The organism is Dactylosporangium sp. CA-139066, from assembly GCF_050936175.1.
GTDB lineage: Bacteria > Actinomycetota > Actinomycetes > Mycobacteriales > Micromonosporaceae > Dactylosporangium.
The window spans coordinates 734896-791309 of sequence record NZ_JBNJNH010000001.1 but is presented as its reverse complement, the minus strand read 5'-3'; the positions used below and the strand labels follow the sequence as shown (position 1 = coordinate 791309).

At 73.8% G+C, this 56414-nt stretch carries 52 protein-coding genes, 1 pseudogene and 1 riboswitch (2 of these 54 only partly in view); of the genes and pseudogenes, 23 read left to right on the top strand and 30 right to left on the bottom strand.

Features of this window, described 5'->3' with window-relative positions:
• Nucleotides 1–1631: the 3' portion of a transglutaminase TgpA family protein gene (locus ACQEVU_RS03725; RefSeq protein WP_433320537.1), read on the top strand. The gene continues 865 nt to the left of window position 1, outside the view; 1631 of the gene's 2496 nt are visible here — the last part of the coding sequence; its start codon lies beyond the left edge, outside the window; the stop codon is at nt 1629–1631.
• Nucleotides 1632–2560: 929 nt separating this feature from the next.
• On the opposite strand, the gene ACQEVU_RS03720 is transcribed toward ACQEVU_RS03725, so the two are convergent.
• The 11 genes from ACQEVU_RS03720 to thiE form a co-directional block, all read right to left on the bottom strand.
• A complete protein-coding gene (locus ACQEVU_RS03720) occupies nt 2561–2944 on the bottom strand; it encodes a DUF3040 domain-containing protein (RefSeq protein ID WP_432977249.1) in 384 nt (127 codons plus the stop codon).
• 151 nt (nt 2945–3095) lie between these two features.
• A complete protein-coding gene (locus tag ACQEVU_RS03715) occupies nt 3096–4403 on the bottom strand; it encodes a DNA polymerase IV (RefSeq protein WP_433320533.1) in 1308 nt (435 codons plus the stop codon).
• 305 nt (nt 4404–4708) lie between these two features.
• On the bottom strand, nt 4709–5842 hold the full coding sequence (locus tag ACQEVU_RS03710; protein ID WP_433334778.1) for an alkaline phosphatase family protein: 1134 nt from the start codon (nt 5840–5842) through the stop codon (nt 4709–4711).
• Nucleotides 5842–6558 (bottom strand): methyltransferase domain-containing protein, encoded by a 717-nt coding sequence (locus ACQEVU_RS03705; RefSeq protein WP_433320530.1) that lies wholly within the window; start codon nt 6556–6558, stop codon nt 5842–5844. Before ACQEVU_RS03705 ends, ACQEVU_RS03710 begins: the two co-directional genes overlap by 1 nt.
• A 10-nt stretch (nt 6559–6568) precedes the next feature.
• The gene (thiC, locus tag ACQEVU_RS03700) at nt 6569–8110 is read right to left on the bottom strand and encodes a phosphomethylpyrimidine synthase ThiC (RefSeq protein ID WP_433320527.1); all 1542 of its coding nucleotides are present in this window, start codon (nt 8108–8110) and stop codon (nt 6569–6571) included.
• 87 nt (nt 8111–8197) lie between these two features.
• Nucleotides 8198–8983, bottom strand: coding sequence for a bifunctional hydroxymethylpyrimidine kinase/phosphomethylpyrimidine kinase (thiD, locus tag ACQEVU_RS03695; RefSeq protein WP_433320524.1), 786 nt, complete (start codon nt 8981–8983; stop codon nt 8198–8200).
• 83 nt (nt 8984–9066) lie between these two features.
• Nucleotides 9067–9582, bottom strand: a complete 516-nt coding sequence (locus ACQEVU_RS03690; RefSeq protein ID WP_433320521.1) for a thiamine phosphate synthase — start codon at nt 9580–9582, stop codon at nt 9067–9069.
• Nucleotides 9576–10328 carry a thiazole synthase gene (locus ACQEVU_RS03685; RefSeq protein ID WP_433334776.1) on the bottom strand — a complete coding sequence of 251 codons (753 nt, stop codon included), beginning with the start codon at nt 10326–10328 and terminating at the stop codon, nt 9576–9578. Before ACQEVU_RS03685 ends, ACQEVU_RS03690 begins: the two co-directional genes overlap by 7 nt.
• A gap of 94 nt (nt 10329–10422) precedes the next feature.
• Entirely contained in the window at nt 10423–10626 is a 204-nt protein-coding gene (gene thiS / locus ACQEVU_RS03680) for a sulfur carrier protein ThiS (protein WP_433334774.1), read from the bottom strand.
• Nucleotides 10625–10734: riboswitch (TPP riboswitch) on the bottom strand. It overlaps the preceding gene by 2 nt.
• A 26-nt stretch (nt 10735–10760) precedes the next feature.
• Nucleotides 10761–11843 (bottom strand): glycine oxidase ThiO, encoded by a 1083-nt coding sequence (gene thiO, locus ACQEVU_RS03675; protein ID WP_433320518.1) that lies wholly within the window; start codon nt 11841–11843, stop codon nt 10761–10763.
• Complete coding sequence (gene thiE / locus ACQEVU_RS03670; RefSeq protein WP_433320515.1) at nt 11840–12448, bottom strand: thiamine phosphate synthase; 609 nt, start codon at nt 12446–12448, stop codon at nt 11840–11842. Before thiE ends, thiO begins: the two co-directional genes overlap by 4 nt.
• 18 nt (nt 12449–12466) lie before the next feature.
• On the opposite strand from thiE, the pseudogene ACQEVU_RS03665 reads away from it, so the two are divergent.
• Nucleotides 12467–13445, top strand: a pseudogene (locus ACQEVU_RS03665) (aldo/keto reductase).
• A gap of 59 nt (nt 13446–13504) precedes the next feature.
• On the opposite strand, the gene ACQEVU_RS03660 reads toward ACQEVU_RS03665, so the two are convergent.
• The gene (locus ACQEVU_RS03660) at nt 13505–13942 is read right to left on the bottom strand and encodes a hypothetical protein (protein ID WP_433320512.1); all 438 of its coding nucleotides are present in this window, start codon (nt 13940–13942) and stop codon (nt 13505–13507) included.
• 199 nt (nt 13943–14141) lie between these two features.
• Between ACQEVU_RS03660 and ACQEVU_RS03655 the strand changes: the two genes are divergently transcribed.
• Genes ACQEVU_RS03655 through ACQEVU_RS03645 form a run of 3 tightly spaced genes read left to right on the top strand, consistent with a single transcriptional unit; the run spans nt 14142 to nt 15755 of the window.
• Entirely contained in the window at nt 14142–14504 is a 363-nt protein-coding gene (locus ACQEVU_RS03655) for a hypothetical protein (RefSeq protein WP_433320509.1), read from the top strand.
• Nucleotides 14497–14931: a hypothetical protein gene (locus ACQEVU_RS03650; RefSeq protein ID WP_433320506.1), complete on the top strand. Its 435-nt coding sequence runs from the start codon at nt 14497–14499 to the stop codon at nt 14929–14931. Before ACQEVU_RS03655 ends, ACQEVU_RS03650 begins: the two co-directional genes overlap by 8 nt.
• Before the next feature lie 20 nt (nt 14932–14951).
• Complete coding sequence (locus tag ACQEVU_RS03645; RefSeq protein ID WP_433320503.1) at nt 14952–15755, top strand: hypothetical protein; 804 nt, start codon at nt 14952–14954, stop codon at nt 15753–15755.
• A 513-nt stretch (nt 15756–16268) separates the two neighbouring features.
• Here the strand turns inward: ACQEVU_RS03645 and ACQEVU_RS03640 are convergent.
• The 6 genes from ACQEVU_RS03640 to ACQEVU_RS03615 all read right to left on the bottom strand — a co-directional run bounded on the left by ACQEVU_RS03640 (nt 16269) and on the right by ACQEVU_RS03615 (nt 26074).
• On the bottom strand, nt 16269–19811 hold the full coding sequence (locus ACQEVU_RS03640) for an error-prone DNA polymerase (protein WP_433320500.1): 3543 nt from the start codon (nt 19809–19811) through the stop codon (nt 16269–16271).
• Entirely contained in the window at nt 19811–21334 is a 1524-nt protein-coding gene (locus ACQEVU_RS03635; RefSeq protein ID WP_433320497.1) for a DNA polymerase Y family protein, read from the bottom strand. Before ACQEVU_RS03635 ends, ACQEVU_RS03640 begins: the two co-directional genes overlap by 1 nt.
• Nucleotides 21335–21342: 8 nt before the next feature.
• On the bottom strand, nt 21343–22104 hold the full coding sequence (locus tag ACQEVU_RS03630) for a hypothetical protein (protein WP_433334772.1): 762 nt from the start codon (nt 22102–22104) through the stop codon (nt 21343–21345).
• Between the two features lie 320 nt (nt 22105–22424).
• The gene (locus ACQEVU_RS03625; protein WP_433320494.1) at nt 22425–22619 is read right to left on the bottom strand and encodes a hypothetical protein; all 195 of its coding nucleotides are present in this window, start codon (nt 22617–22619) and stop codon (nt 22425–22427) included.
• A 1025-nt stretch (nt 22620–23644) separates the two neighbouring features.
• Nucleotides 23645–24157: an SAV_6107 family HEPN domain-containing protein gene (locus ACQEVU_RS03620; protein ID WP_433320491.1), complete on the bottom strand. Its 513-nt coding sequence runs from the start codon at nt 24155–24157 to the stop codon at nt 23645–23647.
• Nucleotides 24158–24574: 417 nt separating this feature from the next.
• Entirely contained in the window at nt 24575–26074 is a 1500-nt protein-coding gene (locus ACQEVU_RS03615) for a DNA glycosylase AlkZ-like family protein (RefSeq protein WP_433320488.1), read from the bottom strand.
• 65 nt (nt 26075–26139) lie between these two features.
• Here ACQEVU_RS03615 and ACQEVU_RS03610 point away from each other — a divergent pair, with 65 nt between their 5' ends.
• From ACQEVU_RS03610 to ACQEVU_RS03585, 6 genes are read left to right on the top strand one after another with little or no spacing between them, the layout of a single operon-like run.
• On the top strand, nt 26140–26628 hold the full coding sequence (locus ACQEVU_RS03610; RefSeq protein ID WP_433320485.1) for a YbaK/EbsC family protein: 489 nt from the start codon (nt 26140–26142) through the stop codon (nt 26626–26628).
• A 47-nt stretch (nt 26629–26675) separates the two neighbouring features.
• Nucleotides 26676–27362, top strand: a complete 687-nt coding sequence (locus tag ACQEVU_RS03605; RefSeq protein ID WP_433334770.1) for a monooxygenase — start codon at nt 26676–26678, stop codon at nt 27360–27362.
• Nucleotides 27359–27895: a GNAT family N-acetyltransferase gene (locus tag ACQEVU_RS03600; RefSeq protein ID WP_433320482.1), complete on the top strand. Its 537-nt coding sequence runs from the start codon at nt 27359–27361 to the stop codon at nt 27893–27895. Before ACQEVU_RS03605 ends, ACQEVU_RS03600 begins: the two co-directional genes overlap by 4 nt.
• Nucleotides 27892–28629 carry a carotenoid biosynthesis protein gene (locus tag ACQEVU_RS03595; RefSeq protein ID WP_433320479.1) on the top strand — a complete coding sequence of 246 codons (738 nt, stop codon included), beginning with the start codon at nt 27892–27894 and terminating at the stop codon, nt 28627–28629. Before ACQEVU_RS03600 ends, ACQEVU_RS03595 begins: the two co-directional genes overlap by 4 nt.
• Entirely contained in the window at nt 28617–29690 is a 1074-nt protein-coding gene (locus ACQEVU_RS03590) for a glycosyltransferase (protein ID WP_433320476.1), read from the top strand. The genes ACQEVU_RS03595 and ACQEVU_RS03590 overlap by 13 nt, the downstream gene beginning before the upstream one ends.
• Nucleotides 29678–31141 (top strand): phytoene desaturase family protein, encoded by a 1464-nt coding sequence (locus ACQEVU_RS03585; protein WP_433320473.1) that lies wholly within the window; start codon nt 29678–29680, stop codon nt 31139–31141. The genes ACQEVU_RS03590 and ACQEVU_RS03585 overlap by 13 nt, the downstream gene beginning before the upstream one ends.
• Here ACQEVU_RS03585 and ACQEVU_RS03580 read toward each other — a convergent pair.
• Nucleotides 31125–31490, bottom strand: coding sequence for a hemerythrin domain-containing protein (locus ACQEVU_RS03580; protein WP_433320470.1), 366 nt, complete (start codon nt 31488–31490; stop codon nt 31125–31127). The two genes, ACQEVU_RS03585 and ACQEVU_RS03580, sit on opposite strands and share 17 nt — an antisense overlap.
• Nucleotides 31491–31556: 66 nt before the next feature.
• Here ACQEVU_RS03580 and ACQEVU_RS03575 point away from each other — a divergent pair, with 66 nt between their 5' ends.
• Nucleotides 31557–32000, top strand: a complete 444-nt coding sequence (locus tag ACQEVU_RS03575; RefSeq protein WP_433320467.1) for a MarR family transcriptional regulator — start codon at nt 31557–31559, stop codon at nt 31998–32000.
• Nucleotides 32001–32021: 21 nt separating this feature from the next.
• On the opposite strand, the gene ACQEVU_RS03570 is transcribed toward ACQEVU_RS03575, so the two are convergent.
• Together ACQEVU_RS03570 and metF are read right to left on the bottom strand one after the other, a co-directional pair.
• A complete protein-coding gene (locus tag ACQEVU_RS03570) occupies nt 32022–32687 on the bottom strand; it encodes a CDP-alcohol phosphatidyltransferase family protein (protein WP_433320464.1) in 666 nt (221 codons plus the stop codon).
• Entirely contained in the window at nt 32671–33591 is a 921-nt protein-coding gene (gene metF / locus ACQEVU_RS03565; protein WP_433320461.1) for a methylenetetrahydrofolate reductase [NAD(P)H], read from the bottom strand. The genes ACQEVU_RS03570 and metF overlap by 17 nt, the downstream gene beginning before the upstream one ends.
• A 203-nt stretch (nt 33592–33794) precedes the next feature.
• On the opposite strand from metF, the gene ACQEVU_RS03560 reads away from it, so the two are divergent.
• Nucleotides 33795–35933: a helix-turn-helix transcriptional regulator gene (locus ACQEVU_RS03560; protein WP_433320458.1), complete on the top strand. Its 2139-nt coding sequence runs from the start codon at nt 33795–33797 to the stop codon at nt 35931–35933.
• Nucleotides 35934–35943: 10 nt separating this feature from the next.
• Nucleotides 35944–37008: a polyprenyl synthetase family protein gene (locus ACQEVU_RS03555; protein WP_433320455.1), complete on the top strand. Its 1065-nt coding sequence runs from the start codon at nt 35944–35946 to the stop codon at nt 37006–37008.
• On the opposite strand, the gene ACQEVU_RS03550 is transcribed toward ACQEVU_RS03555, so the two are convergent.
• Genes ACQEVU_RS03550 through ACQEVU_RS03540 form a run of 3 tightly spaced genes read right to left on the bottom strand, consistent with a single transcriptional unit; the run spans nt 36944 to nt 38072 of the window.
• Nucleotides 36944–37405, bottom strand: a complete 462-nt coding sequence (locus ACQEVU_RS03550; protein ID WP_433320452.1) for a lycopene cyclase domain-containing protein — start codon at nt 37403–37405, stop codon at nt 36944–36946. The genes ACQEVU_RS03555 and ACQEVU_RS03550 overlap by 65 nt on opposite strands.
• Nucleotides 37402–37722: a lycopene cyclase domain-containing protein gene (locus ACQEVU_RS03545; RefSeq protein WP_433320449.1), complete on the bottom strand. Its 321-nt coding sequence runs from the start codon at nt 37720–37722 to the stop codon at nt 37402–37404. The genes ACQEVU_RS03550 and ACQEVU_RS03545 overlap by 4 nt, the downstream gene beginning before the upstream one ends.
• A 2-nt stretch (nt 37723–37724) precedes the next feature.
• On the bottom strand, nt 37725–38072 hold the full coding sequence (locus ACQEVU_RS03540) for an Rv2175c family DNA-binding protein (protein WP_433320446.1): 348 nt from the start codon (nt 38070–38072) through the stop codon (nt 37725–37727).
• A 54-nt stretch (nt 38073–38126) separates the two neighbouring features.
• Between ACQEVU_RS03540 and ACQEVU_RS03535 the strand changes: the two genes are divergently transcribed.
• The 4 genes from ACQEVU_RS03535 to ACQEVU_RS03520 all read left to right on the top strand — a co-directional run bounded on the left by ACQEVU_RS03535 (nt 38127) and on the right by ACQEVU_RS03520 (nt 43112).
• Nucleotides 38127–38738 (top strand): hypothetical protein, encoded by a 612-nt coding sequence (locus tag ACQEVU_RS03535; protein ID WP_433320443.1) that lies wholly within the window; start codon nt 38127–38129, stop codon nt 38736–38738.
• A 34-nt stretch (nt 38739–38772) separates the two neighbouring features.
• Nucleotides 38773–40725, top strand: coding sequence for a protein kinase domain-containing protein (locus ACQEVU_RS03530; protein ID WP_433320440.1), 1953 nt, complete (start codon nt 38773–38775; stop codon nt 40723–40725).
• Between the two features lie 13 nt (nt 40726–40738).
• Nucleotides 40739–41605, top strand: coding sequence for a deoxyribonuclease IV (locus ACQEVU_RS03525; RefSeq protein ID WP_433320437.1), 867 nt, complete (start codon nt 40739–40741; stop codon nt 41603–41605).
• 277 nt (nt 41606–41882) lie between these two features.
• The gene (locus ACQEVU_RS03520) at nt 41883–43112 is read left to right on the top strand and encodes an MFS transporter (protein WP_433320434.1); all 1230 of its coding nucleotides are present in this window, start codon (nt 41883–41885) and stop codon (nt 43110–43112) included.
• Between the two features lie 61 nt (nt 43113–43173).
• Here ACQEVU_RS03520 and ACQEVU_RS03515 read toward each other — a convergent pair whose 3' ends face one another.
• The 4 genes from ACQEVU_RS03515 to ACQEVU_RS03500 form a co-directional block, all read right to left on the bottom strand.
• Entirely contained in the window at nt 43174–44205 is a 1032-nt protein-coding gene (locus tag ACQEVU_RS03515; protein WP_433320431.1) for a threonine aldolase family protein, read from the bottom strand.
• Nucleotides 44198–45592 carry a class II 3-deoxy-7-phosphoheptulonate synthase gene (locus tag ACQEVU_RS03510; RefSeq protein WP_433320428.1) on the bottom strand — a complete coding sequence of 465 codons (1395 nt, stop codon included), beginning with the start codon at nt 45590–45592 and terminating at the stop codon, nt 44198–44200. Before ACQEVU_RS03510 ends, ACQEVU_RS03515 begins: the two co-directional genes overlap by 8 nt.
• A gap of 68 nt (nt 45593–45660) precedes the next feature.
• Entirely contained in the window at nt 45661–47040 is a 1380-nt protein-coding gene (gene lpdA, locus ACQEVU_RS03505) for a dihydrolipoyl dehydrogenase (RefSeq protein WP_433320425.1), read from the bottom strand.
• Nucleotides 47037–48008 carry a magnesium transporter CorA family protein gene (locus tag ACQEVU_RS03500; protein WP_433320422.1) on the bottom strand — a complete coding sequence of 324 codons (972 nt, stop codon included), beginning with the start codon at nt 48006–48008 and terminating at the stop codon, nt 47037–47039. Before ACQEVU_RS03500 ends, lpdA begins: the two co-directional genes overlap by 4 nt.
• Before the next feature lie 29 nt (nt 48009–48037).
• Here ACQEVU_RS03500 and ACQEVU_RS03495 point away from each other — a divergent pair, with 29 nt between their 5' ends.
• Nucleotides 48038–48808 carry a thioesterase family protein gene (locus tag ACQEVU_RS03495; RefSeq protein WP_433320419.1) on the top strand — a complete coding sequence of 257 codons (771 nt, stop codon included), beginning with the start codon at nt 48038–48040 and terminating at the stop codon, nt 48806–48808.
• 624 nt (nt 48809–49432) lie between these two features.
• On the opposite strand, the gene ACQEVU_RS03490 is transcribed toward ACQEVU_RS03495, so the two are convergent.
• On the bottom strand, nt 49433–51427 hold the full coding sequence (locus tag ACQEVU_RS03490; protein WP_433320416.1) for a diguanylate cyclase domain-containing protein: 1995 nt from the start codon (nt 51425–51427) through the stop codon (nt 49433–49435).
• A 78-nt stretch (nt 51428–51505) separates the two neighbouring features.
• Between ACQEVU_RS03490 and ACQEVU_RS03485 the strand changes: the two genes are divergently transcribed.
• From ACQEVU_RS03485 to ACQEVU_RS03470, 4 genes are all read left to right on the top strand, one after another.
• A complete protein-coding gene (locus ACQEVU_RS03485) occupies nt 51506–51895 on the top strand; it encodes a hypothetical protein (RefSeq protein ID WP_433320413.1) in 390 nt (129 codons plus the stop codon).
• Nucleotides 51896–52269: 374 nt separating this feature from the next.
• The gene (locus ACQEVU_RS03480; protein ID WP_433320410.1) at nt 52270–52899 is read left to right on the top strand and encodes a winged helix-turn-helix domain-containing protein; all 630 of its coding nucleotides are present in this window, start codon (nt 52270–52272) and stop codon (nt 52897–52899) included.
• Nucleotides 52862–54703, top strand: coding sequence for an endonuclease/exonuclease/phosphatase family protein (locus ACQEVU_RS03475; protein ID WP_433320407.1), 1842 nt, complete (start codon nt 52862–52864; stop codon nt 54701–54703). The genes ACQEVU_RS03480 and ACQEVU_RS03475 overlap by 38 nt, the downstream gene beginning before the upstream one ends.
• Nucleotides 54704–54908: 205 nt before the next feature.
• Entirely contained in the window at nt 54909–55208 is a 300-nt protein-coding gene (locus ACQEVU_RS03470; protein ID WP_433320405.1) for a hypothetical protein, read from the top strand.
• A 359-nt stretch (nt 55209–55567) separates the two neighbouring features.
• On the opposite strand, the gene ACQEVU_RS03465 is transcribed toward ACQEVU_RS03470, so the two are convergent.
• On the bottom strand, nt 55568–56414 hold the 3' portion of the coding sequence (locus tag ACQEVU_RS03465) for an AAA domain-containing protein (protein WP_433320402.1). The gene runs 440 nt beyond the window's last position; the window shows 847 of its 1287 coding nt (coding positions 441–1287); its start codon lies off the right edge, out of view; its stop codon occupies nt 55568–55570.

Sequence of the window (56414 nt, the reverse complement as noted above, 5' to 3'; positions counted from 1 at the left end):
TCGACGACACCGACCCCTTCTACCTGCGCTTCAACGTCCTCGAGGACCTCTCGGCCAAGGGGTTCAGCGCCCGCCCGATCAGCGGCGGCGGTCCCGTCAGCAACGGCTTCGGCAAGCCGCAGTGGGACTCCTCGGTGAAGGCGACCAGCCACACCGCCCGCATCGAGGTCAGCAACGAGCTCGCGATCAACTATCTGCCGATCTACACCTGGCCGACCAAGATCGATAAGGTCAGCAACAGCTGGGCCTTCGATGCCAAGACCGCCGTCGTGTACTCCGGGAAGGAGACGACGTCGAAGAAGTCCTACAACGTGACGTACCTGAAGTCGGAGATCTCGCCCGACGACCTGCGCCGGGCCGCCCCGCTCGACAACAGCGACCCGCAGCTCAAGGACCTGGTGACGGCCCCGAGCAACGCGGTGGTCAAGTCGAAGGTCGACGAGCTGATCAAGGGCAAGACCACCGAGTACGACAAGGTCACGTCGATCCTGGGCTTCTTCTCGACGGACAACGGGTTCGTGTACGACATCTCGACCGGCCCCGACACCAGCGGCACGAAGATCGCCGACTTCCTGCAGAACAAGCGCGGCTACTGCGCGCAGTACGCGGCGGCCTTCGGCTGGCTCCTGCGCGAGGCCAAGATCCCGTCCCGCGTCGCGTTCGGCTTCGCCCGCGGCGACCGCCCGTCGGGCAGCAAGACGATGACGCTCACCAACTTCAACCTGCACGCGTGGACCGAGGTCTACTTCCCCGGCTACGGCTGGCTCCCGTTCGACGCCACCCCGCCGACCGCGATCGGCGGCTCGGTGCGCGCGTCGTACATGCCGGCCACCCAGACCGCCGACGGCAACGACGACGTCAACCGCCGCGGCAGCCAGCCGCTCCCGACGACGTCGTCCTCCGCCTCGGACCAGGGCCCCACGGGCCACGAGGACCCGGGCAACCACGGCGGCACCGACGGCACGCTCGACCAGTCGACCACCGACCGGCTCGCCGCCGCCGCGACGAGCGGCACCGGCATCTCGTTCACCACCGTCCTGATCGTGGCCCTGCTGCTGGCCATGCCCGCCGTCGCCCGCCGCCGCACCCGGCGCCGCCGGCTGACGTTCGCCACCCCGGGCACCCCCAACGGCGTCCCGGTCGGCGACGGCCCGCAGATGGCGGTCATCCCGGACGACGGCTCGTCGGCGGCGACCGCCCGCGACAACGCCCACCGCGCCTGGGACGAGCTCCTGGACACGATGACCGACTACCGCGTCGCGATCGACGACGCCGAGACCCCGCGGGCCACGGTCGACCGCCTGGTCCGCAAGGAACGCCTGCGCGACCAGGCCGAGTCGGGCGCGCGCATGCTGAGCACGGTCGAGGAGTACGCCCGCTACGCCCGCCGCCCGCTCTCGGCCCAGGAGCTGCGCTCGGCGCTGTCGTCGGTGGAGTCGGCGTTCGCCGCCAACGCCACCACGAAGATCCGCCTGCAGGCCCGCTTCCTGCCGCCGTCGGTCCTGCGCCGCTGGCGCACGAACCTCGGCGTGCGCTCGAGCGCCCTGACGCTGTCGATCGGCCGCGGCTGGGACTCGCTGATGCGGACGCTGAGCGTGCGGCGGATGGTCGCTCGCCGCTCGGACCGCTGACCGCTCCCGTTGGGGTGGGGACCGCCTCTGACCGTCCCCACCCTCGCCTCGGCGCCATCTGAGGCTCCTGCGCCTGCCGCTGTGGGCTTTTGCGACAAGTCGGGCGCTCCGCGCCACGACTTGTCGGATTTATACCCTGACGACTCCTAAATACGGCCGAATCCGACAATCGGCGCCGCAGCGCGCAGGTGAGCCGCGCGGTGCAGATGCGATCCAGCACTTTCGCTCCAGGATCATGAAGCCGGACGCGGGACAAAATGGACATTGTCATGGCCCGAAGGAGTCAGGCGCGTTATCCCTCCACGATCAGGGCTATGTCCGATTTGTCACCGTCGAATCGCATGGTCTGGGATCCCGCGCTAAGAACAATGCCAGGACGGCGGCGCGGACGGCATCATCTGCGGTGCAACGAAGGCCGGCGCCAGGCGGTGAGTGGCGGGCGGCGAACCGACACCCGCGCGGGCAGAACCGGGACGAGGGGCTCGACGAAGCGCAGAAATCACGGAACGAGGGCCTGGCAGGGCGCGGCGGAACCGAACCGAGGCCCAAAGCGCGGGCGCGGTCGAGCTAGGCGGCCGCCGGCACGAATCGTGAGCAGGGCGCGGCCGTGGCCAAACCGAACCCGGACGAGGGCCTGGCGGGCCAAGCAAACCCGGAGCATGGGCGTGGCGAGGGCGAGCACATCCGGGACGAGAGCCTGGCGGGGCCGAGCACATGCGGAAGGGCGTGGCGGGGCCGAGCACATGCGGACAAGGGCCTGGCGGGGCCGAGCACAATGCGGACAAGGGCCTGGCGGGGCCGAGTACATGCGGGACAAGGGCCTGGCGGGGCCGAGAGGAACCGGGACAGAGCGTGGCGGAGCCAGGACGTGGGCGCCAAGCACCCACTTGCCGGCCTCCTCAAGAAAGCGGCTGGTCAGGCGCCCGGCGTCAGAGGTCACCCTCTGGCCGGCGGCGCCACCGTTCCTCGAGGCGGTCGACCAGGCCGCCGCGTCGCTGGCGGGTGCGGCGCGAGGCCGTGCCGCCGACGGCGTGCAGGTCGGTGGACTGGCCGCGGCGGTACGCCTGGACGCCGAACGCCAGGGCGCACAGCATCACCAGGAATCCGCCCACACCCAGCAGTGGGATGGAAATTGCCACGCCGTAGACAAGCAGCGCCATGCCGGCCAGCAGCAGGATTCCTGCGGCGATCATCCGGCGCTTGGCATGGAACCGCGGGTCGGTGGCGCGCACCGCCGAAGCGAACTTGGGATCCTCGGCTAGCGACCGCTCGATCTGCTCGAACAGCCGCTGCTCGTGCTCCGAGAGCGGCACGGCACTCCTCCCCGGTCGCGAAGGCCGGTCTTGAGGGACCGGCAGTCCGGCACAGCCGGACGGCTGCGTACTGGCAAGTTTACGAGGGGGTCAACCAGTCGGAAAGCGGGACGATGGTCGGGCCGTGCCGATTTTCCGACGAAGGTGGCTCCTATGTCCTTCCATTGTGTCTTCTCTGAGTCGCTCCCGCCCCCTCCCCCGCCGGTGCGGCTCCGTTTCCATCAGTGCGCAATCCGTCACCCCGCAGCAGGCTGGCGGGCTTGACGAGGCCGGCGCCGAAGCGCGCGGCGACGGCGTCGGCGGCCCGCTCGGCGTCGCGCCAGCCATGATCACGCTCACCCAGCGTCATCTGGCGCGGGGTGCCCTCGGCGTGGACGAGTCCCTCGACGCGGACGCCGACCAGGCGGATGCGCTCGCCGGGGCGGCCGGCCTGGAACAGCGACCAGGCGATCTCGTAGATCTCGCGGCTCACGTCGGTCGGCACGTCTACGGTGCGTGACCGGCTGAGCGTCTGGAAATCGGCCAGGCGGATCTTGACCGAGACGGTCCGGCCGGCCTGTCCGGCGTGGCGCAGCCGGCGGGCGACCTTCTCCGACAGGGCGAGCATGGCGCGTCGGATGGTCGACAGGTCGCTCACGTCGACGTCGAACGTCGTCTCGGCGCCGATCGACTTCTCCACGTGGTCGGGAATCACCCGTCGGGGGTCCCTGGCCCAGGACAGCTCGTGCAGGTGATGGGCGCCGGCATCACCCACCGCGGCGCGCAGCATGCCGACCGGGGCGGCGGCGAGGTCGCCGATGGTCTTCAGGCCGAGCCGCTGGAGGGTCTCGGCGGTGCGCTCGCCGACGCCCCAGAGCGCCTCGACGGGCAGCGGGTGCAGGTACTCCAACTCGCGCGCCTTCGGCACCACCACCATCCCGTCCGGCTTGGCCCGCGTCGAGCCGAGCTTCGCCAGGAACTTCGTCGCGGCCACTCCCACCGAGCAGGTGAGCCGCTGCTCCGTCGCCACCCGGCGGCGGATGAGCGCGGCGATCCCGGCCGGCGGCCCGAGCAGGCGCAGCGCCCCGGCCACGTCGAGGAACGCCTCGTCGAGCGACAGCGGCTCGACCAGCGGCGTCACGTCGCGGAAGATCGCCATCACGGCCCGGGATGCCTCCGTGTAGGCGGCGAAGTCGGGCGGCAGGAACACCGCGTGCGGGCACAGCCGCTGCGCCCGGGTGCCGGGCATGGCGCTGCGTACGCCGTACTTCCGGGCCTCGTAGCTGGCCGCCGACACCACGCCGCGCGGGCCCGCCCCGCCGACGATGACGGGCTTGCCCCGCAGCTCCGGCCTTCGCCGGATCTCCACCGACGCGTAGAAGGCGTCCATGTCGACGTGCAGCACCGTGCAGCCGGTGTCGTCGGCGTCGGGCCCGAACTCCTCGGCTCCTCCACGCGGTACAACCTGACTTCGCCCCACATCGGGAACCTTAGCGGGACCCTCTGACAAAATTGACGGAAACTTAGGTTTGCCTTACCTTCCTGACATGGCTCATGTTGCGATAACCTCGCTATAAATCCGACAAGTCGTGGCGCGGAGCGCCCGACTTGTCGCAAAAGCCACCCGCCGACGTAAGCCTCGCGCATCCGCTGCGTGGCCGGGCAGCAGGTGGTGGGCCGGGTTCATGCCGCTCAGTAGCCTGGCCGCGCGTGTCCGCGGACGCAATCCAGTCGCACCAAGCCGGGCCAGGTCAGGGGCCGCGCGGCAATTCGGGGAAGCCGGCCTCAGTGGCGCAGGAGCAGCAGGGGGATCTCCATCTCCGCGGCCGTTGTCGAGCCGTGGAAGGCGATCATCCGCGACAGGTGGGCGGGCTCGTGAGCGCTGGCCAGGACCACCCAGCGCTCGCGGCATATCACCACCACGTCGCCGATCCGGGTCAGGTGTGACTCCGGGACGTCGCCGAAACAACCCGACGCCACGGCCTCCTCGCGGGGCATGACGTCGGCGGCGCCGGGCAGGAGGGCGCGCCAGGTTGCCAGCACGTCCTGCTCGGCGCCCGGGTGCGTGTGCAGGTAGCGGACCCGCGGCTCGCCGGCGACCACCGCCACGCCCTCCGTCAGGCGCGGGTCGCGGTCCAGGTCGATGCGGCGGTCCGGCGGGACGTCCAGCTGGCCGTGGTCGGCGGTGACGAGCAGGGCCGTGTCCCGCGGGAGGGCGTCCGCCAGGCGCGTGATCAGGCGGTCGGCCTCGGCGGCGGCGGCGAACCACTCCGGGGTACCGATGCCGAAATCGTGGCCGGCCCGGTCCACGTCCGGAAGGTAGCCGTAGACCAGGCGGGAGTCGCCGGCCAGCGCGGCGATCATCTCGTCGGCCACGGCGTCGGCGGCGGTGCCGGGGCCGAACCGGGCGCCGCGGTACGCCGACCTGGTCAGGCCCGTGTCCGTGAACGCCGGGTTGGTGACGACCGTCGGGGACAGGCCGGCCGCGCGGGCCCGGGTGAAGGCCGTGGGGAGCGGCTGCCACTCGGCCGGGTCGGGTGAGTCGGTCCAGGCGAGGTGGTTGACGACCTGGTCGGTGCCGGGGCGGTTGAGGGTGAAGCCGACGATGCCGTGGCGGCCGGGGGCGGCGCCGGTGCCGAGCGTCACCAGGCTGACCGGGGTCGTGGACGGGAACCCGGCGGTGATGGGGCGGCCGGCCAGCTCCGCGATGGTGGGGGCCGACGGGGCGGCGACCGGGAGCTGGTGCCAGCCGAGGCCGTCGAGCAGGACGACGGCGACGCGGCGGACGCCGTCCAGCGGCACGGCCAGGGCGAGCGGGTCGGGCTCGCCGGGGGCGCCCAGGGCGTGCAGGACGCTGGGCATGACGTCGGCGAGGCTGCCCGAGCCGTACCGCGGCGGGACCGTCGCCAGCGCGTCCATCACGAACGGCGGGCGAGCAGGTGCAGCTGGGTGGCGATGTCGCGATACGGCGGGGTGCCCGCCAGGACGAGCTCGAACGCCGCCAGGGCCTCCGGCTCGCTCTCGGCGACGGTGCCGGGGACGAGGTCGGCGACCACGCGCACGCCGTGGATCTGCTCGACCGTCAGGCCGGACTCGTCCAGCAGCGCGGTGGCGGTCTCGGCGCTGTAGCGGCGGCGCAGGCGGTCGCGGGCGTCGCCGCGGCCGTCGGGGCTGGCCAGCAGCAGGGACGCGGCGGCCAGATGGCCGTTGATCGCGCGGGCCAGGACCGCCGCGGCGCGGTTGGCCACGACGACGCTCGCCGCACCGCCGGGGCGCAGGGTGCCGGCGAGCGCGGCGACGACCTTGTGCGGGTCGTCCACCACCTCGAGCAGGCTGTGGCAGAGCACCAGGTCGACGGTCTCGGGCTCGACGAGGTCGGCGAGGCCGTCGCCGTCGCCCTGCACGGCCCGCACGCGCTCGCCGACGCCGGCCTCGGCGGCGCGGCGGATGAGCGCGGCGAGCGCGTCGGGGCTGGCGTCGACCACGGTGACCGTGTGGCCGGCCTGGGCGAGCGGCACGGCGAACCCGCCCGTGCCGCCGCCGACGTCGAGCACGTTGAGCGGCCGGTCGGCCCTGGTCAGCTCGCGACGCAGGACCTGCCAGACCACCGCCGTACGGGGCGCTGAAGACTCCACCTGACCGACATTAGTGGAGCAGCGGGAGGTACACCTGACCGCCCGCCGCCGCGAACTCCTCCGACTTCTGGCGCATGCCGAGCTCGGCGTACTCGCGCAGGTCCTGGCTGATCTTCATGGAGCAGAACTTCGGGCCGCACATGGAGCAGAAGTGCGCGGTCTTGGCGGGGGCGGCCGGCAGGGTCTCGTCGTGGTACGCCCGCGCGGTGTCCGGGTCCATCGCCAGGTTGAACTGGTCCTCCCAGCGGAACTCGAAGCGGGCCTTGGACAGCGCGTCGTCCCACGCCTGGGCGCCGGGGTGGCCCTTGGCGAGGTCGGCGGCGTGCGCGGCGATCTTGTACGCGATCACCCCGGCCTTGACGTCGTCGCGGTCGGGCAGGCCGAGGTGCTCCTTCGGGGTGACGTAGCAGAGCATGGCGGTGCCGTACATGGCGATCATGGCGGCGCCGATCGCGGACGTGATGTGGTCGTAGGCGGGCGCGACGTCGGTGGTCAGCGGGCCGAGCGTGTAGAAGGGCGCCTCGTGGCACCACTCCTTCTGCAGGTCCACGTTCTCCTTGATCTTGTGCATCGGCACGTGGCCGGGGCCCTCGATCATGACCTGGACGTCGTGCTCCCAGGCGATGCCCGTGAGCTCGCCGAGGGTGCGCAGCTCGGCGAGTTGGGCCTGGTCGTTGGCGTCGGCGATCGAGCCGGGGCGCAGGCCGTCGCCGAGGGAGAACGCGACGTCGTAGCGGGCGAAGATCTCGCACAGCTCGGCGAAGTGGGTGTACAGGAAGTTCTCCTCGTGGTGCGCCAGGCACCAGGCGGCCATGATCGAGCCGCCGCGCGAGACGATGCCGGTGACGCGCTGGACGGTCATCGGGACGTACCGCATGAGGACGCCGGCGTGCACGGTCATGTAGTCGACGCCCTGCTCGGCCTGCTCGATGACGGTGTCGCGGTAGGCCTCCCAGGTCAGCGCGACCGGGTCGCCGCCGACCTTCTCCAGCGCCTGGTAGATGGGCACGGTGCCGATCGGGACCGGCGAGTTGCGCACGATCGCCTCGCGGGTGGCGTGGATGTGCTTGCCGGTGGAGAGGTCCATGACGGTGTCGGCGCCCCAGCGGGTGGCCCAGGTGAGCTTCGCGACCTCCTCCTGCACGCTGGAGGACACCGCGCTCGTACCGATGTTGGCATTCACCTTCACCAGGAACCTCGACCCGATGATCATCGGCTCGCTCTCCGGGTGGTTGACGTTGTTGGGCAGGATGGCCCGGCCGGCGGCGATCTCGTCGCGCACGACCTCCGGCTCGACGCCCTCGCGGATCGCCACGAACTCCATCTCGGGGGTGATCACGCCGCGGCGGGCGTAGTACAGCTGCGTGCGCTCCACCGGCCCGCGCTCGGCGATCCACGGCGCGCGTAGGGCCGCCAGCCCGACCGGCGGGTCGTTGAGCGGGCCCGACGTGTCGTAGAGGCGGACCGGCGGGTTGTCGCCGGTGAGCTCGACCTCGGCGAAGGGCACCCGGAGGTCGGGTCGGGAGCCGGGCACGTACACCTTGCGTTTCATGCGCTCCTCCTGCACAGAGCTTGTCCAGCGACATGGGCACGGCGAACCAGGCCCCTCCACATCAAGGGGCCTGAAATGTCCGAAAAATCAGAGTCCCCAGGCGAGTGGCCCGTGGCCGGCCCCGAGCGTCCAGTCCGCGGAGCGGACGAGGGCCGAGTGGACATAGGACTTGGCCCCGGCCAGCGCATCCGGCAGCGACGAGCCGCCGGCGAGCAGGGAGGCGGTGGCGGCGGCGAAGGTGCAGCCCGTGCCGTGGTTGTTGGCCGTGTCGATCCACGGCGCCGTGAGCAGCGAGACCTGCCCGTCGTGCCAGACGGCGTCGACGGCCTCGGCGCTGCCCTTGAGGTGCCCGCCCTTGACCACCACGCAGCGCGGGCCGTAGGCGGCGAGGTCGGCGGCGGCCTTGGCGGCGTCGTCGGCGTCGAGCACGTCGCGGCCGAGCAGCACCGACGCCTCGCGCAGGTTCGGGGTGACGACGGCGGCGTGCGGGAAGAGCAGCTCGAGGTACGCCCGCTCGGCGTCGGCGGTGAACAGCCGGTCGCCGGAGGAGGCGACGAGGACGGGGTCGACGACGAGGTTGGGCAGGCGGGGCGCGTACCGGGCGACGAGCGCGACGGTCTCCGGCGTGGCCAGCATGCCGGTCTTCACCGCGGCGACGGGCAGGTCGTCGAGGACGGCGTCGAGCTGGGCGGCGACGAAGTCGGGGCCGACGGCCGAGATGCCCCGCACACCCGCGCTGTTCTGCGCGGTCAGCGCCGTGATCACGCTGGTGCCGAAGACCCCGTGCGCGGCGAACGTCTTGAGGTCGGCCTGGATGCCGGCCCCACCACCGGAGTCCGAGCCGGCGATGGTCAAGGCCACGGCGGGATTCATGCGACCTCCGCTTCGCTCCGGTCGCCTGAATCTTTGGTTACTGAGCCACTGATGAGTGGCCCCTACGCTCCGCTCCGGACCACTCATGCGTTCAGCAGCTCCTTCACGAGCCGGGCCGGGTCCTCGGCGCGCATGACCGCACCCATCACGGCGACGCCGGCCGCGCCCTCGTCGAGGCAGTCCCGGACGCGGCCCGGGGTGTCGACCCCGCCCAGCGCGTACACGGCGACGGGCGCGACGAGCGCCATCCGGCCCAGCGCCGCCAGGCCGAGCGGCGGGCCGTAGCCGGGCTTGCTGCGGGTCGGGTAGATGGGCGAGAGGGTGGCGTACTCCACGCCGTCCGCCCCGGCCGCCACCAGCTCGTCGAGGCCGTGGCACTTGCGCAGGGCCGGGTCCTCCTCCAGCAGCAGCCGGCCGCCGACCTGGTCCAGGGCCGTGCGGATGGTGCTGGCCAGCTTCAGCCGGCGGCGGGGCGGCAGGTCGTGCTCCCGCAGTACCACCGCCCGGGCCCCGCCGTCGATCGCCATGGCGATCACGTCCTCCAGCGGGCGTTCGGCCTGCCGGCGGTCGGTGAAGACGATGAGGCCGGGCTCTACCACGGCATACCTCCGGTCGGGCTCGATGCGGTCGCGTGCAGGCGGCGGGGGATGCGGCCGGCGCCGTGGGCCAGCCGGCCGGCCCGCACCGCGAGGCGCATCGCCTCGGCCATGCGCGCCGGGTCCTCGGCCCGGGTCACGGCCGAGGCGAGCAGCACGCCGTCGCAGCCGAGCTCCATGGCCAGCGCCGCGTCGGAGGCGGTGCCGATGCCCGCGTCGAGGATGACCGGGACGGTGACCTTCTGCCGGATCAGCGCGATGTTGTGCGGGTTGCGGATGCCCAGGCCGGAGCCGATGGGCGCGCCCAGCGGCATCACGGCGGCGCATCCGGCGTCGGCCAGGCGCTGGGCGAGGATCGGATCATCCGAGGTGTACGGCAGGACGACGAAACCCTCGTCGACCAGCTGCGCGGCGGCGGCGACCAGCTCGAGCCCGTCGGGCAGCAGGGTGTCCTCGTCGCCGATCACCTCGAGTTTCACCCACGCCGTGCCGAACGCCTCGCGGGCGAGGTGGGCGAGCTTCACCGCCTCGGTGGCCGTGTAGCACCCGGCGGTGTTGGGCAGGACGCGCACGCCGCAGCGCTCGATCACGCCGAGCAGCGAGGGCGCGGCCGGGTCGAGCCGGCGCAGCGCGACGGTGACGAGCGCGGTCCCGCTGGCCCGGATCGCCGCCTCGAGAGCGGCGTGGCTGGTCGCCCCGCCCGTACCGAGGATCAGCCGCGACGCCAGCGCCTCGCCGGCGATGGTCAGGCCGTCATCCCCGGGCAGGCCGTCATCCGCGGGCAGGCCGTCATCCCCGGGCAGGCCGGCGTCAACGGGAAGGCCGGCGTCCGCGGGCAGGCGGTCATCCACCCTGCACCGCCGTCAGCACCTCGACGTGGTCGCCGTCGGCCGGGCGGGTGTCCGCCCAGCGGGACCGCGGTACCACGTCACCGTTGAGGGCGACGGCGATCCCGCGCGGGTCGTCGCCCGCGAGGGTGTGCACGACGTCGGCGACGGTGGTGTCGTCGTCGACCGTCGACTCGACGGCGTTGACCACGAGGTGCATCGGGCTCACTCCTGCCTCCCTGCGCCGGCATGATCCGGATCAGGTTCTACGGTCGGGGGCTCACAGCCCCCCTCTCAGCCCGGTCACACCGGACTCCCGCGGGGTACGCCTCGACCATAACGCCGCGGCCGCGCTCAGGTAAAGCGGCCCGCCCCGAAGGCGGCAATGTCGACGTCCGTCGATCCCCTGGTCACCAGGTCGGCGACGACCTCACCGGTGACCGGGGCCAGCAGGACGCCGTTGCGGTGGTGGCCGGTCGCCGCCAGGACCCGCTCGCCGTCGAGAAAGCCCAGCACGGGGGCGTTGTCGGGGGTGCCGGGGCGCAGGCCGGCGAGGGTCTCGGCCAGGGCCAGCTCGGCCACGCCGGGCACGAGGTCGGCGGCCGGGCGCAGCAGGTCGAGCACGCCGCCGGCGGTGACGGTGGTGTCCGCGCCGCGCTCCTCCTCGGTGGCCCCGACGACCAGCTCGCCGTCGGCGCGCGGGACGAGGTACACGTGCCGGCCGTTCGCCACGCCCCGGATCACGTGCGTGAGCAGGGGTTCCGGGCCGCGCAGCCGCAGCAGCTGACCCTTGACCGGGCGGACGGGCAGGCCGGTCAGCGAGGCCGATGCGGCGCCGGCGGCGATGATGATCACATCGTCTCGTACCGTGGACAGCGCATCGATCTTCTGCGTCGCGAACCGCAGCGGCAACGTCCGCAGGGCGCCCAGCAGCCGGCGCGGGTCGACCTGGTGGTCGCCGGGGGCGAACGCGCCGCCGCGGACCCGCGGGGAGAGCAGCGGCTCGCGCTCGCGCAGCCCGCGGCCGGTGAGCGGCTCGATCGGCGTTCCGGCGCGGCGGTAGTACCCCACCAGCCGGTCGATCTCGGCCTGGTCGTCGCCGGTGAGCGCGACGAGGAGGGTGCCTTCGCCGCGGTATGCCAGGCTGTGCCCGGTCCGCGCCTCGACCCGCGCGGCGAAGCCCGGCCAGCGACCCATCGACTCGAGCATGAGCGCCTGCAGCGCCTCCTCGCCGTAGTTGGACTCGGCGGTCGGGGCGAGCATGCCGGCGGCGACCAGCCCGGCGCCGCGCGAGGGGTCGGGGTCGTAGACGGTGATGTCCTCGACGCCGCGTTCGAGCAGCTCGAAGGCGATGCTGAGCCCGATGATTCCGCCCCCGACGATGCCGACGCTGCGCCCGTTGTTCGCGGCTCCTTCGCAACGCTCCGGACCGCTCATCGGACGAACTCCATGGCCGCCGCGTAGGGGTCGGCGGCACCGCTGACGGCGCCGACCACCGCGACGGCGTGCGCGCCGGCCGAGTAGAGCTCCCCGGCCCGGGCGGCCGTGACGCCGCCGATGGCCACCACGGGTACCGACACGGATCCCGCCACGGCGCGGACCCCGGCCGGCCCGATCGCGTCCGGCAGCCCGGACTTCGTCGTCGTCGCGAACGCGGGCCCGACGCCCAGGTAGGAGGCGCCGTCGGCGACCGCGCGGCGGGCCGCCTGCGGGTTGCGGGCGGTCGCGCCGAGGATGGCGCCGGGGCCCAGGATGCGCCGGGCGGCGGCCACCGGCAGGTCGTCGGCGCCGACGTGCCCGCCGTCGGCGCCGGCGGCCAGCGCGATGTGCAGCCGGTCGTTGACCAGGCAGGTGCGGCCCAGCTCGCGGCACATCGCGAGGACCCGGATGGTCAGCTCGTAGGCCTCGCGGTCGGTGACGTGGTCCTCGGGGCGCACCTGGATCACGTCGAAGCCCGCCCGCAGCGCCGCCGCCACCGTGTTGAGCGCGTCGCGGCCGGGCCGGGTGTCGGTCACGAGATGCAGTCGTCCAAGGGTTGGCACCGCGATAGTTTTTCAGACATGAAGCAGGTACGACTCGGCCGGACCGGCCTCCAGGTCTCCGAAATCTGTCTCGGCATGATGAGCTACGGCGATCCCGCCCTGCGCCCGTGGGCGCTGGAGGAGGACGCCGCCGACCCGTTCGTCAAGCGCGCCGTCGAGGCCGGCATCACGTTCTTCGACACCGCCGACGTGTACTCCCTCGGCGCCAGCGAGAGGATCACCGGGCGGCTGCTGGCGAAGTACTTCGCCCGCCGCGACGACTACGTCCTGGCCACCAAGGTGCACGGCAGGATGAGCGACGCGGCCAACGACGCCGGGCTGTCCCGCAAGCACATCCTGGCCGGCATCGACGACTCGCTGCGCCGGCTCGGCACGGACCACGTCGATCTCTACCAGATCCACCGGTGGGACCCGCAGACGCCGATCGAGGAGACGATGGAGGCGCTGCACGACGTCGTGCGGTCCGGCAAGGCCCGCTACATCGGGGCATCCAGCATGTACGCCTGGCAGTTCGCGAAGGCCCAGCACGTCGCCGAGCGCCACGGCTGGACGCCGTTCGTGTCGATGCAGAACCATTACAACCTGGTGTACCGCGAGGAGGAGCGCGAGATGCTCCCGCTCTGCGCCGACCAGGGCATCGGCGTGATCCCGTGGAGCCCGCTGGCCCGCGGTCTGCTCGCCGGCAACCGCGGCCGCGGCGGCGAGCGGCGCACGACCCGCGCCAACAACGACCCGTTCGGCGAGAGCCTGTACCTCGAGGACGACTTCGCCGTCGTCGACGTCAACGCCGAGGTGGCCGCCGAGCGCGGCGTGTCACCGGCCCAGACGGCGCTGGCCTGGCTGCTGTCGAAGCCGGTCGTGACGGCCCCGATCGTCGGCGCGACGAAGCTCAACCCACCTCGAGGACGCGATCGCCGCCACGGAGCTGACCCTGGACGACAAGGAGATCGAGCGCCTCGAGGCGCCGTACGTCCCGCACGCGGTCGCCGGCCACTGACGTCCCGGCATGCAGTAAGGGCCCGGCCGATCGGCCGGGCCCTTCTGGCGACCTGGGGGTCAGTGCGAGGCGATGCCGAGGCCGGCCGCGCCGCCCTCGCCGTGGAACTCGGTGCCCTCGGCGAACGCGGAGTCGAAGCGCTGCTGCAGCGCGTCGAGCTCGCCGAACTCGGCCTGGTGGGCGTGCTCGCTGCCCTCGGCGGCGAAGACGTGGTCGTCGACGGACCCGTCGTGGCTGTAGTTGGTGTAGTCGTCCGACTCGTAGTGCACGGCCGGGCCCTGGTCGAACGCGGTGTGGTGACCCTGCGAGAAGTCGGTCGAGGTTTCGGCGTGGTGGTCCTGCTCGTACTGGCCGAACTGGTTGTTGTAGTCGGCCTCGGAGCCGTGCGCCTGGTGCAGCTGGTCGAGACCCGCGTGCTCCTGGCCGGCCTCGTAGTGGCCGTAGTCGACGTCGTGGCCGCCGTCGTAGCCGCTGTCGCCGGCGTCGAAGTCGCTCATGCTTTCCCCTTGGTCGTCGTTGCGTTGCGTTGAACGGTAAGGCCACGGTCCCGCGGAAATATCCCGGAAACGTGCCAATGGCGGGTAGCCGACAGAAGTGAACCACGCTCACGGCCCGTGACGCGTCAGCCGGGTGGCCGAGGCCCCCGAACGGCGGCCCTGAGCTGGCGCCCCGGGCCCGCCGGATACGCTGTCGGCCGTGATCGGGCCGCTGGCTGTCGCCACCCACGTGCTGTCGCTGGCGATCGCCGTCTGGGCGTTCGCCGAGTTCTTCCGCGGCCGGGAGCCCGGCCGCCCACTCTTCGCCGGCCTGTGGGCCGTCGAGGCACTGGTGCTCGTGCAGGTCGTGGTGCTCGCGGTGCTCGCGGCGAACGGCCACCATCCGGCCGGCGACGACATGATCACGCTCGTCGGGTACCTGCTCACCGCCGCCCTGCTGCCGCCGGCCGGGATCGTCCTGGCCCGCATGGAGCCGACCAAGTGGGGCTCACTGCTCATCGGCGCGGCGGCGATCATCGTGCCGGTGCTCATCCTGCGACTCGGACAGATCTGGAATGGCTGAACTCGACAAACCCATCAACCGCGGCTTCGGCCGCGTGCTCGTCTTCATCTACGGCGTCTTCGCCCTGTCGGCCAGCGCCCGGGCCGGCGTGCAGATCGGCACCAAGTTCCACGACGCGCCCCTGGCGTACTCGCTGTCGGCGCTGGCCGCCCTCGTGTACATCATCGCGACCGTCGCCCTGGCCCGCTCCAGCCCCGCCTCCCGCCGCATCGCCGTCGCCGCGGTCGCGTTCGAGCTGCTCGGCGTCCTCGCGGTCGGCACGGCGAGCCTGGTCGACGCCGACGCGTTCCCCGACGCCACCGTGTGGTCGGACTTCGGCCAGGGATACGGATACGTACCCTTGGTGCTGCCGTTCGTCGGCCTGTTCTGGCTTTGGCGTACCTCCCGACGCCAACCGGTCGCGGAGGCGACTGCGCCGAGGGATTGACGTCCCCCACCATTCGCGCCATGAACACTTCGCGCGGGGCCCAGGTGCTGTTCCTGACCGCCGCCCTCGAGTTCGTGCTGGGCGCCGGCTTCCTCATCGCGGGCACCGCCGAGCTGGTGCCCGGCACGGGCATGTCGTTCCCGTTCATCGGCGTCGCCCTCATCGTCGGCGCCGCCCTCATGATGATGATCGCCGTCCGCTGGCGCATCCGCCACGGCCAGGAGATGGCCCTGCGCACCCGCATGGTGCGCGGCACGGCCCAGGTCCTCGCCGCCCGGCAGACCGGCGTCTCCATCAACGACCAGCCGCAGGTGGCGCTCGACCTGCGGGTGACCGCCCCCGGCCACGGCGTCTACGACGCGAGCGTCAAGACGTTCGTGCCGCTCATCGCGCTCGGCATGCTCGGCAGCGGCCGCCCGCTCTCGGTCGGCGTCGACCCGGCGGACCGGCAGCGCATCCTGGTCGACTGGGAGTTCGTCCCGTCGGCCAGCGCCGAGGAGATCGAGCGGGCCGTCGCCCCCGCGATCGACCCGGCCGAGGCCGCCCGCACGAAGGCCCAGATCCTGGCCACCGGCGTGCCGGGCACCGTGCGCGTGCTGTCGGCCGAGTTCGCGGGCAGCCTGGACGAGCAGGGCCGCCCGGTGTACTCCGCCCAGCTGCACATCCAGGTCCAGGGCCGCCCCCCGGTCGCCGGCCCGGCCGTGTTCGCGGTGCCGCTGGAGCGGGTCTCGGTCATGCAGCCCGGCGGCGTGATCCCGATCAAGGCCGACCCCTACGACCCGCAGAAGTTCGCCGCGGACTGGGACCGCCTGCCCGCCTCCTGAGGATTCGGCACCACCTCCGGCCGCTCGGGACTGGCCGCCGGCTGGGACCGGCTGCCCGCCTCCCGAGGATTCGGCACCCTCCGGCCATTCGGCGCTTGCCACACGGCGCTCGCTCGCTCGCCGCCCGCCACTTGGCGCCCGCTCGCCGCCGGCCGCTCGCTCGGCGCTCGCCGCGGGGCGCTCGCTCGGCGCTCGCCGCGGGGCGCTCGCTCGGCGCTCGCCGCACGGCGGTCGGCGCTCGGCACTCGCCGCAGGGCGCTCGCTCGGCGCTCGCCGCACGGCGGTCGGCGCTCGCCGCTCGCCGCAGGGCGCTCGCCGCTCGCCGCAGGGCGCTCGGCGCTCGCCGCAGGGCGCTCGCTCGGCGCTCGGCGCGGGGGCGCTCGGCGCGGGGGCGCTCGGCGCGGGGGCGCTCGGCGCGGGGGCGCTCGGCGCGGGGGCGCTCGGCGCGGGGGCGCTCGGCGCGGGGGCGCTCGGCGCGGGGGCGCTCGGCGCGGGGGCGCTCGGCGCGGGGCGCTAACGGAAGTCGCGGGAGGACGAGCGGATCGGGAGGCTCAGCTCCGTGAGGTGATCGGCCCGCAGGTTGAGCACGCCGTCCGCCTTCTCGAGGATTCCGCGCACGACCATGGCGTTCGCCGTGCGGGCGGTTCGGCGGTGGCGCTGCCAGAGACCCGGCGTGCAGGTCACGTTGAGCATGCCGGTCTCGTCCTCAAGGTTGAGGAACGTGACGCCGCCGGCGGTGGCCGGGCGCTGCCGGTGGGTGACGATCCCGCCGACGAACACACGGCGACCGGGCTCGGTCTCCTGCAGCGCCTCGATCGACAACGCTCCGATCGTGTCCAGGTAGGGCCGGGCGAACTGGGCGGGGTGCGCGTCCGGGGCCAGGCCGGTCGCCCACACGTCGGCGACCATGCGCTCGACGGCGTCCATGCCGGGCAGCATCGGTGCCTGCGTGCCGCCGGTGGTGCCGGGCAGGCGGCCGGCCGTCTCCTGGGCCGCCGCGCCGGCCGCCCACAGCGCCTCGCGCCGGGGTAGCCCGAAGCAGGAGAACGCGTCGGCGGTGGCGAGCGCCTCCAGGTGGGTGGCGGTCAGGCCGGCCCGGCGGGCGAGGTCACTCATCGAGGTGTACGGCCCGCCGGCTCTCCGCTCCTCCTCGATGCGCTCGGCGACGCTGTCGCCCAGCGAGCGCACCGACTTGAGCCCGAGCCGCACCACCGGCCCACCGCGCCCCCAGTGACGCCAGCTTCCGGACATTTCTGATTTGTCACGCAACGCCCCGGCCGCGGCGGCACCGGCGTCGACGCGCGGTTGGCCGCCCGACGCCCCCGACGCGACCACAGCGGCGGCGTGCGGCTGGTCGCGCGGCGGTCCGGACGCGGGCGCGGCGGCGTGCGGTTCGTCGCACGGCGGCTCCAGCGTGGCCGCGGCGGCGCTGGCGTTGATGTCCGGGCGGCGCACCGTGACGCCGTGCCGGCGGGCGTCGTCGACCAGCGTCTGCGGCGAGTAGAAACCCATCGGCTGGGCGTTGAGCAGCGCCGCGCAGAACGCCGCCGGGTGGTAGCGCTTGAGCCAGGCGCTGGCGTACACCAGATAGGCGAAGCTCATCGCGTGGCTCTCCGGGAAGCCGTAGTTGGCGAACGCGGACAGCTTGTCGAACAGCTCCGCGGCCAGGGGCCCGGTGATGCCGTTGGCGGCCATGCCGGCGAAGAGCCGGTCGCGGATCGCGGTCATCCGGTCCATCGAGCGCTTCGAGCCCATGGCCCGGCGCAGCTCGTCGGACTCGGCCGGAGTGAAGCCGGCGACATCGATGGCCATCTGCATGAGCTGCTCCTGGAAGAGCGGGACGCCGAGCGTCTTCTTCAGGGACGGCTCCAGCAAAGCATGGGGGTACGACACTTTTTCCAGGCCGTTGGCCCGCCGGATGTAGGGGTGGACCGAGCCGCCCTGGATCGGGCCGGGGCGGATCAGGGCGACCTCGACGACGAGGTCGTAGAACTTGCGGGGCTTGAGGCGCGGCAGGGTGGCCATCTGGGCCCGGCTCTCGACCTGGAACACCCCGACGGAGTCGGCGCGGCAGAGCATGTCGTACACCTCGGGGTCGTCCAGCGGCATGTGGGCGATGTCCAGCTCCGAGTCGATCATCTCGAAGGCGTACCGGAGCGCGGAGAGCATGCCGAGGCCCAGCAGGTCGAACTTCACCAGGCCGACGGAGGCGCAGTCGTCCTTGTCCCACTGCAGGACGGTGCGGTTCTCCATCCGGGCGTGCTCGACCGGGCATACCTCGATCACCGGGCGGTCGCAGATGACCATGCCGCCGGAGTGGATGCCCAGGTGCCGCGGGAACGTGAGCAGCTCGTTGGCGAAGTCGATCACCGGCGCCGGGATCTCGTCCAGATCGGCCGTCGCCACTGCATTTTTCGCGTTCGCGACTGCGGGGCTCGCAAGCTCACTCCTCGCGCTCACATAGCCCCAATGCTCCACCTGCTTGCTCCACGCGTCCTGCTGGCCCGGCGAGTGGCCGAACGCCTTGGCCATGTCGCGGACCGCGGACTTCGGGCGGTACGAGATGACGTTGGCGACCTGGGCGGTGAACCTCCGCCCGTACTTCTGGTAGACGTGCTGGATGACCTCCTCGCGGCGGTCCGACTCGATGTCGATGTCGATGTCCGGCGGGCCGTCGCGCTCCGGGGACAGGAAGCGCTCGAACAGCAGCCCCCACCGCACCGCGTCCACGTTGGTGATCTTCAGGGCGTAGCAGACCGCCGAGTTGGCCGCCGAACCGCGGCCCTGGCAGTAGATGCCGTTGCGCTGGCAGAACGTGACGATGTCGTGGACCACCAGGAAGTACCCCGGAAAATCCAGCTCCTCGATCAGCGCCAGCTCGTGTTCGAGCTGTTCATGGGCCTTTTGATTGCCGGGGTACCGCTCCGCCGCGCCCTGCGCCGTCAGGTGCCGCAGCCACTGCATCTCCGTCACGCCCTCGACGGGGACCGGGTACGCGGGCAGGTTCGGCGCCACCAGCTGCAGGTCGAAGGCCAGTTCGGCGCCGAGGGCGGCGGCTCGCGGTACCGCATCCGGGAAGGCTGCGAACCGGGCGGTCATCTCCGCGCCGCTGCGCAGGTGCGCGGTGCCGGCCGCGGGCAGCCAGCCGTCGATCTCGTCGAGGCTGCGCCGGGCCCGCACGGCGGCGAGCGCCGTGGCCAGCCGCCGGCGCCCCGGCGTGGCGTAATGCACGTTGTTGGTCGCGACGAGGGGAAGCTTCAGCGGTACCGCCAAATCGGCCAACGCATCGTTGCGCTCGTCGTCGAGCGGGTCGCCGTGCGAGGTCAGCTCGACGGCCACGGACTCCGCCCCGAACAGCGCGACCAGCCGGTCCAGCTCCGTGCGCGCCGCGTCCATCCCCGCCGAGAGCAGCGCCGCCGGCACGTGCCCCTTGCGGCACCCGGTCAGCACCACGACGTGGTCGCGCAGCGCCGCCGCGGCCTCCTCCAGGTCGTACACCGGGCGGCCCTTCTCCCCGCCGCGCAGGTGCGCCTCGCTGATCGTGCGCGACAGCCGCGCGTAGCCCTCGGGCCCCCGGGCGAGCAGCAGCAGGTGCCGCCCGAGCGGGTCGGGCTCGCCGTTCTGCGGCCCCGGCAGCCCGAGCGACAGCTCCGCGCCGAACACGGTGCGCATCTCCAGCGCCCGCGCCGCCTCGGCGAAGCGCACCACGCCGTAGAAGCCGTCGTGGTCGGTGATCCCGATCGCCGACAGCCCCATCCGGGCGGCGGTCTCGACCAGCTCCTCGGGGTGGCTGGCCCCGTCGAGGAAGCTGAAGTTGCTGTGGCTGTGCAGCTCGGCGTAGGGCACGGCGTCGTCCGGCCGCTCCACCGGCGGCGCGGCGTACTCCGCGCGCTTGCGCGTCCAGGCCGGCGAGTCGCCGCCGTCGCCGTGATCGGCGGCGAGCACGTCCGGGTGGTAGTCGGGCCCGGGCGGCTCCCAGCTCCGGCCGTCGCGCGTGCGCCCGGACAGGCGCCGCTCCAGCTCCGACCACGGCACGTCGGGGTTGTTGAATCCCATCAGTCGTACAGCGCTTCCATGAACCAGGTTCCGTTCTGCAGTACCGCTAAATAGGCCCGGTCATCGGCCAGCTGGATCTGGAACCGGGCCGCCCGCCACGACTCGCCCTCCGCCCACCAGCGCTCGTCCACGGGCCAGGGCCCGGCCCATCCGACGATCGCCGTCGCTTGCTCCTCCGCCCCGATACGAGCCTTCGCCGGTACCCCACTGAGCTCCAGCCGCCCGCCGACGCGCACGATCCGCCCGTCGGCGTCGAGCACCTCGGCCGGGACGGGTTCGGGGTACACGGTGGCCGGGCTGGGCCCCGGCAGCCGCCCGGGCCAGGGCGCCTCCACCCCCTGCGCGATCCGCTCGTCCCCCCAGGCCACGAGCCGGATGCGGCTGCGGTCGGCCCGCCCGCCGTCGAGCACCGCGGTGAGCACGGCGTCGGGCCCGAGCAGCCCCTGTACGCGCGTGAACGCCCGGTGCGCCCGGTCGCGCTCCTCCCCCGCCTCTCCCCACAGCCCCGGCTGCAGCCCGAGGTGCTCGACCACCCCCTCGGGCACGAGCCGCAGCCGGACGACCGCCCCCGGCTGCTTGGTCTTGCCGCGCAGCCACCCCTCCAGCTGCCACCGGAGCCGGTCGGCGATCGCGTTCACGCTCAGCAGCCCGTCGTGGCGCCACGTCCGCAGCAGCTCCTCGCCGGTGTCGGTGACCGCCTCGATCGCCAGCCGCGTGCACGCCAGTCCGTGCGACGCCAGCCGGTCGTGCAGCCGCTCGGCCAGCCCCCGGGCCGCGAACGCCGCCGCGTCGACCCGTTCGATCGGCTCGTCGAACGTCTCGACCACGTCCAGGTCGGCCGGCGGCCGCCGCGGTGCGAAGGGCCGCTCGTCGCGCCCGCCGGCGAGCCGGTGCGCGAGCGCCGCGTCGAACCCGAACCGGTCCAGCACGTCGGCCCCCGGCAGCGCCGCGAACTCCCCGAGCGTGTGAATCCCCAGCCGCCGCAGCAGATCGACCAGCCCCGGCCGCCCGAGCGCCGTGATGCTCAGCCCGGCGAGGAACTCGGCGCTCTCCCCGTCCGGCACGATCGCTCCCGCGCGCGCCGCCAGCCCCGCCGCGAACGTCCCCTCGGCGATCCCCACCTGCGCCTCGACGTCACACTGCTGCGCGATCTGCTCGACGATCCGCTCGGCCGCCGCGGCTTCGCCCCCGTAGTACCGGGCCGGCCCGCGCGCCGCCAGCGCACAGGCCCCCGGCCGCAGCGCCTCGACCCCGGAGGCGATGGTCTCGACGGCCGCGAGCACCGGCTCGAACGCCCGCATGTCCCGCCCGGGATCGTGCTCGAGCACGATCAGATGCGGGCACCGCCCCTGCGCCTCCCGCTTGCGCAGCCCGCGCCGCACCCCTTCCTCCCGCGCCGCCGGCGAGGCCACGAGCACCCGGTTGGCGTGCATGACCGCCACCGCCTCGTGCGCCGGGTACCCGTCGATGATCTCGGCCGCCACCACCGGCCAGTCCGGGCACCACACCACGATCGTCCGCATCGCCTTCGTCACCCCACCCTGCGCAGTGCGGGCACGGCGCGTATCGCCGCCGGCGGCGAGCCGGGCGCGGCAGACGGCAGCGCCCGCGTGACCGGCGGCAGGACACCCTCCACCGCCGGCAGCCACAACGTCACCTCGCGCGGCGCGGCGGCGGCCCCGCGCCCGCGGGCCTGGATGGTCATCTCCCGGGAGCGCAGCCGCCCGCGCCCCGCGCCGAGCCCGCCCCAGCTCCCGCGCACCGCCGCCACGTTCAGGTCCGCCCCTGCCCACGCCCCCGCCGGCATGAGCACGCTCCCCCGCTGCCGCGCCCGGGCCGCCAGCCGCCCCGCCACCACCGGCGCCACGGGCCCCGGCGGCGCGGCCACGACGATGTCGACCCCGTCGAGCAGCGCCGCGACGATTGTGGTCCACTCGGTCCCCGGATGCGGCACCAGCGCCAGCCGCTCCAGCTCGATCCCCATCTCGGCCGCGGCGATCGGGCTCAACGCCGGCAGCCCGACGACCGCGCACCAGGACCCCGCCCGCGAGGCCCCCGCCAGCAGCGCGAGCAGGACCGAGGACGTGTGCACGGCAATCGTCGCCCCGCGCCGCAGCCCGCCGCCCGGCAGCAACGCCCGCAGCCCGGACAGCACCGGCAGCGCCCGGGTGCTCCCGACCTCCGCGGGCCCCTGCTCGCCGGCCGTGCGCACGACCCCGCCGAGCCCCGCGGCCCGCACCACCTGCAGCCCCGCCGCCCGCCGGGCCGCGCTCCCACCCGCCCGGTCGACCAGCGCCAGCACGGACTCCCCCGCCCCGCCGCCCCTTCGCTCGCCGCGCCGCGGGCCGCTTTCGCCGCTTTGACGAGGACGCCCTCCGACGACGGCGACCGATGCCCAGTCGTCGTCCTCGGGACGCACATCGCCGTACGCCTCGTCCTCAAACTCGGCGGCCGCCGAAGCCGACATGCCAGCCACGGCCCTTGCTCCCCCACCTATCGCGCTACTGCGTCATCCACTCCCGCTTTGCTTTTCCGCGAGAGATAAAGGCTGATAAATATGGTCAAATCGCCCAGATACGGCATCCTCCAGCCACAAAAACTCCCGACTCGACTTCAGACGCTCTTGAACGACGGACGCGGCTTCGGTCCGACCGCCGGCGCACGCAGCCGCGAGGCATCGGCACGGGGCCAGCCACCGCCGGCAACGGGATCGGTCAACGCCAACCGCCGGCCGGACCTCGACGGCCGCAACGCCAGCCGGCGCACCTCGGCCGGCGCGTCACCGACCTGGCTGATGGCCAGCGACACCGCCCGCATTAGCTGCGATGGGCCCGCCGATACCGGAGACAGCGGCAGCGGGGCCGGCGATGCGGGCGTAGGTGAGGGCCGCGCTGATGCCTGGGGCCGCGACGACGGGGCACGGCGAACGGCGACCGCGAGCGCAGGAACGGCCACAGGCGCGGCAAAAAGCTTGGCTGCAGGCGCGGCCGTGGGCGTGGCCCCGACTGCGGGCGTGGGTGAACGCCACGCCGAGGCTGGAGGCCGCGGCGACGGGGCGCGGCGGGAGGTGACCGCGAGCGTGGGAGCGGACACGACCGTGGTCCCGGCGACGGGCGCGGCTGAGGGCACGAGCGCGACCGCGGGCGTGGACGCGGCTGAGGGCGTGAGCGCGACGGCGGGCGTGAGCGCGACCGCGGCTGGGGGCGTGAGCGCGACGGCGGGCGTGAGCGCGACCGCGGCTGGGGGCGTGAGCGCGACGGCGGGCGTGAGCGCGACCGCGGCTGGGGGCGTGAGCGCGACGGCGGGCGTGAGCGCGACCGCGGCTGGGGGCGTGAGCGCGACGGCAGGGGTGGGCGCAGGAGCGGCCGCGGACGCAACCGCGGGTGCGAGTGAAGGCCGCGCCGAGGCCGAAGGCTGCGGCGACGGGGCGCGGTGGATGGTGACCGCAGGCGTGGGAGCGAACGCGACCGTGGTCCCGGAGACGGGCGCGGGCGCGATTGGGGACGTGGGCGCCGCTGGAGACGTGAGCGCAGGCGCGGGCACGGCGGGCGTGGACGTGGACGCAGCGGCGGGGGCGGACGCAGCGGCGGGCGTAGGCGCCGTTGGCGACGTTGGCGCAGGCGCGGGCGCGGCGGCCGGCGTGGGCGCGGGCGCGGCGGCCGGCGTGGACGCGGCGGCGGGCGCGGGCGTGGGCGTGGACGCGGCGGCAGGCGCGGGCGCGACGGCAGGCGTGGACGCGGCGGCGGGCGCGGGCGCGACGGGCGTGGGCGTGGGCATCGGGGCGCGGGGAATGGTGGGCACCGGCGGCGGGGAGCGGGTGGCGGGGCGGGGCGTCAGCTGGCCAGGCCCTCGATGCGCGGCTGGTACGAGTAGCCCAGGGCGACCTCGACGACCGCGATGAACTGCTCGGAGGCGCGCATCAGGTCGTCGGCCTCGCGGGGGGTGACCACGCGGGGGATGCCGGCCTCGGCGGCGGAGCGCTTGCTGGCGCCCGTGGCGAAGAACGACGCCCACTCGCTCAGCTCCGGGGCGACGAGCACGAGCAGCGACCAGACGCTGGTCACGCGGCTGCGGCGGCCGGGGGCGGCGGGGACGGCGCGGGCGGCGAGGACCGCGGCGGCGGCGCGCAGGGCGGCCAGGTGGGCCGTGGCGTAGCGCATGCCCTCGGCGCGGATCTCCGCGGCCTCCTCGAGGCCGTGGCGGGCCATGGTCAGCAGCTCGCGCGGGGTGCGGTGAGGAAGCGCGTGCGCGGGAACCGGAAGCTGGTGCCGGGACGCACCGCCGCCCGGCACGGGGGCCGGGAAACGACTGACGTTGGACGAGCTGGTCGAACGGTTCGTCGGCATCGGTGCTCTCCCTCGATGGTGCGTCGGCAAGTCTGTGCCTGTGGTGGTGCGCCCTGCCTGGTGGTGCGCCTGCCGTGGCGCCGCGGGGGGAGTCGCAGCGTCACGCTGGTCGAACGGGTGCCGGTCCGCGACGGGCGACGGCGCGCCGGCCGGGCGTGGAGCTTCCCCACACCACACCCGGCCGGCTTGGGCCGCCGCTCGCCGCCCGGGGGTCGTGGGCGGCGAGCGGCGACCCCGCCTGAGGCCAGACCCGCGAAAATCCGGCCTCCGCGGTGTCGCGGACCGCGCTCGGGTTGGACGCCGCGAATCGTCTTTCCCGAAGCAGTTCGAACACTCGTTCGATGGGTTAAGACTACACCGGGGAGGGCGGGGGGTGGCAATGGTTGGGGGAGAATTTTCGAACAAGCGTTCGCACGATCACTCCCAGGTGGTGGTCAGGGGCTGGCCGAGGAACCGGGACAGGTCGGCGACCTCGGCCTCCAGCGCCGCGCGGACCTCGGCGGGCAGCGCATGCGGGCCTTCGAACGGCTGGAGCGTCACCTTGCGGCCGGCGCGCCGCCACAGGCCGGCCACCCGGCCGTCGACCAGCAGCGTCGCCGCCACCATCCCGCCGCCGGCGTTGACCCGCTTGGCGTGCTCGGGCGGGATGACGAAGTCGCGATCCCGGTGGCCGAGCAGCACCGTGTCGAACGGTCCGAGCAGCCGCGGCGGCAGCGCGCCGCCGGGCAACGAGTCGTCGGCGGCGGGCGAGAGGTCCGCGCCCAGCAGCTCCAGAGCCCGCCGGGCGGTGCCGATCGGCAGGCCGGACCAGGCGGCCAGGTCAGCGGACCCGCCCGCCTGGGCACCCGGTCCGGCGGCCCCGCCCGCTCGGCCGCCCGGCCCGGCGGCAGCCCCGCCCGCTCGGCCGCCCGGCCCGGCGGCAGCCCCGCCCGCTCGGCCGCCCGGCCCGGCGGCAGCCCCGCCCGCTTGACCGCCCGGTCCGGCGGCCCCGCCCGCCTGGCCGCCCGGTCCAGCCGACCCGTCCCGCTGAGCACCCGGTCCAGCGGACCCGCCCGCCTGAGCACCCGGTCCAGCGGACCCGCCCGCCTGAGCACCCGGTCCAGCGGACCCGCCCGCCTGAGCACCCGGTCCAGCGAACCCGCCTGCCTGGGCGCCCAGTTCGGCGGACCCGCCCGCTCGACCGCCCGGTCCAGCGGAGCCGCCCGCCTGGGCGCCCGGTCCGGTGGACGGGTCCGCCGACCTGGCCGCGGGTCCGTCCGGGCTCAGCGGGCCGTAGCCGGCGACATAGCGGCGGGCGAGCTCGCGCAGGGCGGCGTCGCCCTCGAAGCGGCGGGGGCCGCCGGCCCGGCGGGCGGCGCGGATCTCCTCGGCGAGGATCACCGACGGGCGGCCGCCGGCGAGGTCGGGGCCGCGGCAGAGCACGCCGGCGGCGGCCGCGAACGCGACCAGGTGGGCGGGGGCCTGGCCGGCGGGGTCGATGCGGACGCCGCGGCGGGCCAGGCGAGTGATCAGCTCGGCGCGGTCCATCGGGCCCGCGCCGGCGAGGATGCCGGGGATCTCGGCCAGGGCCCGCTCGGCGACCGGGTCCGACACGCCGAGCTCGTCGCGCCGCCGCCGGCCGCCGGAGCGGTTAAGCGGGCCGAACAGGGCGGTCAGCCACTCCAGGTCGGCCGCGGCGACCAGGTGCAGGGTGCCGCGCATCAGCCAGGTGCGGGCCAGCTCACCCTCGGCCAGGGCGCGGTCGACGTCGGCGGCGGTCAGGCCGCTCGTGCGCGACCGCACCGCGAGACGGGCCGCCGGCCAGGACTGGGCCTGTATCCCGACCACACGCTCGACGGCGTCCAGCACGCTGCGGGCGGGCGGGCCGGCCAGCCGCTGGGCCCGCATCCGCCGAGCTCGCAGCTCGTCCGTCGTCATAACCGGCACAGTAACGAGGGGGTACGACAAAAAACCGGGTGAGCGTGGAGGGCAAGATAGAACGCATGCAGCCCCATCCCAATGTCCAGGCGATCCAGGACGCGCTGGATGCCGCCGGTGCGCGAAATGCCGCCGGGGAGCCGTGCCAGGTCAAGGTGCTCGCCGAGGCCGTGCACACCGCGGCCGCCGCGGCCGAGGCGCTCGACATCGTGGTCGGGCAGATCGCCAACTCGCTGATCTTCAACGCCGACGGGGAGCCGCTGCTCGTGCTCACGTCGGGCGCGCACCGGGTCGACACGGCCAAGGTCGCGGCGCTGCTCGGCGTGGCGAAGATCAAGCGCGCCGATGCCGACTTCGTACGCCAGCACACCGGCCAGGTCATCGGCGGCGTCTCGCCGCTGGGGCACCCGAAGCCGGTGCGGACGCTCGTCGACGTCGACCTTGAGCAGTACGACGAGGTCTGGGCCGCGGGCGGCATCCCGCAGGCGGTCTTTCCGATCACGTACGCCGAGCTGGTGCGCGTCACCAGCGGTACCGCCGCCGAAGTGGCGTGATCGTCCGGCTCCACGTCTGGCGGGTGCCGCGGCTCGCGGTGCCCGCCATGTTCTGGTCCATGGCCGTCGATCGGCGGAAAATCCGGAAAAATGCCGACTTCGCCAAGCTGCTGGGCACCGGGCGCGGCAGCGACTTCGGCGTCGGTGCGGCCGACCTGACCCGGTGGGCGGCCCTGATCGTTGCGGATCGAGCGGTGATACCGCCGATGCGAGGGGCGAGGGCCAGCTGCACGCTCACGCTCGAGCCGATCGCCAGCCGCGGCACCTGGTCGAGATCCGCGCCCTTTACGCCCATAAATCCGGAAAAATCGGGCATGGATGATGGCGGCGAGCGGGAAATCCGCAAGGGCGACAAGGGAGAGGAAGAGGAACAAGGCCGCCGCGGAGGCGGGGACAGTGGACCGGTAGCCGTCCTCACGCGGGCCAGGCTGCGGCCGCGGCAGGCCGTGGCGTTCTGGCGAGCCATCGATCCCGTCGCCCGCAGCCTGCGCGACGCCGAGGGCCTGTACTGCGCCTTCGGCGTCGGCGAGGCACCCGTAGGATTCCAGGGCACGGTGAGCGTCTGGCGCTCCGCGGCGGACGTCGTGCGCTTCGCGTACCGTCGTCCCGAGCATGCCGCGGTCGTGCAGCGCACCGCCGCGCAACGCTGGTATGCGGAGGAGTTGTTCGCCCGGTTCCGCGTGCTCGGCATCGACGGCGACCGAGAGGTGATCGGGTGGAGGGACGGCCAGTGAGACTGGTGCGGTGGCGCGGGGAGGACCTCCTCGACCGCCTCGACGACGTCATCGCCGTGTACGGCGAGGCCATGGGGTACTCCGTGCAACTCCTGCAGACCCGCCGCGGCTACGTCGCCGGGCACACCCGCCGCGAGTCGTTCGAGGCGGTCGCCACGCTCGACGACGACAACGGCCTGCTCGGGTTCGGGTACGGGTACCGGGGCACGTCCGGGCAGTGGTGGCACGACCAGGTCCGCAACGCGCTCAAGCGCGACGCCCGCAAGTACTGGCTGGCCGACTGCTTCGAGCTCGTCGAGCTGCACGTCCGCCCGCACGCGCAGGGGCACGGCATCGGCGCCCGCCAGCTGTACGAGCTGCTCACCCACGCCGCGCACCAGACCGTCCTGCTGTCCACGCCCGAGGCGCCCGAGGCGACGTCCAGGGCCTGGCGCCTGTACCGCCGGTTCGGCTTCGTCGACGTCCTGCGGCACTTCAACTTCCCGGGCGACGACCGCCCGTTCGCCGTCCTGGGCCGGCAGCTACCTCTGTGAGGCTCTGGGCCGGTTTCGCCGCCCTGGTCCTGGCTGAGATCGGCTATCCGCTGACCGGGGGCCGGGCGAGGGCGGCGCTGGTCGTCGCGACCGTGGTCCTGGGCTTCCTGCTGTCGGTGACCCACGCCGCCACCACCCGCGGGCCCCGCGCGGCCGGGCTGCTGGTGCTCATCACGACCGGCGGCGGGTTCGCCGTCGAGGCCGTCGGGCGCGCCACCGGCTACCCGTTCGGCGCCTATGACTACACCGGCGCGCTCGGGCCGCGGCTGCTCGGCGTACCGCTGGTGATCCCCCTCGCCTGGACCTGGATGGCCTGGCCGGCGTGGGTGGCGGCGACGCGCCTGACCGAGCGGCCGGCCGCCCGCGTCGCCGTGGCGGGGGCCGGGCTCGCCGCGTGGGACCTGTTCCTCGATCCGCAGATGGTTTCGCAGCGGTACTGGCTGTGGCGCACCGAGACGCCGGCCCTGCCCGGGGTCGGCGGCATCCCGCTCACCAACTACCTGGGCTGGCTGGCCGTGGCGCTGGCGCTGATGGCCCTGCTGCGCCGGGCGCTCGGGGACGAGCCGGCCCGACCGGGGGCGGATGCGCCGATGTACGCGATGTACCTCTGGACGTACACCTCGAGCATCCTGGCTCATGCGATCTTCCTGGATCTGCCCGCGTCGGCCGTCTGGGGCGCCGCCGGCATGGGCCTCGTCGCGATCCCGCTGGCGGTGCGGCTGTGGCGGCGCTGATCGGGTGCGCGGCCCTGCTCGCGCTGCTGGTGCACACACTCGTCAACGCGCGCGTGCTGCGCCGCCCGCCCGCGACCGCGCGGACCGGGGAGGACGTGGCGGTACTGCTGCCGCTGCGCGACGAGGCCGCGCGGGTCGAGCCGTGCCTGCGGGCGCTGCTGCAGCTGCCGCCGCGCGTGCGCATCATCGTGCTCGACGACGGCTCGACGGACGGCACCGCCGAGCTCGTGCGGCGGGTCGCGGGCGACCGGGTGGAGCTGCTGGCGGGAAAGCCCCTGCCGCCCGGGTGGCTCGGCAAGCCGCACGCCTGCCAGCAGCTGGCCGAGGCCGCCGCCGCCGCGACGGTACTCGCCTTCGTCGACGCCGACGTCATCCTGCGCCCGGACGCGATCGACCGCGCGGCCGTCCTGCTGCGACAGTCCGCAGTGGACCTGCTCAGCCCGTACCCGCGCATCGAGGGCGCCGGCGAGCGGCTCGTCCAGCCGCTGCTGCAGTGGTCGTGGCTGACGTTCCTGCCGCTGCGGGCGATGGAGCGCTCGGCCCGCCCCTCGCTGGCCGCCGCCGGTGGGCAGTTCCTGCTCGTACGCCGGGAAGCCTACGACCGCGCCGGCGGCCACGCGGCGGTGCGCGACAAGGTCCTCGAGGACATCGAGCTCGCCCGGGCGGTCAAGCGCGCCGGCGGGCGCATCGCCCTCGCGGACGGTTCGGACCTGGCGCGCTGCCGGATGTACGACTCCTGGCTCGAGCTCGTCGACGGCTATTCGAAGAGCCTCTGGGCGTCGTTCGGCTCCCCGGCCGGGGCGGCGGCGGTGCTGGTTCTGCTGCTGGCGCTGTACGTGGCGCTGCCCCTGACCGTCGTGTTCGGACAGTGGCTGGGCCTGCTCGCGTACGCGCTCGGCGTCGCCGGCCGGATCGTCAGCGCCCGCGCGACCGGCGCCCGCGCGCTCCCGGGCGCGCTGGCCCATCCCGCGGCGGTGGTGCTGTTCGCGTGGCTGGTCGCGCGCTCGTACCGCCGGCGCGCCCGCACGACCTGGAAGGGGCGACCGACATGGCGACCGTGATCGTCATCGGGGCGGGCGTCGGCGGCCTGGCCGCGGCGGCGCGCCTGGCCGCGGCCGGGCACCGGGTCACCGTGTTCGAGCAGGCCGCGACCGTCGGCGGCAAGCTCGGCCGGCACGAGCGCGAGACCGATGCCGGCACCTTCCGGTTCGACACCGGCCCGAGCCTGTTCACGCTGCCGCAGGTCGCCGCGGAGCTGTTCGCGTCGACGGGTGTGCGCCATCCCGAACAGGCACCGCTGGATCTGGTACCGCTGAACCCGATCGTGCGCCACCACTTCCCCGACGGGTCCACACTGGACTCGACGGCGGGCGAGGCGTTCGCGGAGCGGATCGCCGCCGCGTTCGGCGCCGAGGCGGCCGCGGACTGGCGGCGGCTGTGGCGGCGGGCCGGGCGCGTCTGGGCCGCGTCCTGGCGCCACGTGCTGACCGCGCCGGTCGACTCCCCGCTGCGGATGGCCGGCCTGGCGTGGCGCCTCGGCGACCTGGCCGCGATCGCGCCGGGCCGCTCGCTGCGCGCCCTGGGCCGCACGCACCTGCGCGACCCGCGGCTGCGGATGCTGCTGGACCGGTACGCGACGTACACGGGCGCCGATCCCCGCCGCGCCCCGGCCGCGCTGCTGGCCATCCCCTATGCCGAGCTCGAGTTCGGCGGCTGGTACCTGCGCGGCGGCCTCGGCACGCTCGCCGACGCCCTGCTGGCGCGCTGCGAGGCCCTGGGCGTGCGCGTGCACACCGGCGCCCCGGTCCGCTCCATAGCCGTGTCGGGCTCGCGCGCGGCCGGCGTGGTGCTCGCCGACGGCGCCCGCGTGCCCGCCGACGTGGTGGTGGCCAACGCCGATGCCCTGCACGTGTACCGCGACCTGCTGCCGTCGCCGCGCCGCGCCCGCCGCCTAAGCGCGCGCAGCCTCGGCGGCTTCGTGCTGCTGCTCGGCGTGCGGGGCCGCACTGCGGGCCTGGCCCATCACACGGTCTTCTTTCCGCGCGACTACGACGCCGAGTTCGATGCCGTCTTCGGTACCGCACCGTCGCCCGTCGCCGACCCGGCCGTCTTCGTCACCGTGGCCGACGACCCGCTGGTCCGCCCGCCGGGGCACGAGGCCTGGTTCGTGCTCGTGAACGCCGCCCCGCAGGGCGCGGTCGACTGGCGTTCGGCGGCCCCGGCGTACGCGGACCGCGTGCTCGAGGTCCTGGCGGCGCGCGGCCACGACGTCCGCGACCGGCTGCTCTTCCGCGACGTGCTGACCCCCGCGGACCTGGAGACGGCGACCCGCTCCCCCGGCGGCGCCATCTACGGCACGGCCAGTCACGGCCTCGGCGGCCTGCTGCGCCCGCCGAACCGCGCCCCGCTGCCCGGCCTGTTCCTGGTCGGCGGCTCGGTGCACCCCGGCGGCGGCCTGCCGCTGGTCATGCTGTCGGCGAAGATCGTGGCGGACCTCATCGGAGCCGGCTGAGCTCGCGCTCCTCCAGGGCGAAGTGCTCCTCGAGCTCCCGGGCGAGCTGCTCCAGGACCGCCGGATCGGGCTCCTCCTCGAGCGCGGCGATGCGCCGGGCGATGTCGGCGTGCTCGGCCCGCAGCCGCGCGATCACGTCCGCAAGCTCGGGGAAGTGGGCCTCGATGCGCGGGAACACGCCCTCCTCGGTGCGGTGGTGCGCGCCGAGGGCCGCGCAGAAGGTCAGGCAGTGCAGGAGCGGGTCCCGGCGGGCCGCGGCGAGGTCCTCCCGCAGCCCGGCGTGGATGCGCGCGAGCTGGGCCCCCGCGGCCCGCAGCCGCTCGACTTCCGGCTGGTCGACGTCGGTCATGGCTATCCTTCGGTGGGCGCCGTTCATATTTGCTTTGCTATCAAAGATAATTTGAGGAGAAAGACAGTGTCAACGTCGGTCGACGACGCGATCCGGGCCCTGCTGCTGCTCATGCCCCGCCTGGTCGGCCGCGTGAAGCGGACGCCGCCGCCGCCGGAGCTGGCGTCGTTCAACCTGGCGCCGCGGCACCTGTCGCTGCTGGCGTACCTGTTGTTCGAGGGCAAGCTGGGGGTCAACGAGCTGGCCTCGCGGCTGGAGGTGGCGCCGGCGACCGTGAGCCTGATGGTCGGCGACCTGAGCCGGAAGGGGATCCTGCGGCGGCGCGAGGACGATGCCGACCGGCGGCGGACGATCGTGTCGATCGCGGCGGAGCATCACGCGGCGATCGACGCCTGGCTGGGGCGTGGGGCGGCGGCCTGGCGGGCGGCGTTGTCGCCGCTCACGGCGCAGCAGCGGCGGATGTTCGTGGACACGCTGCTCGCGTACGAGCGCGCGATCGGCGACGCCTGAGGGCCGGTGCGGCCGGAGACGTCAGCGCAGGGCGCGGCGGACCGCGGCGATCAGCTGGGCGAAGCCGATCAGCGACACCGCCAGCGCGATCGCCAGGGTCACCGTGGCGGCGCGGGTGTCCAGCGGGGCCACCAGCAGGCCGAACATGGCGATCAGGACCCGGGTCGGGCGCTCGGCGATCGTGACGGTGCCGATGCCGGTCATGCCGGCGACGCTCGCGCGGGCCCGGACGTACTCGTGCAGCCACATCACCGCGCCGCACGACGCCGCCAGCCACGGCGGGGCGCCCAGCGCCGCGAACGCCACCAGCCAGAGCGCCTCGGTGACACGGTCGGCCGTCGCGTCGTACACGTGGCCGAGGCGGGTCGCGCGGTCGGCGACCACGGCCAGCACGCCGTCGATGGTGTCGGCGAACGCGGTCAGCAGGACCAGCAGCGCCGCGACCGGGGCGGCGCGCGGGGCGAGGAAGGCCAGTACGGGTACGACCGCGGAGGCCAGCACGCCGATCGTCGTGACGGCGTCCGGGCTGCGCACGCCGCGGCGGGCCAATGCCGCGCCTATGCGGTGGCACAGGCGCAGCCAGCCGCGGACCGGCGACGGGGACCGGCGCGGGTCGTAGCCGCCGTGGGTCGTCGACCAGCGGTCGCAGTACCCGTCCCAGGGGAGCGGGTCAGGCCGCCCGCGCACCGACGCCGAGCTGCTGCCACACCTCGCGGGTCGCCGTGGAGCGGTTGAAGGTGATGAAGTGGATGCCGGGCACGTCCTCGTCCAGGAGGCGCTGGCACATCTCGGTGGCGTGGTCGATGCCGAGGCGGCGCACGGCCTGCGGGTCGTCGGCGATGCGCTCGAAGCGCCCGGCCAGCGCCGACGGGAACGGGGCGCCGGACAGCTGCTGTGAGCGCGCGATGGTGCCGATGGCGGTCACCGGCATGATGCCGGCCACGATCGGGGTGTCGCAGCCGGCCGCCGCCACCCGGTCGCGCAGGCGCAGGTAGTCGTCGACGTCGAAGAACATCTGCGTGATCGCGAAGTCGGCGCCGGCCCGGCACTTGCGCACGAAGTTGGCGGTGTCGGACTCGACGTCGGGCGAGCGGGGGTGCTTGTACGGGAACGCGGCCACGCCGATGCTGAAGTCCCCGGCCTCGCGGACGAGCCGGACCAGGTCTTCGGCGTAGAGCACGCCCTCCGGGTGGCGGACCCACTCCCCCGCCGGGTCGCCGGGCGGGTCGCCGCGCACGAGCAGGAAGTTGCGGATCTCGGCGCCCGCGAGCTGCCCGATGACGTTGCGCAGCTCCGCGATCGAGTGGTTGACGGCGGTCAGGTGCGCCATCGGCAGCAGCGTGGTCTCGGTCGCGACCCGCTCGGTCACGGCGACGGTGGTGTCGCGCGTGGTGCCGCCCGCCCCGTAGGTGATCGACACGAACGAGGGCTGCAGCGACTCGAGCTCCCGGATCGCCTGCCACAGCTGCCGCTCGCCCTCGGGCGTCTTGGGGGGCGAGAACTCGAACGAGAACGTCGGCCCGTGGTGCGCGATCAGGTCGCCGATCGACTTGGGTCCACCGGCCATGACAGAGGGAAGTCCGAGAGCCACGCCCTGACTGTAGTGCCCAACCCGTCCCGATACGCACTCCAGTTTTGGCGGCCGGGATTCTGTCGTACCTCTGGGGTAGAACGGGGGTGGACATCGGGTGGGGCGGGGCCGCCGCGAACGGCCTCCCCGCCGATGTCCCTGGTGCCGCGCATCGACGGGGGTCGCTGGTTCCAGAGAGGTGCGAAATGTCAGGAATGCCAGGTATGCCCGGCGGGCCGGAGGAGGACCCGGCCGCCACCGAGACGTTCGGTGCCCTGCTCACCCGCCTGCGCCTGGCGCGCGGCCGGTCGCAGTTGCGCCTGGCCGAGATGCTGTGCGCGGCCGCCGACGTGCCGACAATCACACGCCACGAGGTGTCGCGGTGGGAGCGCGGCGAGCGCATTCCGGGTCCGCCGTGGCTGGCGTGGCTCTCGCTGGTACTGCAAGTGCCCCTCGACGCCCTCGAACGCGCCGCCGCCGTCTCCCGCCGGCACCGCGCCCCGGCCGCACCGCTGCCATCCACGCAATCGGCGGCCAGTTGGACGACGGCTGGACCGCCACCGCCGGCCGGCGGGCAAGCACCGCGGGACGGGGCGCGACGGCGTGCCCACGAATCGGACGCAAGGTTGGATATGGACCGCGGCGAGCGATACGTCGCCGAAGGCCCGGCCGGTCGCGACGGGCCGCCGGTCGACATCCAAGGACGAGGCTCCCGCGACGAGCGGCACGTCGCCGAAGGCCCGACCGGGCCCGACGGCCTGCCGGACGGCCTCCCACGACGAGGCTCCCGCGACGAGCGGCACGTCGCCGAAGGCCCGACCGGGCCCGACGGCCTGCCGGACGGCCTCCCACGACGAGGCTCCCGCGACGAGCGGCACGTCGCCGCGGGCCCGACCGGCCGCAACGGGCCGCCGGGCGGCATCCCACGACGAGGCTCCCGCGACGAGGACCCGGGCGACTCGGCGAGGGCCGAGGCGCGCGTCGCCGAGCTGCGGCGGATGGACGACCTGGTCTCCGGGGCGGAGCTGGTGCGGGTCGTGCGCGACGAGCTGGACACGGCGGTGCGGCGCGGCGGGGAGCGGCCCGGCCGGCGCCGTCTCGGGCTGGTCGCACAGCTGGCGCAGCTGGCGATCTGGACCGGCGTCGACGCCGGCGCGGCCGTCGGCGGCCGGGCGGTGGCGGACCTCGCCCGGCGGGGAGCCCGCGCGGCCGTCGCGGGCGGGCACCGGGCGCTCGCGGGGCACCTGCTCGGCTGCCTCGCCCAGTTGTACGCGGAGGACGGTGACGGGCCCACGGCCATGCGGCTCGCCCGGGCGGCCCGCCGGGCGGCCGCGCCCGCGGACGCCGGCACGCTCGCGATGCTCTGGCTGCGCCAGGCGGCGGCCGCGGCGGCGTGCGGCGAGCGCGGCCACTGCGACGCGGCGCTGGCGGCCGCCGAGCGGGCGCACGGGCTGCGCACCGAGGAGCACGACCCGCCCTGGCTGTACTGGCTCGACGACGCCCACCTCGCCGCCGCGGCGGGGCGTTGCCAGGCGGCGCTCGGCCGGCACCGGCTCGCGCTCCCGCTGCTGGCCACCGCGCTCACGCCGCCCGCCGGCCGCTCGGGCCGGCCGACCGGCCCGCACGCACCTGGCGGCGGCGCGGGACTTCCAGCCGGGGCCGGGACTCGCGGGTCCGGGCGGGCGGGCCCCGCGCTCACGCCGCCCGCCGACCGCTCGGGGCCGCCGGCCGGCCCGGACGCGGACGGCGGGAGCGCGGGGCCTCCGATCAGCGCCGGGGCTCCCGGCTCCGGGCGGGCGGGCCCCGCGCTCACGCCGCCCGCCGACCGCTCGGGGCCGCCGGCCGGCCCGGACGCGGGCGGCGGGGGCGCGGGAGCGCCGGCCGGGGCCGGGGCTCGCGGGCCCGGGCGGGCGTCCGCGGTGCGGGGTGCGGGCGGGGGTGGCCGCCGGACGAGCGCGCGGTCCAGTCCCGGGCCGGCCGTGCGCGCCGGCGGAGCGGGGCCCGAGCGCGCGGCTGACGGTGAGTGGCCGGGCGACCGGGGCGGGCCGTGGGGCGGGCGCGCTCCCGCGGCAGACCGGGCGGGCGGGGTGCGGCTGCGGGGCGCGGGGCTGGTGCACGCGGGGCGGGTGCGGGCGTTGCTCGCCGCCGGGGAACGAGAGGCGGCCTGTGCGGCGGCGATCGATGCGCTGGTGGACGGGGTCTCGTCCGGGTCGGCCCGCGTCATGCGGGAGCTGGCGAGCGTGCGCGGCGGGCTGTCCGGGGCGGGCAACTACCGCGACTTTTCGGAAATGTACGAATCGATCCGGCGGGAGCGACGCGGCCGGGAGGGCACCGGCGAGGCATGGCGGACGAGTTCGCGTTAGCGTCTCAGCCGTGACGCACCCCTATCTCGATCGGCTCGGGCTCCGTGAGCGGGTCCGGCTGGCGCTCGGTGAGTTCCTGCGGCGGCGGCGCGAGCGGCTGGGCGAGATCGAGGCCGTGGCCCTCGCGCCCGTCGCGGACGCGATCGAGGCGCTGGTGCTCGGCGGGGGGAAGCGGCTGCGGCCGGCGTTCGCGTACTGGGGGTATCGCGGGGCCGGCGGGGCGGACTGCGACGAGATCGTGGCGGCCGTGGCGGCGCTCGAGCTCGTGCAGGCCAGCGCGCTCATCCACGACGACGTGATGGACGGGTCGGAGACGCGGCGCGGGGAGCCGGCCGTGCACCGGCGGTTCGCCAACCTGCACCGGGCAAACCGGTGGCGCGGCGACGGCGACGGGTTCGGCACCTCGGCGGCGATCCTGCTCGGGGACCTGTGCCTGGTCTGGTCCGACGAGATGCTGCACGCCAGCGGGCTCGATCCGGTGACGCTCATGCGGGCGCGGCCGGTGTTCGACGACATGCGGACCGAGGTGACGATCGGTCAGTACCTCGACGTGCAGACGCAGGTCACCGGCGACACGTCCACGGCCCGGGCGAGCCTCGTGGCGCAGTACAAGTCGGCGAAGTACACGATCGAGCAGCCGCTGGTGTTCGGGGCCGCGCTGGCCGGCGGGGACGCGGCCGTCGCGCGGGCCTACTCCGCGTTCGGGCTGCCGCTCGGGGAGGCGTTCCAGCTGCGGGACGACGTGCTCGGGGTGTTCGGGGACCCGGCCGTGACCGGGAAGCCGGCCGGGGACGATCTGCGCGAAGGGAAGCGGACGTACCTCATCGCGGCCGCGATCGAGCGGACGGGCGCGGAGGTGTTCGACGAGCACCTCGGGGACCCGGCGCTCGACGAGCAGGGCGTGGCGCTCCTGCGCAAGACGATCGTGGAGAGCGGGGCGCTGCGGCGCACCGAGGACCGGATCGAGCAGCTGACCGGGGCCGCGCTCGACGCGCTCGACCGGGCGGAGATCACGCGAGAGGCGCGGGAGGTTCTGATCGGCCTGGCGCAGGCGGCGACGCAGCGGGCGGTTTGACCGGCGGCGACCCGAGCGCCGGGTCAGCCAAAGCCGGCGGCGCGCCGGGCGCCCGGTCGGCCGAAGCCGGCGGCGCGCCGGGCAACGGGTCGGCCGAAGCCGGCGGCGCGAGTGGCTTGAGGCGGGTCCAGAGCGAGAGCGTGGCCAGCACCAGGGCGAAGCCGAACGCCAAGTCCTCGACGGGGGCGTGCACCAGGCGTACGCCGATGATCGCCGACGGGCGGTACAGCACCACGCCGCGGCCGGTCAGGATGCCGTTGGACAGCAGCTGGAACACGAACACGATCGGGTACGCGCACCAGAAGACACGGCCGAGGATCAGCCGGGTGCGCAGGAGGAGCACATCGAGTACCACTGCCGAAGCAACGCCGATGGCGGCCGCCGCGGTGTAGGTCATCGGCGCGACCAGCGGCGCAGGGTCTGGCGGGTGGCCTCGAAGCCGAGGATCGCGCACACCGGCACGACGAGGAAGAACAGCACCTCCTCGATCGGCAGGCCACCCGGCAGGACGACGCCGGTGATCTGGCGCCGGTCGAACGTCCAGTGGCCGGCGTGGACGGCGAGCAGGTCCCACACCACGAACACGGCCGCGACCGGTGCGACGGTCAGCACGAGCCGCCGCACCTGCCGCAGGACACCCACCTTGAGCAGCGGCTCGAGCCACAGCGCGCCGGCCAGGCAGCCGGCCAGGACCAGCAGGTAGGTCCAGCGCACCGTCAGAAGCCCAGCGCCTGCGCGCGCCGCTTGACCTCGGTCGCCCGGTTGCCGCGCAGCGCCGCCGCGGGGGTGCCGGGCAGTGACTCGTCCGGGGTGTACAGCCACCGGAGGGCCTCAGCGTCGTTGTACCCAGCGTCGTACAACAACGTCAGCACGCCCGGAAGGTGCTTGACCACACCGGTCTCGGTGATGAAGTCCGCGGGGACGCGCAGGACGCCGCTCTCCCGCACGGCGATCAGGGAGCGGTCACGGACCAGCTGGTGCACCCGGTTGACGGGGATGCCGAGGCGCTCCGCGACCTCGGGCATGGTCAGCCATTCCGCCGGGCCGACAAGTTGTTCGTTCACCTCTGCAGATTAAAGCGACAAGGCCGCCGACGGCGAAAAGAAGGGAACGAGGCAGTGGGGCTCTGGCTCAAGGTCCACCGCGAGGTCGCCGGTGCCTGGCGCTCCGCGTGCTACGACATCTCCCGGCACGCGACCCGCAAGCGCAGCGTCCGGCTGCGGATGGCCGAGACGGCCGACTTCGGGCCGCGCCACCACCGCGGCCAGCACGTGATGCGCGGCCCGTACCGAAATCGGGTGGCCGCCACGACCGGCGTGGCGCTGCTCGTCGCCGGCGGCGCGGCGGGCACCTACCTCGCCGTGGCCGGCAGCCTCGCCGCGCTGCGGCCCGAGCCCTACGAGGCGCCGGTCGCCGCGCCGGCAGCACCCGCCCCGGCCGGCGGGTCGCCCTCGGCGATCCGGCCGCCGGCGCCCGCGCCGACCCAGATCCGCCCGCAGGTGCGGCGCACGACCCAGGCCCCGGTCCTGGCCGCCCCGGAAATTCCGGCTCCGGTCTCCGTACCCACGCAGCAGACCACGGCGCCGGAGAGCACCCCGACGCCGTCGGCGAGCCCGAACCCCAGCGAGACGGCCTCCCCGTCACCCTCCGTGTCGAGTTCGTCGCCGTCACCAACCGCGACAAAGTCCTCGAAATGGGGACGAAACAGCGTTGACAGCGGCGGGCGCTGAGGATTCGCCCCCTCCGGCCGTACACTCGCAGCCAATGGATACCACGGTCGCCGATCCGCTGCTCGGTGCGCTTGTAGATGGGCGCTACCGTGTTCGGTCGCGTGTCGCCAAGGGCGGCATGGCGACGGTCTACACGGCGCTCGACGAGCGCCTGGAGCGCACGGTCGCGCTCAAGATCATCCACCCGGCGCAGTCGCGTGATCCGCAGTTCGTGGACCGGTTCACCGACGAGGCGAAGACGATCGCCCGGCTCACCCACCCCAACGTCGTCGCCGTGTACGACCAGGGCACGCACCACGGGCTGCCGTATCTCGTGATGGAGTACGTGCGCGGCCGGACCCTGCGCGAGGTGCTCGCCGAGCGGCGCCGCCTGCAGCCGCAGGAGGCCCTGGCGATCATGGAGCAGATGCTCGCCGCGATCGCCGCCGCGCACCGGGCGGGGCTCGTGCACCGCGACGTCAAGCCGGAGAACGTGCTGGTCGCCGAGTCGCCGGGCGAGTCGCACAACCTCATCGACGGCGTCGTCAAGGTCGCCGACTTCGGCCTGGCCCGCGCCGTCGAGGCGAGCGCCGACGAGACCGGCTCGCACCTGATGGCCACGGTGGCGTACGTCGCGCCCGAGCTCGTCACCGACGGGCACGCCGACCCGCGCACCGACGTGTACTCCGCCGGCATCGTGCTCTTCGAGATGCTCACCGGCCGGGTGCCCTACGAGGCCGACCGCCCGGTCGAGGTCGCCTGGCAGCACGTGGACCGCGACGTGCCCTTCCCCTCGCGGTACGTGCCGGGCCTGCCGCCGCAGGTCGACGACCTCGTCGCCCGGGCCACCCGCCGCGACCCCGGTGGCCGCCCGACCGACGCCGGCGCGCTGCTGGCCGAGGTGCAGGCGGTCCGCGACGACATCGGCACCGCGATCAACGCCCGCCCGCGCCCCGTCGCGCCGCCGACCGTCGTCGTGCCGCGGGTCGAGTCGGTCCCGCAGACCTACCAGGCCACGCACCGCCCGTCGTGGGCCCGGCTGCCCAGCTCCGCGCCCGCGCAGGCGGTCAGCCGGCGGCACCGCACCGAGCCGGAGCCCGGCGGCGGGATCGCCGCGCTGCTCGAGCGGATCAACGCCAACCCGCGCACCCGGCTCGCCGTGATCGCCGCGATGCTGACCTTCGGCCTGCTCGTCGCGGTCGGGGGCTACTGGTTCGGCGTCGGGCGGTACACGGACGCGCCGGACCTCACCACGAAGACCAAGGACCAGGCCGCGCACCTGGCCACCACGGCCGGCTTCAAGGTCAAGTTCGCCGACCCGAAGTTCGACGCGAAGATCCCCCGGGACCAGGTCCTCGACCAGGACCCGCCGCCCGGCGGGCGCATCCTCGACGGCGGCACGATCACGCTGACGCTGTCGCTGGGCCCCGAGGTGTACAAGGTGCCGGACATCGCCGGCAAGGTCTGGGACCTGGCGCAGGTCGACCTGCAGGCCATGAAGCTCGTGGGCAACAAGCAGGAGAAGTTCGACGACGCCGTGCCCGCCGGCTACGTGGTCGACACCGACCCGAAGATCGGCACCCAGGTGCAGCCCGGCCAGGCGATCACGGTCTACGTCAGCAAGGGCCCCAACCCGGTCAAGGTGCCGCTCGTCATCGGCAAGCAGATCGAACAGGCCAAGAACGACCTCAGCAAGGTGAAGATCCAGGTCGGCAAGGTCGAGGAGGTCGACAGCGACAAGCCCAAGGGCGAGGTCGTCTCCCAGAGCATCGGCGACGGCAACAGCGTCACCGACGGCATGGTCATCGACCTGCAGATCTCCAAGGGCCCGGCCCAGATCCCGATGCCCGAGGTCCGCAACATGCCGCTCGACCAGGCCAAGGCCCAGCTCGAGGCGCTCGGCTTCGTCGTGGACGCGCAGGGCTTCGGCACCGTGCGCCAGCAGAACCCGCAGCCCGGCACGCCGGTGGTGCCCGGACAGCACGTCCAGCTCTTCGCGTTCTTCTAATGGGCTGTTACTGATGGACGCGGTCGTCACCCCGGTCGGCGGGCATGCACCCGCCGCCGGGGGCCTGGCCAGGGCCGCGCTGCGCTACGTCGAGCAGACGTCGGCGTCGGCGGTCCAGGTGTACGTCTCCAACCCCCGCGGCTGGGCCCTGGCCGCCGGCGACGCGAAGCAGGACGAGGCGTTCCTGAAGGGCTGCGCGGACCAGGGCGTCACGGCGTACATTCACGCGGCCCTGCTCGTGAACCTGGGCTCCCCCACCGAGGCGACGGTCGAGCGCTCGATCGCCACCCTCGAGCACGCGCTGCGCCGGGGCCGCGACATCGGCGCCCGCGGCGTCGTCTTCCACGCCGGCTCCGCCGTCGACGCGAAGCATGCCGAAACCGCCTTCTCGACGGTACGCCGGGTGCTCCTCCCCGTCCTCGACCGGGCCGAACGGGAGGGCCTGCCCCCGCTGCTGGTCGAGCCGAGCGCGGGCGGCGGGCGGTCGCTGGCGTCGCGGGTGGAGCACCTGGCCGAGTACCTGGCGGCCGTCGACCACCACCCTCACCTCGGCGTCTGCTTCGACACCTGCCACGCCTGGGCGGCCGGCCACGACCTGGCCACGCCGGGCGGCATGACGGCGACACTGGACGCGCTGGTCGCCGCGGCCGGCCCGGACCGCCTGCGCCTGATCCACGCCAACGACTCGAAGGACACCTGCGGCTCGCTTCGCGACCGTCACGAGACGCTGGGCCAGGGCACGATCGGCGCCCCGGCGTTCGCGGAGCTGCTGGCGCATCCGGCGGCGCGGGGCGTACCGCTGATCGTGGAAACCCCAGGCGGCCCGGACTCGGCGTCACACGCGGCCGACATCGCCCTGCTGCGCGGCTCGCTCCCCTAGCCCCTGCCCGATTTCGCCTGCGCGTGCCTGGCTACCGGTGTTGTAACCCGGCTTGCGCGGGCAGCGCCTGCGCTGGGCCGGCCCGGTGCAGCGCGTCGGGCCGGCCTGGGCGGGGAATCTGGGCCCGGCGCGGGCCGGCATGATCGGCAGGACGGGCCCAGGTCGGCTTTTGCGACAAGTCGGGCGCTCCGCGCCACGACTTGTCGGATTTATACCCCGACGGGGCGTAAGTCGGCACGGAGTTCCCCCGACCGCGGCGGCACGGTAGGTTGCGGCGGTGAAAGGCGACCGGCGCGACCTCAACCTGCTGGCGATCGGGCTCGCGGTGTCCACCGCCGGCGACGCGGCCGCACTCGTGGCGCTGCTGCTGCGCCTGCAGCCGCACGGCAGCGGCTGGGTGGCGGGGCTGCTCGCCGCGGAGCTCATCCCCTACGTCGTGCTGGCCCCGCTGACGGGCCGGGTCGTCGACCGGTTCGAGACCCGGTCGGTGCTCCTCGTCGCGCTGGCCGGCCAGGCCGCGCTGTGCGTGCCGCTCGCGTTCGCGAAGCCGCTGTGGGCGATCGTCGCGCTCTTCGCCGGGATCACCGCGCTGTCCGCGTTCGTCCGGCCGGCCACCTCGGCGATGGTGCCGGCGATCATGGGCGAGCGCCCGGCCGAGCAGGGGTACGCCCGGCTGGGCGCCGGCACCGGGCTCGGCTGGATCGCCGGGCCGGCCGCGGGCGGGCTGCTCACCGGGGCGTTCGGCCCGACGGTCGCGATCCTGGTCGACGCCGCCACGTTCGCGCTGCTCACGCTCGCGTGCTTCGGCCTGCGGGCCCGTCGGCGCGCGGCGCACCCGGCGTCGGTCGAGAAGCCGCGCGGCGGCCTGCGGCTGATCTTCGGCGACGCGGTCCTGCGCACGGCCCTCATCGGCAGCGCGATCGCCATCAGCAGCGGGGTGATCGACAACGTCGCGGCGCCGTTCCGGTTCGTCGGGCAGCTGGGGGCGGGCGACTCGGGGTACGGGCTCTATCTGACGCTCTGGGGGGTGGGGGCGCTCGCCGGGTCGCAGCTCGTGCCCCGCATGCGGCTGCGGCCCCAGACCGCCGTGGCCCTCGGCAACCTGCTGAGCGGGGCCGGGATCGCGGGGATCGGGCTCGCGCCCAACCTTGCGCTGGCGTTCGGGGCGTCGCTGGCCGGCGGGGTCGGCAACGGGCTCGTGAACGTTGCGCAGAGCGCGCTCATCAGCGGGCGTACGCCGGCCTCGCAGCACGGGCGGGCCTTCGCGGCGTCGGGCGCGATCGTGCAGACGGCGATCGGCGTCGGCACCGCGGCGGCCTCGCCGCTGGTGACGCTGCTGCACGCCGACGGCGCGATGATCCTCGCCGGGGCGGTGACGTGCGTCGTCGCGGGCGTTGCGCTGGCCCTGGCTGCCGCGAACCGGACATATGACCTGCCGGGGGAAATATCCGATAAATCTGGCGCGCCAGCGCCGGATTTATCGAATGAAGCGCCGCCATCGCGATGATCTTGGCTCGGACGGATCTCGGCTGCGCAAAGGGTGCGGGCAGCGTCGCCCTCCGGCGGGTTTATCGGACCAGTGTCGGCAGGACCTTCGCGGCGTGGTCGATGCCGTCGTCCGTCTGGTCCAGGTGTGTGACCAGGCGGACCAACCGGCGGCCGAGGACCGACACCAGGATGCCCTCCTCGCGCGCCGCCGCCGCGAACGCCGGGCCGTCCACCGCCGCGCCCGACAGGTCGAGCGGCACGATGTTGGTCCGGATGCGCGCCGGGTCGACCACGCCCGAAGGGGCGAGGGCGTCGGCCAGGCGGCGGGCCCGCGCGTGGTCCTCGGCGAGGCGCGGGATGTTGTTGCGCAGGGCGTAGAGGCCGGCCGCGGCCAGAATGCCCGCCTGCCGCATGCCGCCGCCCATGCGTTTGCGCAGCTTGCGCGCCGCGGCGATACGCTCGGCGGAGCCGACGACCAGCGAGCCGACCGGGGCGCCGAGGCCCTTGGAGAGGCAGACCGACAGCGAGTCGAAGAGGGCGCCGTAGGTGGCCAGGGGCACGGCGTCGGCGACGTGGGCGTGCCAGATGCGGGCGCCGTCGCAGTGCAGGTGTACACCGGCGTCGGAAGTGATCTTGCGCAGGGCCTGCAGAGCCGGCAGCGGGATGACCGCGCCGCCCTGGCGGTTGTGGGTCTGCTCGACGGCGATCGCCCGGGTCGGCACGGCGACGAAGCCGTCGGGGCGGATCATGTCGGCCACGACCGCCGGGTCGAGGTCGGCGCCGGCGGACGGCCAGGTGCGGGTCGACACGCCGCCGATCGCCGCCGCCGCGCCGATCTCGTCGGTCACGACGTGCGCGGCGGCGTCGCAGAGCAGCTCCTCGCCGCGCGGGACGGCGAGCTGCAGCGCGATCTGGTTGGCCATCGTCCCGCTCGGGGCGAACAGGGCGGCCTCGTGGCCGAAGAGCCCGGCGACGTACTCCTGCAGCTCGTGCAGCGTCGGGTCCTCGCCAAACACGTCGTCGCCCACCTCGGCCGCCGCCATCGCCTCGCGCATGGCCGGCGACGGCCGGGTGAGCGTGTCGGAGCGGAAGTCGACGACGACGTCAGCCACGCAGCATCTCCGCCACCAGGAACGCCAGCTCGAGCGACTGCTGGGTGTTGAGGCGCGGGTCGCAGGCGGTCTCGTAGCGGCCCGGCAGGTCCTCGTCGACGATGGCCTGCGCCCCGCCGAGGCACTCGGTGACGTCCTCGCCGGTCAGCTCGACGTGCAGGCCGCCCGGGTGGGTCTCGAGCTCGCGGTGGACCTCGAAGTACCCCAGCACCTCGTCGACGATCCGGTCGAAGTGGCGGGTCTTGTACCCGTTGGAGGACTCGTGCGTGTTGCCGTGCATCGGGTCGCACTGCCAGACGACCCGGCAGCCGGCCGCGGTGACCTTCTCCACGATCGGCGGGAGCGCGTCGCGGACCTTCGTGCTGCCCATGCGGGAGACGAACGTGAGGCGGCCGGGGATGTTCTGCGGGTTGAGCCGCTCGAACAGCTCGATCGCCTGCTCCGGCGAGGTGGTGGGGCCGAGCTTGACGCCGATCGGGTTCGCGATGCGCGACATGAAGTCGACGTGAGCGCCGTCGAGCTGGCGGGTGCGCTCGCCGATCCACAGGAAGTGCCCGGACAGCCCGTACGGCCGGCCGCCCGCGATGCGCACCAGCGGCCGCTCGTACTCCAGCGCGAGCGCCTCGTGCGAGCAGTACAGGGTGACGGTGCGCAGCGCCTCGTCGTCGTTGACGCCACAGGCCTGCATGAAGCGCAGCGCGCGGTCGATCTCGCGGGCGATGGCCTCGTAGCGCTGGCCGGCCGGCGACGTGACCACGAAGCCCTTGTTCCAGTCGTGCACGGCGTGCAGGTCGGCCATGCCGCCGCCGAGGTACGCCCGCAGCATGTTCATCGCGCTGGAGGAGTTGGCGTAGGCGCGGACCATGCGCTGAGGGTCGGCGACGCGGGCCTCGGGGTCCTGGTCCAGCGAGTTGATCATGTCGCCGCGGTACGCCGGGAGGCCCAGCGAGTCAAGCGGCGAGGAGCGCGGCTTGGTGAACTGGCCGGCGACCCGGCCGATCTTGATCACCGGCAAGGAGGCGCCGTAGGTGAGCACCACGGCCATCTGCAGCAGCGTGCGGGCGTTGCCCAGCACGTGGGCCTCGGTGTTGTCGGCGAAGGTCTCGGCGCAGTCGCCGCCCTGCAGCATGAACGCCTTGCCGTCGGCGACGAGGGCCAGGCGCTCGCGCAGCTGGTCGACCTCGTAGGGGGCGACGATCGGCGGTACCGAGGAAAGCAGCTGCCCGACCTCGTCCACGGCCTGCTGGTCCGGCCACGGCGGGGTCTGGGCCCGGGGCAGCGTCCGCCACCGGTCGAGGCCGAACTCGTCGTCGTCCTGGTTGCCCGGGACGGCGACGCGCGAGATCTCCGGACCGGGGTAAGTGAAGTGGTGCCACTCCTGCCGCATGAGGCAAAGCGTACCGAGGGAACCGGCGGGCGCGATGTCGCCATCCCGCCGGATCCCGCGGTCTGGACCTACATATTGATCATGTGGCCGGCCAGGCCGTGCACGGCCTCCTTGACCGCCTCGCCCAGGGTCGGGTGAGCGTGCACGTTGCGGGCCACCTCGTGCACGGTCAGGTCCCACTGCTGGGCCAGGGTCAGCTCGGGCAGCAGCTCGGTGACCTCGGGGCCGATCAGGTGGCCGCCCAGCAGCTCGCCGTACTTCGCGTCGCTGATGAGCTTCACGAACCCGGTCGGGTCGCCCAGGCCGTGCGCCTTGCCGTTGGCGGTGAACGGGAACTTCACGACCTTGACGTCGTAGCCCTTCTCGCGGGCCTGCGCCTCGGTGTAGCCGAAGCTGGCGACCTGCGGCTGGCAGTACGTCGCCCGCTGGATCATGACGTAGTCGAGCTCCATCGTCTCGGCCCCGGCGATCGTCTCGGCGGCGACGATGCCCATCGACTCGGCCGCGTGCGCGAGCATCAGCTTGGCGGTGACGTCGCCGATTGCGAAGATGTGCGGCACGTTGGTGCGCAGCCGCCCGTCGACGGCGATCGCGCCGCGATCGGTCAGCTGGACGCCGGTCTTCTCCAGGCCGTAGCCCTCCACGCGCGGCGCGAAGCCGATCGCCTGCAGGAGCTTGTCCGCCTCCAGCGTCTGCCCGCCGTCCTTGCCGGACACGGTCACCCGCACGCCGTCGCCGGTCTCCTCGACCGACTCGACGCGGGTCGAGGTCAGGACCGAAATGCCCAGTCGCTTGTACCGCTTGAACAGCTCGGCGGACACCTCCGCGTCCTCGAGCGGCACGATCCGGTCCAGGAACTCGACGATCGTGACCTTCACGCCGTAGTTGTGCAGCACGTAGGCGAACTCGACGCCGATCGCGCCCGCCCCGGCGATGATGATCGAGCCGGGCAGCTTGTCCTCGAGGATCTGCTCCTCGTAGGTCACGACCCGCTCCGAGAGCGTCGTGCCGGGCAGCAGACGCGTGGTGGCGCCGGTGGCGATGATGCAGTTGGCGAAGGTGATGGTCTCGTCGCCGACCTGCAGCGTGTGGTCGTCGAGGAACGTGCCCCGGGTGGAGTACTGCCGGATCTCGTTCTTCTTCATCAGGTAGTGCACGCCCTTGACGCGGCCGTCGGCCACCTTGCGGCTGCGCTCGAACGCGGCGCCGTAGTCGAACGTGACCTCGCCGGAGATGCCGAACGTCTTGGCCTCGGCGGTGAAGATGTGCGCCAGCTCGGCGTTGCGCAGCAGCGCCTTCGACGGGATGCACCCGACGTTGAGACAGACGCCACCCCAGTACTTCTCCTCGACGATGGCGGTGCGCAACCCCAGCTGCGCCGCGCGCACGGCGGCGGTGTAACCACCCGGGCCGGCGCCCAGGACGACGACGTCGAAGTGTTCAGTCATAGCCAGTCCTTGCGTTTGAAGGTGACGTACAGCCCTACAGACAGAATCACGATGAGCACGGCCGAGGTCAGGAACCCATAGTGCTTCTCATAACCCGGAAAGGGCAGATTCTGCCCGTAGTAACCAGTAACCGCCGTCGGCACCGCAATGATGGCCGCCCAGCTGGTGACCTTCTTCATCACGGTGTTCTGCCGGTTGCCCTGCACCGCCAGGTTGGACTCCAGGATCGTGGCGGTGAAGTCGCGCAGGTTCTCGGTGAACTCCGTCACGCGCAGCACGTGGTCGTAGAGGTCGTGGAAGTACGGCATCATGTCGTCGTTCACGAGCTGCTGGCGGGAGCGCATGAGGCCGTTGACCAGCTCGCGCATCGGCAGAACCACCTTGCGCAGCCGCCCGAGGCTCTTGCGCAGCTGGAAACTGCGCTGCTGCACCTGGCGGATCGCCTGGGGCGTCTCCTCGAACAGCCGGTCCTCCAGCTTCTCGAGCTCCTCGTCGAGCTGCTGCACGGCGTCGAACTGCCCGTCGACGACGACGTCGAGCAGCCCGTGCGCGAGGTACGCCACCCCGTTGCCGGCCAGCTCCGAGGTCGCGTCCCAGCGCTCGACCACGGCGTCGATGTCGAAGTCGGCGGCGTGCGCGGTGATCAGCGCCCGGTCGGTCACGAACGCCGAGACCTCGTGCACGCCGAGCCCGCCGTCGCCCGGCTCGAAGTCGATGGCGTACGCGTTGAAAAACACGTGCGCGGCATAGTGGCTGAGCTTCGGCCGCTCGTGCGGCGATGAGGCGTCCTCGATCGCCAGCGCGTGCAGCCCGAACTCCTCCTGCACGCGCTCGTAGTCGGCGTCGCTGGGCTCGGTGAGGTCCAGCCAGACCACCGCGTCGGGGTCCTTGAGATGCTCGGAGATATCGTCGACCGGGAAATCCTCGGCCTCGAGCTGTCCGCCCCGGTACAGCCGCGTACGCGCCATACCCAACATCAAAGCAGAAGGAGGCCGCGGTGGCCGGTTTCGCGCAGGCGACGACGGTGACGGCCGGCGAGGCCCAGCTCGATCCACAATGGACCGTAGGCGGCCGCCCGAACGGCGGCTACCTGCTCGCGCTGATGGCCCGCGCCGCCGCGACGCCGCTGCACCCGCACCCCATGAGCGCGAGCGCTGTCTACCTGTCCCCGCCCGAGCCCGGCCCGGCCGCGGTCGAGGTCGAGGCGCTGCGCGACGGCCGCTCGGCGAGCCAGGCCCGCGTACGCCTGAGCCAGAAGGAGCGCATCTGCGTCGAGGCCCTGTTCACGCTGGGCGACCTGCACACGGCGGGCGCCCCGCGCTGGAGCGACGGCGACCTTCCGGCGATCCCCCCGCGCGACGAGCTGCCCCGCACCCCGGTCGAACCCCCGGGCGCCGGCGTACGCATCGACATGCTGGAGATGGTCGACCAGCGCGTGTCGTTCGACTCCCCGGGCGACCTGCGCGGCTGGCTGGCGTTCGACGACGGCACCCCGTTCGATCCGATTTCGCTGCTGTACGCCGTGGACTCCTTTCCGCCGGCCACGTTCACGCTCGGCGGCAGCGGTTGGACGCCGACGTTGGAGCTGACCGCGTACGTTCGCGGGCTCCCGGCTCCGGGCCCGCTGCGGGTGCGCCAGCGCGCCCGGCTGGTGACGGAGTCGCTGCTGGACCAGGTGTGCGAGGTCTGGGACAGCACGGACCGGGTCGTCGCCCAGGCCACGCAGCTGGCCGCCTACCGCCGGGCCGGCGGCCGCTCCGGAGCGTAACGGGAAACTACGCTGCAGAGTCGCTCCGGAGATCAATTTCCGGGCGGGTGGTAGCGTGGTGATAGATCGGAAGCCATCGCCGAGGCCCGCATCGCAGCCGGTGATGCGTTCGCGGAAACGGCTCTGGCGCAGCGACTCGGCTCGGCTCGACGACGGCATGGCGACGCGCAGCGCGCGCCCGCGACACCGCGCGGCTCGGCGTTTTCGTGACGGTCGTTACAAGGAACGATGAAGGCTTTTGGCTCGGCGCGGGTCCTGTCCGGCGTCGCGTCCTGGACCTGTCCGCGACACCGCGCGGAGCGGCCGTCGCGGCGTTCGGCACGGGCGCCGCGCGACGCGGTGGGGCTCGGCGACGCGCTTCGCCTTGCAGGTTTCGGGGTCCGCGCGGCCTCGTAGGTTTGGGGTTCTCGCGGGTTCGGGGTCCGCCCGGCCTCGCCGGTTTCGGGTTCGCGCGTTGCGACACGGCGGCGGGCTTGGAGACATGGCGGGCGGTCGCGGCGGCCGGTCGGCCTCGCGACGGCGCCGTGTTCCGGCGGGTGCGTCGCGGCGGCGCCACCGCTCCGCCTCGCGCGTTGCGGCGCGTGAAGGCGCTAGGCGCGGGTGCGAGGCCCGAGCCGCGCCGCGCTAACGGAGGACCGCCATGGCGCCGCGCTTCGCCTCGTACATGGCGGTGTCCGCGCGGTGCAGCACGTTGCGGCTGGGCTCCCCCGCCGCGAACCGCGTCCCGCCGACGCTCGCGCGGGCCTCGACCAGCGTGCCGTCGAGCACGGCGACCGGTGGGCGGAACGCGGACTCGATGCGGGCGGCCAGGTCGGGCAGGGCGCCGGCGCCCAGGGCGCCGTGAGTGAGGACCACGAACTCGTCGCCGCCCAGGCGGGCGACCAGGTCGCCGGTGCGGACGCAGCCGCCCAGGCGGCCGGCGACCGCGGCCAGGAGTTCGTCGCCGGCGGTGTGGCCGAGGGTGTCGTTGACGGCCTTGAATGCGTCGAGGTCAATGAAGAGGACGGCGCCCTCGCCCGAGGACAGGGCGGCCTCCAGCGCGGCCAGGAAGGCGCGGCGGTTGGCCAGGCCCGTCAGGGCGTCGACGTGGGCCAGGCGCCAGTTGGTTTCCAGCAGCTCGCACGTGCGCAGCACGGTCGCGGCCTGGTCGGCGATGCCGGCCAGGCGGTGGACGACCTCGCGGGCCTTCGCGGTGCCGTGGCGGGTGTCGTACGCGGCGACCAGGATGCCGTAAGGGTTGCCGGGCAGCGCGATGTCCGCGACGACCATCATCTCGTGGCCGAACTTGTCCAGCAGGCCGCGGACGAACGGGTCCTGGCTGTCGCGGTCATACGTGCGCGGGGCGCCCTCGAGCGACCGGAACCGGTCGAACAGCTCCGTGTCGTCGCGGGAGATCTCGAGGCGGCGGGCCATGCTCAGGCGCTCGTCGACCGCGCCGGCCGTCGCCGCCATGCGCAGGCGGCCGTCCGAGTGCAGCAGGACCGACGCGGTGTCGGCGGCCATCACCGTGCGGACCGCCTCGACCGTCACCTCGGCGACCTCGGTGGCCGTGCGGGCGCGGGCCAGGCGGCGGGCCAGCTCCAGCAGGCTCTCCGCGATGCGCTGGCGCTCGGCCGCGCTCTCCAGCGCCGAGAGCGCGTCGAGGGCGACCGCGGCCAGGTTCGCGTACGCGTCGAGCATGCGGCGCTCGGCCTCGAAAAAATCACTGCAGAACGCGACAAGGTACCCGTAATAGCGGTTCGGCGAGGCGATGTCCACGACAAGGGTGCCGTCGAAGCTGGTGGGCGGGGCGGCGGCGAGGACCTCGATCTCGTCCTCGCTCAGGCCGTACCCGTGCACCTGCCGCGGCGCGCCCGGTGAGGGGCTGGCGACGAGCAGGAAGGCCTGGGCGTTCACCGCGTAGCCGGCGCGGTCGGCGACGAGGGCCAGGGCGCGGTCGGGCTGCTCGGCGGCGACGAGCTCGGCGACGGTGCGCTGCAGCAGCTCGAGCCGGCCGATCAGCACGTCGCCGGCGGTGTCGTCGGCAGCCGGCCGGCGGCGGGGCCACCAGCGGCGGCGGCGCCAGCGGACCGTGTACAGGCACGCGTCCGCGCCCGCGACCTGGCACGCCTCGTGCACGACCGTCGCCGGCGGGCGGCCGAAGAGCGCCGGCAGCTGGGTGAGCAGGCCGCGGGTGTAGTCGCAGTCGTAGCGCGACGGGGTGTAGCCCGAGCGCAGGCGGTACCGCACCGTCGCCACGCCGCCCGAGGACGACACGACGGACATGTCCGCGGCCGCGTTGAACTTGGCGCTCGTGGTCGCGATCAGGCGGATCAGCTGCGCGGGGCCGCCGAGCAGCAGCAGGCCCAGGCGCAGCGGGGTGTTCACGGAGTACGTCAGGATCGACTCGCCGACCTGCATCGCGATCGACTCGTCGCCCAGCGCCTTCGCGGCCGCGGCGAAGACGTTGATCTTCGTCTCGTAGGACCACCAGCGGCGGGGGTCGTCGTAGGCCTCCACCGGCTCGTGCTCGCCGGCCAGCTCGAGGGTGCGCAGCACCGCGGCGTCGCCGCCCCGGGCGCGCACGTACCGCACGATGGCGCGCAGGGTGATGCCCGCCGTCTCGCGCACTGGTTCCATGCTCCCTCCGAGGCAGGAAATCGGCCCGGCGGAACGGGTACTGAGGGGAATCACGTACCGCGGGGGTAAAACTTCCACATGCAACCGCTCATCATCGTCGACGGCGCGAACGTGATCGGTTCGGTCCCCGACGGCTGGTGGCGCGATCGCGCGGGCGCCGCGGCCCGGCTGCGCGACGCGCTCGCCCAACGCGACCGGTCCGCTCTTCCGGGTGACGTCACCCTGGTCGTGGAGGGCGCCGCCCGCGGGGTGGAGCCGATCGACGGCGTGCCGGTCGAGGCGGCGCCGCAATCGGGCGATGACCACATTGTGGCGCTCGTACGCGACAATGTCCGTCACCGGCCCGTCATCGTGGTGACATCGGATCGACGGCTGCGGCAGAGGGTGACGGACCTGGGTGCGAGTATTGTCACTCCGGGCCGCCTCCTCACCATGATCCCATATGGTGGACGACGCGAACATAGCTAGCTGATAGGATTTGCGGGTCATGTTCCGCCAGCATGCACGGGTAGCGATACGACCACTTCCGGCGATCTTCCAATATATGAGAAACGATTGACCGCAACGCGCGGCTCACGCAAAGTTATCGGGGCACCGGTCTCGTGAATTGCCGGTGAATGCCAGCCCAAAACGTCTGACGAATTAGTCACGATCTATTCTGTGCGGCACGTAACACGGCTGTCGCTTCGTGTGACGTTCCTGGTAAGGTCGATGCCATGTGCCCCGAGGTACAGCTAGATCCAATGTGGATATCCCGCCGCGAGCACCATTTCGACGGCCTTTGTCGAGTGACCCCCGGTTGATATCGGCGTTCATTCAGAAGGTTTTCGAGAGGATTAGAAATGGCCGTTTCGGTCGCCGGCGCGCCTGACGTCGCAAACTCCGTGGTCACCATCACCGTCCACATCACGCTCAACGGCGAGGAGCTCCCACCCGAGGCATCCCGCCTGCTCAGCGACCTTGAGGCCCTCGCCGCCAGCCAGGCCACGCAGCAGATCCAGCGCAACGTGCCCCTCCCCCGCACGCCGGGCGCCCCGGCGCCCGCCGCCCGCAACCTGCGGCTGGTCGAGCGCGCCGACGCCCCGGCCTCCGAGGCGCCCGCGACCCCGGCCGCCGCGACCGACGCCAAGGCCCGGCGCATCGGCCGCGCCACGCCCGACGCGCCCTCGCTCTACCTGTGCACCGGCTCGCGGCTCGTGCTGCAGGACGGCGCGCCCGTGCCGCTGACCCGCCGGGAGTACGACCTCTTCCTCTTCCTGTGCGAGCACCCGCGCCGCGTGTTCAGCCGCGCCCAGCTGCTGCGCCAGGTCTGGGGCTACGACATGGTGGGCACCGAGCGCACCGTCGACGTCCACGTCCGGCGCCTGCGGGTCAAGCTCGGCGACGCCGCACGCATCATCGCCACCGTCCGCGGCGTCGGCTATCGTCTCGACGATGACGCCGCCGTCCAGGTCGTGGTGCGCGAAGACTGACCTCGCGGTCGCGGCCGGCGTCCTGCTGCTGGCCGACCTCCTGCGGGTCTGGCTCCCCTCGATCATCACCATCTTCGGGCAGGCGGCATCCACGCCGGCCGAGCTCATGGGCGCCTTCGCGCTCGCCTGGTTCGTGGCCGCCGCCGCGGCGGTGCCGCTGGCCAAGCGCCTCGGGCCGGCCCGCGTGGCCCTGGCCGGCGCGCTCGGCCTCGCCGCCGCCCGGCTCGCCCTGATCTTCGTGCACGGCGGGGCGCCGCAGCTGTACACCGCCTCGGCCGGCCTGCTGCTCGGCCTGACCTGGCTGGCCGCGACCGCCGTGGCCGGCGCGTCGCCCGGCGTCGGCGTTCCGCTTGGCCTGGCCGCGGGCGCCGTGCAGCACGCCGCGCTCGGCACCGTCGACCTGTCCTGGCGCCCCTGGTGGTGGGCGGCCCCGATCGCGCTCGCCGAGGGGGCCGTGCTCGTGTACTGCGCGCGCTCCCCCGCCGCCCGCACCGCGTCCGGCGGGTGGTTGCTCGTCGGGCCGGCGCTGCTGCTCGCCGGGGTGTACGCCCTCTCGCCCGCCGTCGCCGGGGTGGCCGCGTCGTACGGCCCCGACGGGTACGCCTCGACGCCGCCCGTCGCCGTCCCGCAGCTCGCGGTCGGGCTCGCCGCGTTCGCGTTCCTGGCCGTCGCGCTCGCGCCGCGCCTGCCCGCGCCGCTCACGAGCGCGCCCGCGCGGGTCGCCGCCGCGATCCTGCTGGTCGCCTCCGCGGCGTTCTTCGCCTGGGATTTCTCCGCGGCGGTACCGCTGTGGCTCTCCCTGCTGCTCGGCGCCCCCACGCTCGGGCTCGCCCTGCGCCTGGCATCGGCCCGGGTGGGACGGCGACCCGGGTACGCCGCGGTCGGGGGCATGCTGCTGTTCGCGGTGGCGGCGATCGCGTACTACTCGGCGTACGACATCGGCTATCCCAACCAGTGGGTGCCCGCCGCCGTGGCGCTCGTGCCGGCCGCATCGCTGCTGCGGCCCGTGGTTCCCTCGGCGCCGGCGCGGCCCGCGTGGGCCTGGGTCGCGGCCGCGTGCCTGCTCGTGTCGCTGCTGGGCACGACGCCACCGCCCGAGGGGGCCGTCGCGGCGGGCGGGTCGATCAGGCTCGTGGAGTACAACATCCGGATGGGTTTCGGTCTTGACGGGACCTATCGTCCGGCCGTCGCCGCGCGGGCGATCGCCGCGCAGCACCCCGACGTCGTGGTGCTCTCCGAGGTCGACCGGGCGTGGCTGCTCAACGGCGGCCACGACGACCTCGCGGTCCTGGCCAGGATCCTCGGCATGCGGTACGTCTTCGGCCCGGCCGCCGACGCCGTGTGGGGCGACGCGATCCTGACCCGCCTGCCGGTCGGCGCCGTCGAGTCCCGCCCGCTGACGGCCGCCGGCGCGCCGACGGGCGCCCAGGTGCTCGGCGCGATCGTCCGGCACGGCTCCCGCGAGATCGCCGTGATCTCGACGCACATCCAGCCCCCGCCGGACGCCGAGCCACTGGTCCAGGCGCGCGAGATCGCCGACTTCGCGGCGCGGTTCGCCGGCCCCCGCCCGACGGTGATCGCCGGGGACCTGAACGTCACGCCGGGCAGCGGGTCGCTCGGGGTGCTGGTGGCGGCCGGGTACGCGGACGGGTTCGCCTCCTTCCGCCCGGTGCGGACGTTTCCGGCCGACCGCCCGGTGGAGGAGATCGACCACATGCTGGTGAGCGGCCTGACCTGCTCGTCGGTGACGGTCGGCACGGCGGTGACGTCGGACCACGCGCTGGTCGCCGCGACCCTCACGTAACGCCGGCGCGGCGCGGGCCTTTACGCCACGCGGGCGCGGCCCCTTACGTGACGCGGACGCGTCGCGCCGCGGACCTTTACGCGACGCGGGCGTGGTTCACCGCGGACATGTCCGATATTTCGTCATATCGCGGTATCTCGCTGATGAGCGTGATTGGGCCACGTGGCTATTGGGCATTCACCAGGCTAGAGAGAAAGGGGCAGCGATGAGCGTGACACATGCGAACGGCAACGTGACCGAGGCCCGCAAGGACCTCGGCGACACCATCGGCGACCTCACGAGCCAGACCAAGGAGCGCGCGACCGCGTTGGTCGAGCAAACCAAGGGCACGGCCCGCCGCCGACCCGTTCCGCTGGTGACCGCCGCCGCTGCCGGGGTGGCCACCGCCGTTGCGGCGGTGATCACGGTCGTGCGGCGCCGCAAGGCCAAGCAGACCCCTCGGCAGCGCGCCGTGAACGCGTGGCGGCGTACCAGCAAGAGCGTGAGGAAACGAGTCAAGCGGTAACCTCCTCTCCGCAAGGCCGCGCCCCGCACCCCTCGGTGCGGGGCGCGGCTCGTCTCATCCACGCCGCCCATCCACAGCTGCGCGCCACGGTCGGCCGCCGCCCACCACGCCCGCCACCCGGGCACAGCTGCGCGCCGTTGATCCACCGCTGGCCGCCCTCGACTGCCCGGGCGCGGCCGCCCAGCCTCAGTCAGGCAGCGCGCAGCGCCCGTATGCAACCGCGTCTCGGTGGTCGGTGCGAGGCGGCGCTCGTGGGGCCTCGCTGACCCGGCGGTGCGCAGGCAGGAGATTGCGGCATATAGGAAATGTCCGATAAATCTGGCGCGCCAGCGCCGGATTTATCGGACCGGGACAACACGTCAGGCGACCGTCGACAAATGGGCCAGCATGGCCTGGTTGGCCTCCCAGCCGTCCGGGAAGCGGACCGGGACGTTCAGGTGGACCGGCTCCGCCGACGGGTGGGTGTCCAGCAGTTCCGCGATGCCGGCGCGGGCGACGACCACGCACGCGTGGCGGTGGCGCGACGCGAGCACGCACAGGCGGCCGGCCTCCAGGTGGAAGGCGCTCGCGTCGCGGCGGCCGGAGAGTGGGTGCAGGATCACCGTCACGTCGTACTCGCGGCCCTGCAGGCGGTTTGCCGTGTCCACCGTGACCTCCGAGGCCACCGTGTCGGCCAGGGCCTGGCGGATCGCGGCGACCTGGTCGCGGTGGGCGGCGCCGACCGCGACCCGGTCCGAGGTGACCGGGCGGCCCTCGGGGGCGTGCTCGGAGTACGCCACCGGGCCCCGGCGCAGCAGGTTCACGACGATGGTCGCGATCGCCGCGACCGCCTCGCGGTCCGTGCGCACGGTGTGGCGGGGCGGGAGCTCGTGCAGGGCCCAGCCGGTGCGCCGCGCCGTCTCGAGGGTCGCGTCGACCTGCGGGTCGCCGCCGATCGCGCGGACCGAGAACTCCAGGCGGCGGTCCTCGGGGCGGGTGCCGGCGGCGAACGGGGTGAACGGGTAGAACGCCTCCGAGACGACCGACGCGGCCGACGGGGGGAGGCGCCAGGAGACCGGCAGGCGGTGGACCGGCAGATCGGGGTTGTGCCGCAGCAGTACCGCGACCGCGCTCTGCATCGGGTCCCAGGACAGGCCGGCCCAGCGCTCGACGGCGACGACCGAGAACGGGTCGAGCTGGCCGGGGTCGCCGACGAACAGGCCCCGG

Bases quoted from the DNA above. Each gene is read 5' to 3' on its own strand.
- ACQEVU_RS03485 (WP_433320413.1), top strand. From the start codon at position 51,506: ATGCAACCGCTCATCATCGTCGACGGCGCGAACGTGATCGGTTCGGTC.
- ACQEVU_RS03560 (WP_433320458.1), top strand. From the start codon at position 33,795: ATGCCCGGCGGGCCGGAGGAGGACCCGGCCGCCACCGAGACGTTCGGT.
- ACQEVU_RS03470 (WP_433320405.1), top strand. From the start codon at position 54,909: ATGAGCGTGACACATGCGAACGGCAACGTGACCGAGGCCCGCAAGGAC.
- ACQEVU_RS03650 (WP_433320506.1), top strand. From the start codon at position 14,497: ATGGCTGAACTCGACAAACCCATCAACCGCGGCTTCGGCCGCGTGCTC.
- ACQEVU_RS03605 (WP_433334770.1), top strand. From the start codon at position 26,676: ATGTTCTGGTCCATGGCCGTCGATCGGCGGAAAATCCGGAAAAATGCC.
- ACQEVU_RS03615 (WP_433320488.1), bottom strand. From the start codon at position 26,074: ATGACGACGGACGAGCTGCGAGCTCGGCGGATGCGGGCCCAGCGGCTG.
- ACQEVU_RS03500 (WP_433320422.1), bottom strand. From the start codon at position 48,008: ATGGCGCGTACGCGGCTGTACCGGGGCGGACAGCTCGAGGCCGAGGAT.
- thiC (WP_433320527.1), bottom strand. From the start codon at position 8,110: ATGAAACGCAAGGTGTACGTGCCCGGCTCCCGACCCGACCTCCGGGTG.
- ACQEVU_RS03475 (WP_433320407.1), top strand. From the start codon at position 52,862: ATGACGCCGCCGTCCAGGTCGTGGTGCGCGAAGACTGACCTCGCGGTC.
- lpdA (WP_433320425.1), bottom strand. From the start codon at position 47,040: ATGACTGAACACTTCGACGTCGTCGTCCTGGGCGCCGGCCCGGGTGGT.
- ACQEVU_RS03530 (WP_433320440.1), top strand. From the start codon at position 38,773: ATGGATACCACGGTCGCCGATCCGCTGCTCGGTGCGCTTGTAGATGGG.
- ACQEVU_RS03710 (WP_433334778.1), bottom strand. From the start codon at position 5,842: ATGGACGCGCTGGCGACGGTCCCGCCGCGGTACGGCTCGGGCAGCCTC.
- ACQEVU_RS03640 (WP_433320500.1), bottom strand. From the start codon at position 19,811: ATGGGATTCAACAACCCCGACGTGCCGTGGTCGGAGCTGGAGCGGCGC.
- thiD (WP_433320524.1), bottom strand. From the start codon at position 8,983: ATGAATCCCGCCGTGGCCTTGACCATCGCCGGCTCGGACTCCGGTGGT.
- ACQEVU_RS03550 (WP_433320452.1), bottom strand. From the start codon at position 37,405: ATGACCTACACCGCGGCGGCCGCCATCGGCGTTGCTTCGGCAGTGGTA.
- ACQEVU_RS03585 (WP_433320473.1), top strand. From the start codon at position 29,678: ATGGCGACCGTGATCGTCATCGGGGCGGGCGTCGGCGGCCTGGCCGCG.
- ACQEVU_RS03490 (WP_433320416.1), bottom strand. From the start codon at position 51,427: ATGGAACCAGTGCGCGAGACGGCGGGCATCACCCTGCGCGCCATCGTG.
- thiO (WP_433320518.1), bottom strand. From the start codon at position 11,843: ATGAGCGGTCCGGAGCGTTGCGAAGGAGCCGCGAACAACGGGCGCAGC.
- thiS (WP_433334774.1), bottom strand. From the start codon at position 10,626: ATGCACCTCGTGGTCAACGCCGTCGAGTCGACGGTCGACGACGACACC.
- ACQEVU_RS03620 (WP_433320491.1), bottom strand. From the start codon at position 24,157: ATGCCGACGAACCGTTCGACCAGCTCGTCCAACGTCAGTCGTTTCCCG.
- ACQEVU_RS03580 (WP_433320470.1), bottom strand. From the start codon at position 31,490: ATGACCGACGTCGACCAGCCGGAAGTCGAGCGGCTGCGGGCCGCGGGG.
- ACQEVU_RS03645 (WP_433320503.1), top strand. From the start codon at position 14,952: ATGAACACTTCGCGCGGGGCCCAGGTGCTGTTCCTGACCGCCGCCCTC.
- ACQEVU_RS03610 (WP_433320485.1), top strand. From the start codon at position 26,140: ATGCAGCCCCATCCCAATGTCCAGGCGATCCAGGACGCGCTGGATGCC.
- ACQEVU_RS03635 (WP_433320497.1), bottom strand. From the start codon at position 21,334: ATGCGGACGATCGTGGTGTGGTGCCCGGACTGGCCGGTGGTGGCGGCC.
- ACQEVU_RS03525 (WP_433320437.1), top strand. From the start codon at position 40,739: ATGGACGCGGTCGTCACCCCGGTCGGCGGGCATGCACCCGCCGCCGGG.
- ACQEVU_RS03480 (WP_433320410.1), top strand. From the start codon at position 52,270: ATGGCCGTTTCGGTCGCCGGCGCGCCTGACGTCGCAAACTCCGTGGTC.
- ACQEVU_RS03660 (WP_433320512.1), bottom strand. From the start codon at position 13,942: ATGAGCGACTTCGACGCCGGCGACAGCGGCTACGACGGCGGCCACGAC.
- ACQEVU_RS03510 (WP_433320428.1), bottom strand. From the start codon at position 45,592: ATGCGGCAGGAGTGGCACCACTTCACTTACCCCGGTCCGGAGATCTCG.